Below are 56539 nucleotides of genomic sequence, written 5' to 3' on the forward strand. Positions count from 1 at the left end.
TGACGACGATTATCTATAGAGACACCGGTAGGACGCGGAGCACGCTCCCGGCGAGTGGTGGTTATGTGCCATTTATCACCCGCATCGCCGATCGCTGGCAGCAGTGGCGTTCCGAGCGCGAGCTTGCGTCTCTTTCGGACGACATGCGCAAGGATCTCGGCTGGCCAGTCGCGGACGAAACGAAGAAGCCCAAGGCTGCCCGATGATTGTGATAGCCTCAAAATTCTAAAGGCGATGCTCAACCGAAACGAGTGTCGCCTTTCGAACATCTAGCATGTGCAAGCCTGCCTTTCTTTTATCTTGATTATGATCCCCATATATATTTGACCATCTAAGGGAATTGCTTGGCTACCTGGCCTGCTTTCTTTCCTGTGGCAATTTTAATAAGCCAGCACAAATATCTCTTTGCGGCCGCTATTATCCATGCCAGTGTCGCTATTAGACCATCGAGCCGACGCATTTGACGCAAGGTATACGGAATGGTCCTGAAGCATGGATTTTCCCGATATGAGCAAGATTCCGACTAAGACGCGTTCCCTGGTTTTCTTTCTCGTTCCCCATTTTACCATGCTGCCGTTTTCCGCTGCGGTTGAAACGCTGCGGATCGCCAACCGCATGCTGGGTTACCCCGCCTACTCATGGCGACTTGCCTCGACCGATGGCCAGAAGGTCTATTCCTCCAGCGGCATCGGGCTTGAGGTCAATTCGGCGCTCGCCGACGAGCGCCGTTATCTCAGCGGCGAAAATCGGCCGAACATGGTGCTCGTCTGTTCGGGCATCTATGTCGAGGAGTTCAACAACAAGTCGGTCAATGCCTGGCTGCGTGAGACCTACAATCGCGGCGTCGCCGTCGGAAGTCTCTGTACGGGCGCGCATGTGCTCGCCCAGGCAGGTCTCCTGAACGGCAAGCGCTGCGCCATCCACTGGGAAAACCTTCCTGGCTTCTCCGAGACCTTCCCGCAGGCGGAAGTCTATGCCGATCTCTACGAGGTCGACAGCAATCTCTACACCTGTGCCGGCGGCACGGCTTCGCTCGACATGATGCTGAACCTGATCGGTCAGGACTTTGGCGAGAACCTCGTCAACCGCGTCTGCGAGCAGCAATTGACCGATCGCGTCCGCAGCCCGCACGACCGCCAGCGCCTGCCGCTACGCGCCCGCCTCGGCGTCCAGAACGCCAAGGTGCTGTCGATCATCGAACTGATGGAAAGCAATCTCGCCGAGCCGTTGTCGCTGCTTGAGATCGCCGACGATGCCGGGCTATCGCGCCGCCAGATCGAACGCCTCTTCCGCCAGGAAATGGGACGCTCGCCGGCTCGCTACTATCTGGAAATCCGCCTCGACCGCGCCCGCCACCTGCTGGTGCAGTCCTCCATGCCGGTGGTGGAAGTGGCGGTTGCCTGCGGCTTCGTTTCCGCCTCGCACTTCTCCAAGTGTTATCGCGAACTCTACAATCGCTCGCCGCAGCAGGAGCGCGCCGAGCGCAAACTCACCATGTCGAATAATCGCACCGGCGTGGTGATCTGAAGCTACAATCGGTAACCAATCAACAATCGAAGCGGCCTATTCGGCCGCTTCTTTCGTCATCTTGAAGTCGGAATAGACCTGGTTTCGGCCATTGTGCTTGGCCATGTAGAGAAACTGGTCGGCGGCGTTCAAATAATTCTCGAACGCCTCGTAGCCGGCGATCTCGGCCACGCCGATCGACACGGTGACTGACAATTCCTCGTCATCCGCATTGACCTTCAGGTTCGAGAGACTGACGCGCACATCGTCGCAAATGGCGGTTGCGGCGCGTGAATCCGTCTCCGTGAAGAGAATGGCGAACTCTTCGCCACCGAGCCGGGACAACAAGCTATCGCTGCCTTCGAACAGAGACCTGAGCCGGTCGGCGACCGCCTTCAGCACCTGATCACCGATTTCGTGACCGTAGGTGTCGTTCAGCTTCTTGAAATGGTCGATATCGAGGATCGCGACCGAACTCGGTCGCTGACGGCGCAGGCACTCGTTCACGATCCTCGGACCCTGATCGTAGAAGTACCGCCTGTTGTAGAGCCCGGTCAGATAGTCGCTCGCCGCCAAAACGCGCAACTGCTTGAGCTGCAACAGTGTCTCGACATTGAGCGCAATGCGGCACTGAAGTTCTTCCTCCACGAAGGGACGGTAGATGAAGTCGTTGGCGCCAGCCTTGAGGAAGGCCGCTGAAAGCAGCCGATCATTCGAAGAGGAGACGCCGATGACGCGCATCCGATCCGAGCCGAAGTGATGGCGAATGCGCCGCGTCAGCTCCTGACCATTCATGTCGGGCATATGATAGTCGGTGAGCACCATTTCGATGTCGCTGTAGTCCTCGAGCACCGACAGAGCCTCGACGCCGGAACCGGCTTCAACCACCTTGAACTGCTGTGCCTCCAGAATTTCGACCAGCACGCGCCGTGCCGACGGCATGTCATCCACCACCAGCACGCGCGTACTGCGGTTGGAGATGGCGCGCCTCACGGAGGAGACGAGATTGTCGAGGGCGAATTCATTGTCCTTCAGAACGTAGTCGACAATACGCCGCTCCATGATGCGGCTGCGCATCGCCACATCGAAGGATGCGGTAAAGACGATTGACGGAATATGGTGAGCGATGGCGACATCCAGCGCCTCGCCATGCGGCGAATCCGGCAGGTTGAGATCGACGACCGCCATGGTGAAACCATGCCCACCGATCGCAAGCACTTCGTTCAGTTGCTTCAGCGAAGAGCAGTGGGTGACGTTAAGTCCGAGTTCTGTTTGGAAGCGGTGGCCGAGGACGGCTGAAAACATGCGCGAATCTTCCACCAGAAGTATCTCCTGGCTGCCACGGCGATGACCTTGGCCATCACTGAGGAAATCCACGCGCACCACCATTTCTTTCACGCCCTCCGAACCGCCTGGCACCGCCTGTTCGTCATCGCTATTGCGGACGAAACGACTGTGCTATCGGTCCCATCGTGAACAGGATTCGTGAAGAAAGCGGAACCATAGATTGTACAAATCTTATGAAAAACATGAATTATCTTCACGTTTTTCTTGATTGAACATCCACGGCTCTCCCCTTCCAACATGTCAGGCACTCATTCTGACTTGCCGCACAGACTGGATCTGCAGCAGCGTGTCGAGATTCTGGTTCACGCGGCAGTAGAATTCCTCGTCGATAAACGGCCGCAGCATGAAATCGTTGCCGCCGGCCTTGAGAAAACGCGCCGACAGAAGCCGATTGGTGGAGGACGAGACGCCGATGATGCGCAGCTCATGCGAACCGATGCTGGCGCGGATGCGGCGCGTCAGTTCGAAGCCGTCGATATCGGGCATGTTGTAATCGGTGACCATCAGGCCGATGTCGCGGTTAGCCTTGAGGATCTCTAGCGCCTTGGCGCCGTTCTCTGCCACGCTCACGCGGAAATTATAGCGCTTCAGGCGGCTGGACAACAACGCGCGCGCCGTGGCGCTATCATCGACGATCAGTACATGATGGCGATGATTGGTGAGGAAACGGCAGATCGATTCCACCAGCAGATCGACGGCAAAGACATTGTCCTTGAGAATATAATCGACAACATCCTTGGCGATCAGCTCGTCGCGCATGCCCGCAAGGAAGGTGCCGGTAAAGGCGATCGTCGGGATGCTGAGATCGATGAGATATTCCAGCGCCTCACCCTTTTCCGCGCCGGGCAGATTGATGTTGGAGATCGCCAGCCGGATCGGCTCCGACGATTTGTCATAGGCGAGCTGCAACTCCTCAAAGTTGCGGCAGATTTCAATGTCGATGTCGAGGAGCTCCTTCAGCTTCGTGCTGATCATTGACGTAAAGACATTCGAATCCTCGGCAAGGAGAATGCGTGCTCCGGAAAGCGACCCACCGGAATATTGCATTCCGGAAATACCCAAAAATGACATGATAAAACCTGCTAATAAAAACTCCGCCTCGTCCGAGTTTCTACAGCAAAGCCTTTGAGTATTTGTTAAGTCGACTGGTTTCCCATAGATGAAGAAAGCAGCCGTCAGAGCACCCGGCTCGTATCTGGATACCGAGCGATGCCCTAGTCTTTCAAAACCGGAGCATCCCTATTCTATACTTTCGATCTTTTGATTTCAGACGGGCGACGCCGCACACCCGTATCGGTCACATCACTCTGCCGGCGCCCTGCCACGGCGGCGGCCGGCGCTTTTGGTTTCCGGCAGCGGATGCTCGATCGGAGAAACAATCTCTTTCACAACCTCCGCGCTCTCGCCTTCCGGTCCATCCGCCGATTCTGCAAGAATGCTGCTCGGCTTGCCCCGCTTGCCATCGCGAACGATATGCAGTTCCTGATGCGGATAGGGAATGGAAATCCCTTCCTCGCGGAAACGCCGGAGGATCTCGATCCGCAGACCGTTGCGGATCTCCATGCCGTCGGAGAGATCCGAGAGATAGAAGCGCATCTCGAAATCAAGCGAGGATGGGCCAAAGCGCAGGAATTCGACATGCGGCTCCGGATTTCTCAGCACCTTCGGAACGTTGCGCACCAGTTCCAGCAGGATATCCATCACCTTCCTGGGATCGGATTCGAAGCTGACGGAAACGGGGATTTCCGAGCGCGCCAGACGGTTGCGGTGCGTCCAGTTGCCGACGGAAGCATTGATCAGCTCCGAATTCGGCACGATGATCGACTGCTTGCGGAAAGTCTCGATCTCGGTGGCGCGCACCGAGATGCGCTTGACGATGCCTTCCGAGGCGCCGGAAACGATCCAGTCGCCGACCTTGAAAGGCCGCTCGACAAGAAGGATCAAGCCGGAAACAAAGTTCGACACGATGTTCTGCAGGCCGAAACCGATACCGACCGAAAGCGCACTGGCGACAAGCGCCAGGCTCGACAGGTCGATACCAGCAGCCGAAATAGCAAAGATGGCCGCCAGCGCGATACCGAGATAGCCGATGCCGGTCTTGACCGAATTGCGCACGCCCAGGTCCATCTGGCCGCGCGCCATGACATTGCCGTCCAGCCAGCGCTGGAACCAGCGGGTCACCAGATAGCCGCCGGCAAACAGCAACACGCCCGCGAGGATACCGACCAGCGAAATCGACATATTGCCGATGCGGATCTCGGTGAACAGCCGATAGGCGAAGAGCTCCAGATCCTGGATATGGAAGCCCCAGGACAGCAGGATCAGGGGAATACCGGTCAAAAGCGCGACAGCATAGGTCGCAAGGCTGGCGACAAGCCCTGCCTGATCGAGCGCGACATCGCCAAGCTTGAAGCGGTTTTCCAGGAAACGCCCGATGATCGTTTCGGCAAAGACGCCCTGCCGCGACACGGCCTTACCCAGCTGGAAGCCGATATACATGGTGACAAGAACGGCGCTGGTCATGATCAGCTGCGTCGCGATGAAGCGCGCCAGACCGACATAGCCGATGACCGCCGTGAAGATCAGCAATGTACCGAGTACCCGAAGGATGATCGCCATGCCATGCGGCCAGCGGCGGCCAGGATCATCCGGATCGCCGCTCTTGGCGAGAATAGGCTTGCCGAAGGAGGACGTGATCAGGATCAGGCCAATCAACAGCGCGGCGAAGAAGCTCTTCGCCACGGTGACGACAACCGGCGACCCCATGGATTCGCTGATACGATCGAAGACATAATCCAGGCCGTTGACGACAGCCATGGCCTGCATGCACCAGCTCAGCGACTTCGCACCCTTGTTCGACAGCTTGACGAGCCGCCAATGCGGCCTGAAAGGCGCGAAAACGGCATTGCTAAGACGACCGACGAAATAGACCAGCCAGATGAAGCCGAAGAAGGCCGCCAGTACCGGCGCAATATCCGGCCGCAGCACATTGAAGTTCGAAAGGCTCAAAAAGGACGTGACGAGAAAGGCGGCCAGCGACAGCGTTCGGATCAATGTCGACCAGAAGGCAACGGACAGACGACTGATATAAGGCGGGTTCTCGATGTTTTCGTCCCGGACGTAATAACGTCCGAACAACCGGTAGCCGCCCAACAGGAAAATCATGGCTGCGGTGAGCGACAGAAAGACGGCGGCAAGGAGCGACCCGAGCTTTGCCTTCACCACGAAGCTGATCCAGCTCGTGACCGCATCGCTGAACTTTACGCCCTCGTCGACGAAAGCCGTTCCCGCATCCTCGAAAGTTCCCGCGGAAATCCCAGTGCGCTTGAACAGCGTTTCGGCGAATAGCTTGCGGCGCATTTCGACGAGCTGCATCGAGAGATGGTTGGTCGCTGCGACAAGATTGTCGACATCAAGGGTGACGGCGCTGATCTGCGAGCGTTCGGCGGTGAGCCGGTCACGTTCCTGCGTGACGATCGGCGCTTCCGGCGGCTGTCCTTCCTTGGGAGCAGCACCGAGCTGCGTCAGACGCGTGTCGATCTCGGCAAAGCGTGGTTTCAACCGCGCAGAGAGCGCCGCGACGGAACGATTGAGATCATCGGCCCGACCGGACAATGCCACCAGCGTATCGTCGTCCGCACCTTCACTCTTGGAAGCGTCCTCGATCGAGGAGAAATCCTTCTTCGCCTTGTTGAGATCGGCAACGGCCGTGTCCAGCAAACCATTGGCGAGCGGCGCCGATTGTGCGGGCTGATCCGATTGCTGGGCCGGCTGTACCTGTTGCTGATCCTGCGCGAAGGCATGCCCGCCCGCCAAAGGATTTGCCGTCACGGCAAAGCTCAATCCCAAAAGCAGCAAGGACAGAAAACGGAGGCGGTGTTTCAGCAGGCGCAAGCAAAGCTCCTCGTCGCGGATAAAGTCGCTGGCGGCCTGAATAAACGGATTCGCCGCGCGGAAGAAATGAAAGAACGGAATCTACCTATACTGCGATTGTGCATTTCATAGTCCCTACGCGTAAGCCTTGTAAGGCAAAGAAAGGCGACAGAAAGGCATTTGCCACCCTTATCCCCTTAGAAGCCCGCTCCCGGCTGGGCGAGATACTCTTTCTCGGCCTCGGTCGACACGCGCCCAAGCATGGCGTTGCGATGTGGGAAACGGCCGTAAGCGGCGATAACGGCGCGATGCCGGAGCGCATAGTCGATCTGTTCGTCCAGACCGAGCGCTTGGAAAAGAGCAACCGACCGATCCTGCTCGGCAAGATTTTCGGCATGCTCGAACGGCAAATAGAGGAACATCCGCCACTCCGCCGGCATCTCCCAATCAGCATCCACCTCCAGAGCCGCTTTCGCCTCCCGCAACGCCAAGCCGTCGGTTGCGAAAGCAAGCGGAGTGCCGCGATAGACATTGCGGGGGAATTGATCGAGGACAATGATTGCGGCCAGTCGGTTTCCCGGCGTCGCTCGCCAGAGATCGCTCACCCCTGCCGCCAGAGCCAGATGCGTGTCACGAAACCGACGACCGATCTCTTCGTCGAGTTTGACCGTCGAGCGAAACCAGTCCTCGCTCGTACACTCCTCGAACCAGAAGCTTAATACCTCTTCCGGCGTACAAACGATCGGCTTTGCTGCCATTGCCTGTCTCCCAACACTGCCCTCGGGAGATAGGTCTATAAGCCCATGGCGGCAATGGCGAGCTCACCATTACTCATCCTTTTCGCAGAATCAGGATGAAGGCGATGCCGATTGACGCTCTTGAACGTGCGTACCTGGTCATGTGCCACCCTCGACCAGCGAGATATGGCTCTATTACACGGCCTTGCATTGCGGATAGAACCGCGCCGCAACGCCTTCCGCCGCAGCATAGGCCTGCATCACGATCTCCGGCACCAGATCGATATCCGGCAGGCTCCCGAGCCCCAGCGGCCCCACGGCGAAAAGCCCGTCGGTCGTGCGACCATCCACCGAAAGTGCGCCGGTGGCCTCGACGGCAAGGCCGAGGCCGAGCTCGTCCGGCATGGCAAGGCCAGCATCGATCAGGCTCTGCATCAGCGGCGTCGTCAGGTCGGGCGCCTGACAGCGGCAGTCGATCACCTCGTCGGCATAGATCGGCTCGATGCCCTGCTGGCCGGCCGGCCTCATCGTCAATCCGGTCGGCGTGCGCCGCAGGAAGTGTCCGCGACGCAACAACGTGTTGCCCTCCGCGAGTTCCTGTTGCAGCCGAACATGCAGCGCCTCCGGCAGGCGATTGCGGTGGCTGTCGTAAAGGGCGCGCAGATGGCGATTGAACTGCTGTTTCTGGCCCGCCGGCAGCGACCGCCAGAGCGAGCGGGCATGCTTGCGCAGGCCGTTCATGACGGATTGCCAGTTCTGCCCGTTGGCCTCGGCATTTTCGCAAGCCGCGCGAATGAAACGGACGATCTCGCTGAGATTACCGGGCATCGCTTCGGCTGGAAAGACCGGATCAGCATTGCTGCGGGTGTGGCTTTGCGGCAGGAAGCCGCGTCTGGAAACAAGAGTGATCTGGCCGTCATAGCCGCTGTCGCGCATCTGCAGCAGCCGGTCGACGACGCGCAGGCCACTGCCGAGCAAAACCGTATGCGGGCGCGACACCAAGCGGCGGGCGCGTACGGTCGTCGGCGTCGCCACAGGCTCGCCGCTCTGCGGCTGGTCATCGGCAATGCCGTAACCGGTCGCCAGGACCACCATGTCGAACAGCGGATTGGAAACGCCGGCGCTTTCCACCAGAAAACGGCCACCACGGCCGCGGCGAAGGCCGACCACCGTCTCGCCGCTCACCTGCACCGTGATATCACGCCGCGAAGACAGCGCCTCGGAGAAGCGCTGATAGACATAATCGCTGAAAATGCTCTTTGGCACGAATATCTGCAGAAATCCGGGTATCGCCGCCGGCACGGCACTGCGGAACGGGGCGTTGCTACAGAGCCAGTCGTTGAAATCATCGGGATCGCCGGCGGAGACCGAGAGATCGCGCACGCGGCTGTTGAGGATTTCGCTGCTATGGCCGGAGGCGAGCGCCTGACCGCCGCTGACGCTGGAATTGGGATCGAAGAGCTGCAGGTGAAATGGCGTCCGCACCGTCTTCATCAAGGCGATCGCCATCATCATGCCGGAAAAGCCGCGGCCGATAACGGCGATGCGCGGTATCCCATAGGCCTGTGCCGCGGCATTTGCCTTGGCGGAGAAAAATCCCTGAACCGTCATATCAACTCCTGGGGGGCGAGGTGGTCGATCATGCTTTTCTAAGGGCATACTGATACTTTGCCGGTGAACCTCATGCGGCTCGCAGCCATCAGGCCGCGAAGCGCTGCGCGCCCGTAAACACACAAGGGCCGCTTTGGTTCCTTGAACCTGAAGCGCATTTCCCACTTCGGCTCTCATCCGAAAGAGGAATGCTTCAGGCGGGTTTCCGCTCCAGCGCGAAACCCTGTTCCCTTCGGCAACCTTCATACCGCAAGCCCATTGGCCCGGAGGAATTTGGTTGCTCATATAGTCTACTTATTTAGTCGTATATGAAAGCGCGAAAATGCGCCGGTAGCAAGCGCTTTCTTGCGACCGGCGCTTTGATGGCTGATGTCGTCCTACGACATGGCCGGACACAAGACATCCTGCAATCGCGGTCTTGTGCGCTTATTCCTTTGGTTTTCAAGCGGCTTGGTGAAGTCGGAAAACAATCGATAGCCCTGCTCCCAGCGACCGAAACCGCTGGCGATATTGATGTGGCCGGCATGGCCGAGATCATGAAACTCGCTGCCCCAGTGCGCGGCAAAGCCGCAAAGCTCGGCAAAATCCATGTAGGGATCGTCCCGGCTGCCGACGACGAGGCTCGGAAATGGCAGGGCCTCGGCCGGCATCGTGCCGAAATCGATGGCGCCTGGATGCAGCTGCTCCGTCCGCCCCAGATCGCAAGGCGCGACGAGAAAAGCACCCTTCACACGGCGAGCAGCAGGCCGATTTGCGAGGTTTGCGGCAAGCAGGCATCCGAGACTATGGGTGACGAGCCACACTTCCCCTGCCCGCTCCAGTTCGGTCTCCAATGCCGCCAGCCAATCCTTGAGCACCGGTCTTGCCCAGGAGGTCTGGCGGACGATGGTCGCAGCCCGATGATCGCGCGCCCAATGGCGCTGCCAGTGGCCCTCGGCGGAACCATTCAAACCGGGAACGATCAATGTCGCGACCATGGCGCTCTCCTGGATGGCAATCGGCGGCTAATCGGGCCGCACGCTTACAATTTCTCCATTCGATGCCTATTATGCCAAACAGCCAGATCGGCATAAGCAAAGAAAATCTAATGTACAGTACATCTATAGAAATTAAGAGCTTATGGATTTGGCAAGGCTAAGTCACTGAATATGCCATCGGCTGATGGAGTGATGGATGGGAACTGTTTCGCAGTTGCACGAGCATGTCAGGCCGCCCGCGCACCGCATTCAAAGCGAAGAGGAAGCGCTGCAGATCGCCCGATCGCTGGCCGCCCGCTTCGCGCAGCAGGCAGGCGACCGCGACATCAACCGCGTGCTCCCCTACGAGGAAGCGGAGGCCCTGTCGCAATCCGGACTGCTCGGCATCACCACGCCCTCCGAATATGACGGCCTCGACATCTCCAATTCCATTCTCGCCGAAATCATCGCCATCCTGGCGGAAGCCGATCCTTCGATCGCCGAGATTGCACGGAACCATTTCTATATTCTCGAGGCGCTACGCACTGGCGGCAGCGAAGAACAGAAGGACACCTTCTTTGCGAGGGCATTGGCCGGCGATCGCTTCGGCAACGCCCTCTCCGAACCCGGCACCGCAACGGCCGGGCAAGACAACACCCGCCTGACGCTGGAAGGACCTGGTCATCGCGTCAATGGCCGCAAATCCTATGCCGCCGGTGTGCTTTTCGCCGACTGGATCGCGATCTCAGCGCTCGACGCGCGGAATGAACTGACCATCTCCCTCGTCCCACGCAGCACCGAAGGCATCCAGATCATCGACGACTGGGACGGTTTCGGCCAGCGCACCTCCGGCAGCGGCACAACCATCCTGCACAATGTCTATGTCAACGCCGACGCCGTCCTTGCGCATCACGCAAGTTTCGAACGACCAACGACCATAGGTCCGGTGGATCAAATCATCCATGCCGGCATCGATCTCGGCATTGCCAGGGCCGCCTTTGCCGAAACCGTGGAATTCGTGAAGACCAGCGCCCGCCCCTGGATGAACAGCAGCGTCGAGCGCGCGGCGGACGACCCACTGACCATCGCCAGGATCGGCCAGATCGCCGTCCGCATCGAGGCGGCGACGGCACTACTGGAGCGCGCGGGCCGGAAGATCGATATCGCCCAGATCAACCCGACCGAGGACCATGTGATCGACGCTACCCTTGCCATGGCGGCGGCAACGACGTTGACGACGGAAATCGCCATCGAAGCCTCGAATACGCTGTTCGAACTTGCCGGCACCGCATCCACGCGCATTGGCCTTAATCTCGACCGCCATTGGCGCAATGCCCGCACCCACACGCTGCAGGATCCCACCCGCTGGAAATATCATCTCGTCGGCAATTATCATCTGAACGGTGTAACGCCGCCGAAGAACTGGGCGCCATGAAACGCAAACCGCCGGCTTCAAGCCGGCGGAGATGTCCAAAATATTCAGGCTGATCGCTCAGCCGACATTCGAAGCGCGATAGTCTTCCCGCTCGTCGGTATCGATCCCCGGCCCACCGCCGGCGACGAACTGTTCCAGCGTCATGTTGTCGAGAATATCGGCGATCGCATCACGGACTTCCGTCATGGAGCGCCTGACATGACAGCGCTCCGGATCGGCGCAATCGTCACAAGCCTCGTAAGCCGTGCGGCTGGCACAGCGGATCGGCGCGAGCGGTCCGTCGAGCGTGCGGATGACATGGCCGATGCGGATCTCGGAGGCGAGACGCGATAGCGAATAGCCGCCGCCTGGTCCCTTCTTCGAGCGCAGCACGCCGGCATTGCGCAACTCCAGCAGGATGGTGTCGAGGAACTTCTTCGGGATGTTGTTACGCGAAGCAATGTCGTTGATGAACGCAGTCTCGCCCGGCGCGAGGCGTGCCAGATCCACCAGCGCCTTCAACCCGTATTTTCCTTTTTTCGTGAGCATCGCTGTCCGCTTTACTACAAGTTCGATTGTTGGGAGCCCGGCTGACCGGTCGAGACTCGGCCACCGATCCTGTCATTATTGGCCACGGAAGTAATCCCGCTACCTTTAACGAACAAGACAATAACTCACAAATTGTATAGTTTATATGAGTAAATTTAGGCAATTGTATCGCCTAAGCAACGATTTTACAGTTTTTCTTGCCTTTACGCGGCACTGATATCGAAATGCGGCCTGTCGTGCCTGCGATTTTCATGATCACCGATTGCCGACGCCACTTGCCCCGCGACGAAGACACCATGCTCGACCACTTCCGGCAGCCCCATGAGTTCGCCGAAAGTTCCCCGCGCCAGCGGTCCGGAAATGAACAGCGACGGCGACACCGCGCCGTCCGGCCCCTGCGCCTGGGATGTCGTATTGCAGGCAAGGCCGAGGCGCGTGGCGTCGATGGCGAGATAACCTGCCTCCGCAAGTGCGCCGATCCAGCCTTGCGTCTCCAATATGCCGCGATGGCCCGGCCCGGTCGTCACCACGACCGCATCGAACTGACGATCGATACTTCCGGCCGAATGGCTGAGGTTGAGCCGACAATCAATCGCCCCGTCCTTTGTCTCCACGGATGCGACGGAGGCTGCGAGAACTTCCAGCCTGCCGCCGCGAATCGCCTCCTCACTGGCGGCCTCGACCTGCGGCGCGACGCGGAAACGGTGCACATCCCAGAACGGCCGCAAATGCCGCACTACGCGCCGCCGCTCTTCAAGCGGCATCGCCCGCCACAAATCCTGCCCCTGTGCGCGGACCTGATCGATGACGGCGTGCCAACTGCGCCCCTCGGCTTCGGCCTGCCGAATGGTGGCACGCACTTGCCGCAACAGATCGAGCGCGGTGCGCGACGGGTGGCTGACGAAATCGCCGAACAGTTCCTGCCTCACCAGCGCATGGCCGCGCGACCGCAATCCACGTCTGGAGATGGCGGTGATCGGTCCCTTGTGACCGCGCAGGGTAAGGGAAGCAATAACGTCGGCGGAGGTCAGACCGTTGCCGACCACGAGCACGCGATCGCCGGCGCGGATAGCAACGAGTGCATCCGGCCGCGTCGGATCGACGACAAAACGCGGATGGCCGGCCAGAGCGCGCCGCAGCGGCTCCGGCGGCAACGGCGAGGGATGGCTCGTGGCGATGACGAGAATATCCGCCTCTACCCGCCGACCAGCCTCGCCCTTGATCACCCAACGATCATTCAGCCGCCGCACGTCGGCAGTCTTCTCAGCCACATGAGTGATGCGGCCATCATCGATGAAAGGCTGCACCATGTCATTGATATAACGCCCGAAAACTTCGCGCCGCGGAAACAGGCTGCCATTTGCCGCCACGGCCGTCTCGTCGCCGGCCAGCGCATTATTGGCTTCGATCCAGCGTTGAAAATGCTCGAGATCATCGGGCAGCAGGCTCATCTTCGCCGCCGGCACGTTGATACGGTGCGCGGGATCCTGGGTATCATAGGCTAGCCCCGCCCCCAGCCTGGCGCGTGGCTCGAAGATGAAAAGCTGGCCGGGCTGCAGCCGCTGGCTTTGCAGCAGATGAAAGGCAACCGCCGCGCCGGAAACGCCGCCGCCGATAATTGCGATGATTGGCCGATCACGCGACGAATCGTGAGAATAAGTGGTCATCGCCAAATCCTTCCGGTCCGATCGATCGCGCGAACGATCTTGGCGCCGCCAATTGCGCCTTCTCCACAGCAATATACTCTACAAATTTTATTGACAATAGAATGCCGTGGCAAGCCGTATGGTTCCCATGCACAGACGCAACGGCGTCGAAACCGATATCACCTTTGCGAACAAACACTTCCTTGTGCTGTGCACAACAGCATTATTGCACCGCAGGATGTAAAAACCTTGGCATACACCCAATAAAAGCACATACTAATGATTGTTCTGGCTCGTGTTCTCTGGGAGGAGAAACATCATGGAACTACTCCGCATGCTGTCTGCCTTCGACTATACGCTGATCCTGCTCCTGGTGGTGATCTTCATCTTCAGCATGATGGAAGGCGGCGGACATAAGAGGCATTAGGTCAGCGCTGACACGAATGTCAGGTACCTAAGGTCGACTGTGATCGGTTGAATGTTGGCGCCCACGGCTGCCTGCTCTTATGCGCTTTTCTCTGAAAAATTTACGACCCGGATCGCGCTTGGAACAAGAGCAAGCCGCTGATTCACGCCTCGTCGATAAGCCAACTGACTTCTAATCAGCAGGCTGACGAAAGCCAGCATATTGCAAATACGAATAGCGCAAATTCGCGCTTCCACCGCCGGCGGCCAGCTTTAACTGGCGCCGCTATCACAATGATATTCTAAGAAAATTTGGTGGGTGATGTAGGGCTCGAACCTACGACCCGCTGATTAAGAGTCAGCTGCTCTACCAACTGAGCTAATCACCCGTAACCGCTCGCTGGCGGTGTGAACGGGCATATAAATAGGATCGGTTTGATTGTCCAGCGGCCAGATCAATTTTCTTTCGTTATTCGTCAAAAAAATTTCGAAGAACGAAAAAAACTCAATAAAATCAAAGCTCAAGAATTCCGGTCGCTACACGCACCGCTTGGCCGCCAATTCGCGCATTGGCGATCTCGCCGCCATCGACATCGATATGGAGGTGGATGAAGGACGGGCGGCCCATCTCGACTCCCTGTTCGATGATGATCGGATGATGCCCATCCGGTAGCTGATCGAACTGATGGATCGCGCCGGAGAGCGCCGCCACGGCCGCGCCCGTCGCGGGGTCCTCGACAATGCCCATCCCGACCGGAAACATGCGCGCGTGGAACTTGGCCATGTGATTGACGCCGCCGCGACAATAGATGAAGGCGGAGGCGAGCGCGCCGTCGACGAAGGGCACCATCTTTTCCCAAAGCTGCAAATCGAATTCCAAGCGTTCAGCCGCTCCGACATCATGCACCGGCACCAGCAGGAACGGCACGCCGGCGCTCCAGATCGATGGGATGTGATTCTCGAAGCCGACCTCGGTGATCTTCAGGCTGAGCGCGTTGGCAATATCCGCCTTGTCGAGCGGCAGCACGATCTGTTGTGATTTACGCGGCAGGTCGAACTCGGCAAAGCTTGCCTTTTGCTGCCGGAGCCTGACGGCGCAGCGCACCGGCCCCACCCGTTCGTCGAGCACCGAGACCAGATCGATATCACCGCCATGATTGGCATGCGTTCGTTCGGCAAGCGCGATTGCGGTGCCGACCGTTGGATGGCCGGCGAAAGGGAGTTCACGTCCTGGTGTGAAGATGCGCAGGTTCGCCGTATGCGTCGGGTTCTGCGGCGGCAGAACGAACACCGTCTCGGAAAGGTTCATCTCCTTGGCGATCGCCTGCATCGCCTCGTCGCTCAGGCCTTCGGCATCGAAGATTACGGCCAGCGGATTGCCCGCGAGCCTGCTGTCGGTGAACACATCATAGACACTGAAGCTGCGGGCCACCCCTGCCTCCCTCACATGACTTTAGACTGCATAGCCACCCGGCTTCCTCATACATAACGGCAACACCTTTCAGCGCAAGCTAAAGCTGTTCCGCACGAGCGAAGAACCATGCCAGGATGGGCGGCATCGCCGAGCTGTAGCGATGCGCCGTCGGATCAGCGGAACGGATGGCGACCGCGCCGTCGATCTCCTTTTCCTCGTCCACCAGCATATGCGCCCTGATCTTCTCGAGCATCTCGTCGGCGGTCCAGGGAAAGCGAAAGATACGGAACAGGGTAACGGAGCGATTGGCATGCGTCGCATAATAGCCGGGCTCGGCAAGGGCCACGTCAAGATCGAGACCGGTTTCCTCCAGAACCTCGCGCCGCATGTTACCCTCGACATCACAACGACCGTCGACAATGTCGTTTTCATCCATCGAACCCGCGGCACAATAGACCTGGCCGGGGTTGGCCGTGTGCTGCGCCATGCGAATGGCGATGATCGCGCCATCGGAGGAGACGGCGACCGGAAAGGCGAAGACATGAAAGCCGCCGCCGCGCTCCCTGTGCTTGCGCCACCACATGAATGTGGAGAAAGGCGTTAGATAGCCCTCGCCCGCCACGGCTTGCTCGCTGACCTCGAGACGATGCTGAAAGATCATGCGGCCGTCGTAAAGGGCCGGATTGGCGGCAATCTCCTTCTTCCAGTTCTCACCTGCCGCCTCTGCTTCGTTGAGATGAAAGGGATGATCGCCGGCAATCACCTTGAGATCGATGCGGGCGACCGGAAAGACGGTATTTTCCGGCGGCCAGCCGGCCATGTCATTTTGCGGTTTGAAAGCGGAGTTCATAAAAGATCCAATGTCATGACGATGGGGCAATGGTCGGAAGCCTTCGGCCTGTCCCAACCCGTGCGCGGATAGCGTTCCACCTCCTGCCCAGGCGGAAAGATGGTGCGGAAAGGCTGGCCGGAGCGGACGACATCGGGCAACCGCGTGCTGTTGGCGCGCGCCAGGGCCGGAGACAACCAGATATAGTCGAGCTGGCAGAGCCATTGCTCCTGCGGCCCGCGCGCGTGATAAAGCGTCCAGCGGTCGAGCTCCTCACGCCGCCGCATGACGTTTTCAACGAAACCGTCCTCGCTGAAGACATCGAGCGCGCTCACCTCTTCGTCCCGGTGCTCGAAGCGATAGCCCGTATGGCGTGTGCCGATAACGTCGACACGTTCCTGATAGTCGTTCATGTCGCCACAAATGGCGAAATTCTTGGCAGCCGTATGACCCACGCCGAAACGGGTCTCGATGATGTGGCGTACCGCCAGCGTCTCGGCACGGCGCACCGGCATGGTCGACTGGCGGCCATCGACACCCTCCCGCGCCGGCCCCATCGACTTCAGATGCACGACATAGAGCGAGAACGGCACGCCGCCGATGGTCAGATCGAGCTCCAGGCAGTCGCGCTTGAAGATTTTGTCGTCCTCGTGAAGGCCGAGCGCCGCCAGTTCGTCGGTGAACAGATCGAAATCGCGATAAGTCACCATGGCGTGACTCTTGATGTCTTTCAGCACGATCGGCTGCCCGTCGCTCGTCTGCTCGCGCATCATGACGGCCACATCGATACCTCTGGAGTCATTGCCTTCGATCAGGAATTTCTGCCGATAGCCATTGCCGACCATGCGGTAGAGATAGCCATATTCGAAGGCCTGCAGCGCCGCCATGCTGTCGACTTCCTGCAAGCAGAGGATATCCGCATTGGCATCCGCGATGGCGAGTGCCGTCATCTGCCGCGTATCGTCAGTCGCGGCCACCACGCGGGCCGCTTCAAGCTGCTGGTAGATGTTCTCGTTCTTCACATCGAACAGCTTCAGCACGCGGTCCTGCCGCAACTGATTGCGAAAACCAGTGTAATCGAAACGGGTCAGCAGGTTTTCGACATTGAAGGTGGCAAGACGCAGGGACATGAAGCATTCCGGTTTATGGGGATCGGGATTGGCTCGGTTCGCACATATCAACCAGCCTTGGCAGTGACGGTCGATTTGAACTTGCCCATGAGATAGGGGCCTGAGAGCACCGGCGCATATTTCGGCTCCTCTCCCGGCGGCAAACAGGACGGCAGGCAGGCAATTTCGGCGAACCAGTTCGGCTGATGAAAGAAAGCCAGCGACTGCCGCCGCTGCATACCGCCCTCTTCCGGTGGCGGATTGACGACCCGATGCACGGTCGAAACCCATCGATCGTTCGTCCACAGTGCCATCAGGTCACCGATATTGATGACGAAAGCACCCGGCACCGGAGGCACCGGCGTCCATTGGCCGTCAGGCGCGATAATCTCCAGACCCTTGGAGCCTGGCTGCGGCAATAGGATCGTCAGGCTGCCGTAATCGGTATGGGCTCCGGCGCGTAGCTGACCCGGCTGTGGCGCGACGCGCTGCTCCGGATAGTTCAGAGCCCGGAGCGCACTGATCGGCATATCGACGTAGCTGTCGAAGAAATGCTCGTCGAGACCGAGCGCGGTCGCAAAGACCCGCATAATCCGCCGCGCCAGATCCTCCATCGACCGATAGTAAGCTTTCCAGGCGTCCACGAAGCCTTCAGGCCCCTCCGGCCAGATGGTAGCGGCATAGCAGAAGCCGAGTGCCTCGGGATCGGTCATATCAGGCGGCACGGCAAGCGGTCCGCCGTTGAAACTTTCCTTGAGATCGGGCGGCGTATCGACATTGCGCGATTTCGCCAAAGCCTCGGTGCCGGGGCCAAGATAGCCGTAGGGATAGCCGGGATAAGGCGCCTTCACCCGCTGCTTGACATCGGCCGGCCGGTCGAAAAATGCATGCGTCTTGGTCCACACGCCTTGGATCACCGCATCATCGACACCGTGATTGGCGATCGCCAGAAAACCTATCGAACGGCAGATCTCGTCGACCTCGGCGCCAAGCCGCTTCTTCTCCTGATCGCCGGCCACCTCGAAAGCGCCAAGGTCGAAAATCGGGAAGCTCTGGTCGGACATGGCGCGACTCCCATTCATGAGATCAGGCAAATCAAGCACAGGTGGAGGCAGCGAACAACCGTCTTGTCTTTCCCGCTCAGAGCCGCCAAGCCGAGCGGATTGCGACGGGATAGACATCGCCGGGCTTTACCGCTTCACGGCTGTAGGCTCTCAACACCTGACCGTCCGGCAGCGACAGCCGCAGCGCATAGCGCTCGCCCTCGTAAAGGACGGTCTCCACCCGGCATGCAATACCCTCTGCATCGCCGACAACGTCCTCCGGCCGAACGAGGATATCGGCGCGCTGGGTCTTCTCTTCCTGCTCGCTCCAGATCGCCTTCAATGCCGGCCAATCGATCAGCCGCGGCCTGCCATCCGGAACAGCGAGCGACAGGATCGCGCCCTGACCGACCAATCCGCCGACCAGCCGCCCCTCCGGCCGCGCATAGATTTCTGCCGGAGCAGCAACCTGCAGCAAGCGTCCCTCGGACATCACCGCGACATCGGTCGCCAGCGCCATGGCCTCGCTCTGATCATGAGTGACGTAGACCATGGTGGCGCCGGAGCGTTGATGGAACTCGCGGAACGTCTCTTCCATCTCCTTCTTCAGATGACGGTCGAGATTGGCGAGTGGCTCGTCGAGTAGCACGACATCGGGCGATGTTACGAGGCAGCGTGCCAGCGCCACACGCTGCCGCTGGCCGCCGGAGAGATCGGCGGGCCGCCGCTCGGCATAATCCTCCAGCCGCACCGTCGACAGCGCCTCTCGCACCTTCTGACGGTAGCGCTCGCCGGAAATACCGCGCACCTTCAGCGGATAACCGACATTGTCAGCAACATTCATATGCGGCCAGAGCGCATAGGACTGGAACACCATCGCCATATTGCGCCGCTCTGGCGGCAGCGTATGGGCGGCATCCGCCAGCAGGCGTTCGCCGAGATGGATCGAACCATCCGTCGGCTGCTCGAAGCCAGCGATCATTCGAAGCACCGTCGTCTTGCCGCAGCCGGACGGTCCGAGCAACGCCAGGAATCCGCCTTCGCGAACATCGAGCGACAATGCGTGGACAGCGGCGCGACCGCCCGTGCCGAAATCCTTGCTGACATGATTGAGGATCAGCTTCGCCACGGCACCACTCCCTTCGGCAGGCGCTTGGCCAGGATTTCCAGCAGCAGCATCATGGTAACGACCATGGCGATGACGATGACCGACATGGCGGAGGCAAGATCGGAGCTACCGCCGTCATCGAGATTGTAGATGACCACGCCGAGGGTCTGTGTCCCCGCCGACCAGAGCAGGGCCGAAACCGTCAACTCGTTGCAGGCGATGAGAAAAACCAGGATCACCGAGGCTCCGGCCGCCGGCGCGATCAGCGGCACGATGATATCAAAGAGACGCCGGAAGAAGCCAGCTCCCGATAGACGCGCCGCCTCCTCCAGCGCCGGATCGAGCTGCAGGAAGGCGCTCATCACCGGTTTGAGGCTGACGGCGAAATAGGCAGAGAAATAGGCGAGCAGGATGATCCAGATCGTGCCGTAGAGCGTGACGTTGAGAACCGGCAAAGGGGCAGCAAAAACCAGGATGAAGCAGACGGCGATAATGATCCCCGGCAGAGAATAGGGGATCTCGATCAAGCCGCCCACGATCCGGCTCAGCATGTCCTTGCGCTTCGTCAGCACATAGGCCGCAAGGACTGTCACCACCAGGAGACCAAGCGCCGTCGTCCCGGCAAGAAACAGGGAATTGGAAAAGGCGATGCGCGTCGCCGTCTGGCGAAACAGGATTTCGGCAAAGGCATTCAAAGACGCCGTCTTGAAACTCAGCGGCACACCATAGGCCGGCACCAGCGCGCCGGCGACCAGCGCGAAGAAGGGGGCGACCAGCATGATGAACAGGATCGCCCAGAGCAACGGCAGGGCTGCAAAGCGCCAGCGACCGAGCGAGAAGGCGGCGGAGGCGCCGGAGAGGCCAATCACCCGATAATCACGCCCTCTCAGAGCCCTGCCCTGCACCGCAAGGCCGGCGACCGAGATCACCGCGATCATTGCCGACAACAGGGCGATATCGCCGAAGGTGCGCGGGCCGAAGGTGGAGAATTTGGTGAAAATCAGCGTCGACAGCGTGAAGATCGAAGCCGGTATTCCGAGGATCGCGGGTATGCCGAAATTGCCGACCGAGGAGACGAAGGCGATGGCAGCGCCCGCAATGACACCGGGCAGTGACAGCGGCAGGATAATATCGCGGAAGACGCGGAGGCCAGAAGCGCCTGACAATCTCGCCGCCTCGACGCCATCGCGCGGCAGCGCCATCAACCCGGCTCGAAGCGCCAGATAGACCAGCGGCGCATGCTGCACGCCGTAAAGCAACGCAATGCCGCTGATCGAATAGAGCGGCTGTGGCGAGCCAAGCGGCGGCGCGATATGCAGCGCCTTCAACAGCGGGCTCGACGGGCCGGACATCTGCACCCAGGCGAGCGCCGTCACCTGCGGCGGGATCATCATCGGCAGGACGAAGAGAAAGCCGAGCGGCCCCCTGCCCGGCAGGTCGGTCAGGGTCAGCAGGAAAGCGAAGAGGCAGCCGAGCAGCACCGAAATCAGCGTGCCAAGCACGGCCGTCTCGATGGTGTACCAGGCGGAGCGCCAGAGAGCGGGATCGGTGATCAGCTCATAGGCGCCGCCGCGCAGCAGCGCCGCTATTCCAGCTTCTGCCAGCCGCGCCAGCGGCAGCACGCTCAGAAGCATCACGATGGTGACGACAAAAGGAAACAGCCAGGCTGGCTGGCTGTTTCCCTTACGCATATATCCGTACATCGACTGCCCAGGCCGGATCACTTCGATCCGTAATAGGAGGAGAAGGTCTTCAGGTCCTGATCGGTGTTCTTCAGGGCTTCGGCCGCATTCAACGGCAAAACCTTGATGCTGTCACGCGCCGGGAAACCGGCGGGCAGCGACATGCCGTTGCGGGCCGGGATATAGCCGAGCTTCAGGAAGCCTTCCTGGCCCTTTTCGGACAGGACATAATCGACGAACTTCTTGGCGGCATCGACATGCTTGGCACTGGCGAGAATGCCGACCGGCTCAGTCACGGCCGAAACGCCTTCGGTGGGAAATACGAATTCCAGCGGCGCGCCCTTGGCCTTTTCGCGGATCGGCATGTAGTCGACCACCATGCCGTAGGCCTTCTCGCCCGAGGCAACCGACTTCAGCACCGCACCGTTACCGCCGGCCGCGACCGCACCATTGGCGGCAAGGTTCTTATAGAAATCCCAGCCGAGGCTGCCGACTCCGGCAAGCGTCTGCGCGTGAATGAGAGCGGCGCCCGAAGCAAGCGGGCTCGGCATGGCGACGAGACCCTTGGCTTCCGGCTTGGTCAGGTCCTGCCAGCTCGTCGGCTTCATCGAAGCGGCAGTGTTGTAGACAATGCCGGTGGTGATCAGCTTGGTGGAATAATAATAGCCATCGGCATCATACAGCGCCGCATCGTAGTTCACCGCTTCCGGCGACTTATAGGCCAAGAGCTTGCCGGCTTCCTTCAGGCGCTCCAGCGTCACCGTGTCGGCAATCAGGAGGATATCGGCGACCGGAGCGCCAGCCTGGATTTCCGCTTGCAGCTTGGCGATGATCTGCGGCGTGCCGTCGCGAACCCAATCGACCTTGATGCTGGGATTGGCGGCCATGAAGCCATCGACAGTCGCCTGCGCATCGGCATTCGGCTGGCTGGTATAGAGGACGAGGTCGGCGGCAAAGGCCGAGCCGGAGAAAAGAGCGGCGGCCAGGAGGCCGGCGAAAGCAGAAACAAACGTCTTCATGGAGCGTCCTCGGCTGGGTGATCAGGAGGGTTGCTTAGACGTATGGCTTAACATGATTGTGACAGTTCAATTTAAAGAGGTGGAGCTTTCATGTCATGCTTCGGCCTTGACCACCGGAGAGCAGCCCTATTTCCTAGCGCACGAATTTCAGATCTGATTTTTGGAGGATAAATCTATGGAATATCGTCTGCTTGGCCGTTCCGGCCTCAAGGTTTCCACCATCACCATGGGCACAATGACCTTCGGCGGCGTCGGCTGGGCGAAGACCGTTGGCGATCTCGGCGTCAGCGAGGCGAAGAGGCTGGTTGACATGTGCCTGGATGCCGGCGTCAACCTGCTCGACACGGCCGATGTCTATTCGCAGGGCGCTTCGGAGGAGATTCTTGGCGAGATCATCGGCGGCCCGCGTAAGAACGGCGTGTTGATAGCCACCAAGGCGCGCTTCCCCATGGGCAACGACGTCAACGACGTCGGCTCCTCACGCCAGCACCTGATCCAGGCCTGCGAGGCCAGCCTGAAGCGCCTGAAGACTGACGTCATCGATCTCTATCAGTTGCATGAATGGGACGGCCAGACGCCGCTGGAAGAGACGTTGGAAGCACTCGACACGCTCGTCCGTCAGGGCAAGGTGCGCTATATCGGCTGCTCGAATTTCTCCGCCTGGCACATCATGAAGGCGCTCGGTGTCAGCGAACGCGACAAGTACCAGCGCTTCGTCAGCCAGCAGATCCATTACACGCTGGAAGCCCGCGACGCCGAATACGAGCTGCTGCCGGTCAGCATCGACCAGGGCCTCGGCGTGCTGGTCTGGAGCCCGATCGCCGGTGGCCTTCTCTCCGGCAAGCACCGCCGCAACCAGGCGACGCCGGAAGGCACGCGCCAGTTCGCCGGCTGGACCGAACCGCCGATCCGCGACGAGAGCCACCTGTGGAACATCGTCGATACGCTGGTGGAGATTGCCGATGGCCGCGGCGTTTCAGCGGCGCAAGTGGCGCTCGCCTGGCTGATCGGCCGCAAGGGCGTCACCTCGGTCATCATCGGCGGCCGCACGGAGGCACAATTCAAGGACAACCTCGCCAGTGCCGAGCTGAAGCTCACCGACGAAGAGCGCAAGCGCCTCGACGATGTCAGCCTGCTGCCGCTGCTCTACCCCTATTGGCACCAAGCCAATACTGCCAGCGACCGCCTGAGCGAGGCAGACCTGTCGCTGATCGCGCCGCATCTGGCGAAGTAAGGAGAGCAAAACACCTTCTCTCCTCGGAGAGAAGGTGGACTGGAGCGATTTCGTAAAACGAAATTGCGAGAGGCCGGATGAGGGGGACTCCTCGCCCAGCGAGGAGAGTCTTGAGCGGCAGGCGAAAGACATCCCTTACGGTGCAATGCCCCCTCAACCAGCGCCCCTTCGACAAGCTCAGGAGCGCATCCTTCTCCCCGCCGGGGAGAAGGTAAAAATCAGGCCGCCATCGCCCCGATTTCACCCGCGACCAACTTGCCGAGGCGCGAAATCCCCTCCTCGATCATCTGCTCGTTGGCGCAGGAGAAGCTGAGGCGGAAGGTGTTCGGGCCGGAACCGTCGGCGAAGAAGGCTTGGCCCGGCACGAAGGCGACCTTGACGGTCTCCAGCGATTTCGCCAGCAGCTTGGCGCCATCCATGCCCTTCGGCAGGGTGACCCAGACAAACATACCGCCCTCCGGCTTGGTCCAGCTCGTGCCCGCCGGCATGTATTTCGCAAGTGCGGCCAGCATGCAGTCGCGACGGTGGCTATAGGCCTTGCGAACCTTGGCGACCTGCGCATCGAAGCCACGCTCGGCGACCTGATGGATGGCGATCTGATTGATCGTCGAGGAATGCAGATCAGCCGCCTGCTTCATCAGCACCAGCTTGCGGATAACGGGCGCATTGGCGACGACGAAACCGACGCGAAGACCCGGCGCCAAGGTCTTGGAAAAGCTGCCGCAATAGATCGTCCGCGTATCGTTGATATGGCCCTTGCGGGCGATTTCCAGCGCCAGGATCGGCGGGACCGGCTCGCCATCGTAGCGCAGCGACTGATAGGCGGCATCCTCGATAACAGCGATGTCCAGCTCGTCGCCAAGATCGATTAGCTTTTCGCGCGCGGCGAGATCGACCGTTTCGCCGGTCGGATTGGCAAAATCGGCGGAGAGATAGGCAAATTTCACCCTGCCGCCGGCCTGCTCGGCCGCGGCTCGATAGGAGGCCGGGGTCCGGTTACCGCCGGAGGTGAGCTGATCGTAGGTCGGCTCATAGGCATTGAAGGCCTGCAGCGCGCCGAGATAGGTCGGCGCGGTCACCAGCGCCGTATCCTTGGGCGACAGGAACAGCTTGCCGAGATAATCCAGCCCTTGCTGCGAACCCGAAACGATGAAGACGTTTTCCAGCTCGCAGGGAACGCCAAGCGCCGCCATCTGGCCGACCAGCCATTCGCGCAGCGGCTTATAGCCCTCGCTGACCGAATATTGCAGCGCCGCGTTGACCGCCGGACCCGAAAAGATGTCCGCATAGGCCTGCTTGAATTCCTGATCCGGAAACAGCGCGGGATCGGGAATGCCACCGGCAAAAGAGATGATGTCAGGCCGCTCCAAAAGCTTCAGCAGCTCGCGGATTTCGGAGGCGCGCATACGGCTGGAACGCGTCGCAAAGATGTTTTCCCAATTCAACATGGGGCTTCCTCGTAATTTTTGGTCTTTGCAGAACAAAATCACGCAACAAAATATAAGTCAATAATACTGACCTATTTTGTTTGTAACGGTGACAAGGAATCGAGATTGATCGATAGAATGAGGCCTTTCTGCCAATGCAGCGCGCCGATTTCTCGCTTCCGAAAGGACCTACACATTCCTCTGTTCAAGTGTTATTCTTACGCAACATCAATCGATCAGAAAAACGTAAGAATGGCCACCGCGACCCTCTCATCGAAATTTCAGATATCGATCCCAAAAGAAGTGCGCGATCAGCAGCACTGGAGCGCGGGCCAGGAGTTCGTATTCATTCCGAAAGGCAAAGGCGTGCTCCTCATGCCCGTTCCGACTTTGGCAGATCTCAAAGGTATGGCGCGTGGCGCAAATCCGGAGAACTACCGTGATCGGGACGACCGATTCTGATGCGCGTGGTTGATAGTTCCGCGTGGATCGAGTGGCTTCTTGACAGCTCAACTGGACAGCAGCTGTCCGACCAAATTCCGGAGCCCGACGCCTGCATCGTTCCGACGATTGTCCAGCTCGAACTTTCCAAATGGCTTCTTCGCGAACAAGGCGAAGACGCTCTGAACAACTTCATCGCCTATACGATGCTATGCAACGTCGTACCGTTGGACACGGCAACTACCCGCCGCGCTGCCGAACTCTCCGTGCAACACAAACTCGCCACTGCCGATGCGATCATCTACGCGACCGCCCTCCAGCACGAGGCCGATGTCCTGACCTGCGACGCACACTTCAAAGGGCTGGAAAATGTAATTTACCTCCCGAAGGTAGCGGATTGACATGACAAACGACGACCCCACCTCCTCTTTCTACAACGACAACGCCGCCGTCTACGCTACACGCAAACGTAACCTGCCACGAAGCCGGCTCGATGCCTTCCTGGCCGCTCTTTCCGCAGGTGCATCCATCCTCGAGCTTGGCTGCGGCGCCGGTCAGGACGCGGCCTATATGATTTCGCGCGGCTTCGCCGTGACGCCGACCGACGGTTCGACCGAGCTTGCCAAACAGGCGGAAGCCCTGATCGGCAGGCCCATACGGATATTGCGGTTCGAAACGCTCGATATAGAAGACGCCCACGACGGAGTCTGGGCCGAAGCTAGCCTACTGCATGTGCCTCGCGCCGCCCTGCCCGATGTGTTTGACCGTATTCAACGCGCGCTGAAAGACGGTGGTCTCTTCCATGCCAGTTTCAAAGCCGGTGAAGCCGAAGGCCATGATATATTCGGCCGCTACTATAACTACCCCTCGGCCACATGGCTGACGACTCTCCTCGGCAAAGGCGGCTGGAGAGATATCGCAATGACCGAAGCCGACGGCGGCGGTTTCGACGGCAAGCCGACGAAGTGGCTCTACGTCAAAGCACGGAAATAGGAAGACCACAGCTTGGCTGTCACTCTCATCGACCTAAGGCAGCTTGGCATCTAGGTACAACATCCACTGCCAGCTAGATTCACCCGGGTTAGCGCCAATGTGTTGTACGCAGATCGGTCAAAGCCGCCTCAACAGTATCGATGCGCCACATATCTCCATCAGCTACATGATCGACAACTGCCATAAAAGCAGTTTGCAACGTGTCGCCGCATAACCAACCGGCGATCGTCCGTCTGCTTGCCAAATCAAGGTCTTCCCAAAAGGCCTTGCCCTCAGGCAGGCTATCCGAACGGTTGATGAGATCGGCGAGCTGCAAGGCAGAATTCGGCGTCAGATTGGCCAGCCATGACTCGAAAATAGAATTGATATTCTTTTCGAGACGAATTGCACTGACGAACCAATTCATTGCATCGAACTCATCGGGATGTTGCAATCGTGCCCAAAGCCAAGATGCGTGATAAACGTCCTCGATCGCCGAGCGCTCCAATGCTGGCCACTTATGCCAGCCAACACGTTCCAGCTTCGACAAGATTGTCAGCGGATCGAAGCCAGGCTCACCTGGCGTCAAAAGAGCATGTTGCAGAATGCGTGGAAGGTAGTGCTTATATTCTCCAACGTCCCCGACTGTGGTTATCGCCCACATCGCGTGGCCGCCCAGAGCGTTGCCGCTCAACTCCGGCATCGGTGCTGAGCGTAAATCGTGCAGAATCCTCTCCGGATTACGCAGCGGCGATGCATCCAGCATTTCGGGGGCTAGATATTCAGCAAATGCAGCATAGGCTGCCTCCCAGCATCTCTGAAGATTGGTGGCCACCGTTGCAGAATTGGTTTCGACAGAAGTCATTGCAACCCTATAGCGAATCTCCAGCAGTTTCGCCAGCTGGCCGTATTGCTAATGGTGCAAAAATAAGGAGCCGGGGAAGTTTCCCTCCCCGGCCCTCTTTGCTGCTTAAATGTCTAAAAGAGCTTAGTTGACGCTCTTGTCGACCAGCTTGTTCTTGCCGATCCAGGGCATCATGCCGCGCAGCTTGGCGCCGACTTCTTCGATCTGGTGGCTGTCGTTCATACGGCGGATACCCTTGAAACGGGCAGCGCCCGAACGGTATTCCTGCATCCAGTCCGAGGTGAACTTGCCGGTCTGGATGTCCTTCAGGACGCGCTTCATCTCGGCCTTGGTTTCTTCGGTGATGATGCGCGGGCCGGTGACGTATTCGCCCCACTCAGCCGTGTTGGAGATCGAGTAGTTCATGTTGGCGATGCCGCCTTCATAGATCAGGTCGACGATCAGCTTCACTTCGTGCAGGCACTCGAAATAGGCCATTTCCGGTGCGTAGCCGGCTTCAACCAGAGTTTCGAAGCCAGCGCGGATCAGCTCGACGAGACCGCCGCACAGAACGACCTGTTCGCCGAAGAGGTCGGTTTCGCACTCTTCGCGGAAGTTGGTTTCGATGATGCCCGAACGGCCGCCGCCGACGCCGCAGGCGTAGGAGAGAGCGAGTTCAAGAGCATTGCCGGAAGCGTTCTGGTGAACGGCAACGAGGCAAGGAACGCCGCCGCCCTTCTGGTATTCGCCGCGAACCGTGTGGCCCGGACCCTTCGGAGCGATCATGACGACGTCGACCGAAGCCTTCGGCTCGATGAGGCCGAAGTGAACGTTGAGGCCGTGTGCGAAAGCGATCGCAGCGCCGTCACGGATGTTCGGAGCGATGTCGGCCTTGTAGATGTCGGCCTGGAGTTCGTCCGGGGTCGCCATCATCATCAGGTCGGCCCAGGCGGCGGCTTCGGCAACCGTCATGACCTTGAAGCCATCGGCTTCGGCCTTCTTGACGGTCGGCGAACCGGCCTTCAGCGCGATCACAACGTTCTGTGCGCCGCTGTCCTTGAGGTTCAGCGCATGGGCGCGGCCCTGCGAACCATAGCCAATGATGGCAACCTTCTTCGATTTGATGAGATTGAGATCAGCATCACGATCGTAATAGACGCGCATTGTTTTTCCTTCCCTTTGCTTGTCTGGTGTAAGGCGTAAATTGAAACTTCTCAGACGGTTGCTGCTGCTTCCGCCAAAACCTTTTCCGTGCCGTAAAGCTTGAGAAAAGCGGTGACCGCCCTCTCCGCCTGACGGCTCGTATCCTTCAAACCGGGCTCGCCGAGCAGCATGCGGACATGCAGATCGGAAACGATGAGCCCGTAAAGCGTGTGATAAGCCTCGTCGGCATCCATGAAGCGCAGCAACCCTGCCCGCTTGCCGGCATCGATGAGACCGCTGGCGCGGCGGTCGATCTGCCGGCGGCCGCGCTCCAGCAGCAGCTTGCCGAGCTTGGAGCCGTCGCGGTTCGACTGGCCGATCGCCAGGCGGTTCAACGCCAGTGACACGTCACCCGCCAGAACCTCGAGCAGATCGCGCGCAAACACCACGAGATGATCGTGCAGGCTCGCCGCCGTCAGCCGCTCGCCGTTACGCTCGAACGTGCGTACCTTGCTGGCCTGATAGGTGATCATCGCCGACAGCAGGCCGTCGCGATCGCCGAACCACTTATAAAGACTTTCCTTTGAGCAATTGGCGGCGCGCGCGACGCCCGAGGTCGTCAGCGCCTTTTCACCGCCATCGACGAGCAAACGCAACGCCTGCTCCAGAACGGCGTTCTGGCGCGGCGAAAACTCGCTCGACTGTCCTGCTTCGCTAAGCACGATGGCCACCCTCAAATGAGTACCGTACGGTACGGTTCGTGGCGCGTTATGGCGTAGAGCAGAGCAAGCGTCAAGCGAAAATCGTCGCTGCACCGCATCAATAAAGCACGCGAAACTATTCCGCGGCGACCGGACTGCGTATCCCCTCGACGTCCCGGAGCGGCGACAGGCCGTAAAGGCGGCTATATTCGCGGCTGAACTGCGATGGGCTCTGATAACCGACACGATGACCGGCTGAGCCGACATCGAGTTGCTCCACGATCATCAGCCGTCGAGCCTCATGTAGCCGAAGCTGCTTCTGATATTGTATCGGCGTCATCGCCGTGACGGCCTTGAAATGATGATGCAGCGAGGAAACGCTCATGCCGGCACGCTCGGCCAGCTCCTCGATGCGCAGCGGCTGGGTGAAATTGCCACGAATCCACGCAATGGCGCGCGCCACCCTGTTGCTCTGGCTCTCCGCCATGGCAACCTGCAGCAGCCGGGGGCCATTCGGACCGGTCAGCAGGCGATAGAGGATTTCCTGCTCGATCAGCGGCGCCATGGCCGGAATATCCTCCGGCCGGTCGAGCAATCGGAGCAGCCGCAACGAGGCATCGAGCAGTTCCGGCGAAGCAGGATTGACCGCCAATCCACGTACGGGTTCCGCCGTTACCGCCTCGCGTGGAATACTGACGCGCGACAGCAGCTCCTTCAGCCGTTCGCTATCGAGCGCCATGCCGAAACAAAGATAGGGCGTTTCGCTGCCGACATTGGTGACCTGCGTCGATACGGGAAGATCGAGGGCGGTCAGAATGTACTCGCCAACGCCGTAGTGGTATATATCGGCACCAACAGTCAGGGTTTTGCGCCCCTGGACCACAATGGCGAAGCAGGGCCGGTAGGCCCCGTGCTGCCAGACGGTCGCGGCCGACTGCCGATAGAGATTGAGCCCTTCTATCGGTGTGCGATGCTCTCCATCCCCCGTCGCGAAACGGGCGATGATGGAAGCGAGTTCCTGATTGGGATTGAAAGGCAGGGTCATGCGCAACCGATTGTTTTCGAGGGTTTGTCGAGACCTATCTAGGTCTTCGTTTGCTGTTTCAAAAGAGCGCCGATCATCCAGATTCAGAGAATCGTACATAAAGCTTGCAGGATCGCTCTAACGCTGTCGCCTGTTTCCGACGCATAGTCAGTCATCAGAATTTCGACTTTACCTGAAGCCAATCCTACCAAAAAGGAACTCCCCATGGCTATTGCAAAGGGCTACGCCGCCACCGACGCGTCCAAGCCGCTCACCCCCTTCACCTTCGAACGCCGTGCGCCGAAGGACGATGACGTCGCCATCTCCGTCAAATATTGCGGCGTCTGCCATTCCGACATCCACCAGGCTCGCAACGAATGGGGCTTCTCCAAGTACCCGATGGTGCCGGGCCATGAAGTCGCTGGCATCGTCACCGCCGTCGGCTCGAAAGTGACCAAGTTCAAGGTCGGCGACCGCGTTGGCGTCGGTTGCTTCGTCGATTCCTGCACGACCTGCGCCACGCGCGACCTCGACTACGAACATTACATGCCGGGCCTGGTCCAGACCTACAACGACGTCGAAGCCGATGGCGAGACGCCAACCTATGGCGGCTATTCCGACTCGATCGTCGTCAAGGAAGGCTATGTCCTCTCCTTCCCGGACAATATCCCGCTTGACGCAGGCGCGCCGCTGCTGTGCGCCGGCATCACGCTCTACTCGCCGCTGCGCCACTGGAAGGCAGGCCCGGGCAAGAAGGTCGCGGTTGTCGGCATGGGCGGTCTCGGCCATATGGGCGTCAAGCTGGCGCATGCGATGGGTGCCGACGTGACGGTTCTCAGCCAGACGCTGTCGAAGAAGGAAGACGGCTTCAAGCTCGGCGCCGATCACTACTACGCCACCAGCGATGCCGAAACCTTCACCAAGCTCGCAGGTAGCTTCGACCTGATCCTCAACACGGTCGGCACCGCCATCGACTGGAATGCCTACCTGAACCTCCTGAAATACGACGGCAGCATGGTGCTGCTCGGCGTTCCGGAACATGCCGTTCCGGTCCATGCCTTCTCGATCATTCCCGGTCGCCGCAGCCTCTCCGGCTCGATGATCGGTTCGATCAAGGAAACCCAGGAGATGCTGGATTTCTGCGGCGAGCACAACATCGTCTCGGAAATCGAGCTGATCAATATCGACCAGATCAATGAAGCTTATGAACGCGTTCTGAAAAGCGACGTCCGTTACCGCTTCGTCATCGATATCGCATCGCTGGCCTAAGCATCACGGGTGCAAAGACCGATTGGAAAAGGGCAGCCGTTTGGCTGCCTTTTTTTCATTCCTCGCGCATGGTTTCCCGCTGCGTGATCAGCCGGGCGCTATGCTGGCGGCTGATATAGATCCAGAGCCAGCTCCACGCGACGGCGATGCGCCAGCGTGTGCCGATCAGGAAGTAGATATGGGCAAGGCCCCAGACCCACCAGGCAAGCCAGCCCTTGAGCTTGATCCGGCCAAAATCGATGATCGCGGCACTTTTGCCGATGGTGGCGAGGCTTCCCTGATGCTTATAGTGAAACGGCCCCGGCGCCGGCTGGCCCGCCAGCTTCGCCCGGATCACCTTGGCGACATAAGCGCCCTGCTGCTTGGCGGCCGGCGCGATGCCTGGCACGGGACTGCCATCCTCGCGCGTCACCGCCGCCGTATCGCCGATGACGAAAATATCCGGCTGGCCCGGCGCGTGCAGTTCCTTGTCGACCACGACGCGGCCAGCGCGATCGGCCGGAACGTCAAGCCATTTCGCCGCCGGTGACGCCTGCACGCCGGCTGCCCAGACGATGGTGCGGCACGGCACGAAGGTATCCCCGATCGTCACACCCTCGGCGGTGCAGGATGTAACGGGCTTGCCTAAATGGATTTCGACGCCGAGCTTTTCCAACGCCTTCTGGGCGTAATCCGACAGTTCCTCGACAAAACTTGCGAGAACGCGCGGGCCTGCTTCGACGAGGATGATCCTCGCCTTGCTGGTATCGATATTGCGGAATTCCTTCGGCAGCGTCTTTCGGGCGAGCTCGGCGATGATGCCGGCAAGTTCAACCCCGGTCGGCCCGGCGCCGACGATCGTGAAGGTCAGGAGTGCCTCGCGAATGGCCGGATCCTTTTCCAGCTCGGCCTGTTCGAAAGCCAGAAGCACGCGGCGGCGGATAGTCGTCGCATCCTCGAGCGTCTTCAGCCCCGGCGCTACCGGCTCCCATTCGTCATGGCCGAAATAAGCATGCGTCGCGCCCGTCGCTAGCACCAGCGTATCGTAACCGATCGTATCACCATTCTTCAGTGTCACCGTATGCGCCTGGCTATCGACATCAGCGACTTCCGCCAACAGTGTCGTCACCTCCGGCCGGTCCCGGAAGAAGTTGCGGATCGGCCAGGCGATCTCGGACGTCGCGAGCAAGGTCGTCGCGACCTGATAGAGCAGCGGCTGGAACAGGTGATGGTTACGCCGATCGATCAACGTGATGCGGACCGGCGCGCCCTTCAGATCATTGGCAAGCTGCAATCCGCCGAAACCGCCCCCGACGACCACGATATGATGATTCTGCATAACGACACCCCGCATCTATTACATCGCCGCAAACGTAGAGTTGAGGACGACGGCCAGCAACCGCCTTTTATGCATGGCACCTGTGCGGGCGTGATTCTTACGGTGTAATCGAGAATGCCATCAACGATTTCGCGCTCGCTGGATCAGGTCGAATGTCTCACGCACATCGGCGATGCCGAGAAATTTAGGGGTATTCGAAAGCGCGGGCGTCCAAAGACCGATACCGCCGCCACGGCGGCCATAGCCGATCTGGACATCGTCTCCGAAGCTGATCGTACCCGTTCCATTGCCATTCTGATCCAGATCCAGGGTTTGCAACCGCTCCAGCGATACGGTCAGAAGTTTGGAAAACCAGCCTTCGCGCAAGACCATGATACGTTGATCGCTGACAGCATATTGCGTCCTGGCGCGAACGAATGCATCCAGCACGAAGCGACCGATGATGAGGTACAAGCCAATCAAGATGAAAGGCAGACCCCACAGCTTCAGGAAGAACGTTGCATTGGCCTGGCGTGCAACCATACTTTCCCAAAAGATCGCAAAGCCACCCCACATCAGCGAAAATGGCACCAGAAGCAGGTCCTTCCTGCTAAACATAAGGCCTTGTTTCGGCCGGCCCTGCCACAACAGCTTTTCACCGGGCAGAGCATAATTTTGAATGTCCGCATTGCTCATGACAAATTGCCTCTACAGCACACACGCCATGACACTTTAGCTGAGAGGATCGGCTGAGATAATATCCAAAACCAGCCTGCGACTCTATGGACCTATTGCGCATAGTCGACGGGAATGGAGGCGCCGCTTTTCAGCTCCTCCATTGAGATCGAGGCGGATACATCGAAAAGCTCCACCTTGCGGACAATCTTCTTGTAGATGACATCATACTGCTCGACGCGCGGCAGCACGATCTTCAGGATGTAATCGTAATTGCCCGTCAGCCGGTGCGCCTCGACGATTTCGGGAATATCGCCAATAACCTTGCGGAACTTCTCGATCCATTCGTCGGCATGATGGGCGGTCTTGATCAGCGCATAGAGCGTCGTGGGTACGCCCATCTTCTCGCGGTCGAGCACGACGATGCGCCGGGCGATATGACCACTCTCCTCCAACCGCTGGATGCGCCGCGAGCAGGCCGAAACCGACAACGCCACCCGATCGGCAAGATCGGTCACCGAGATACCGGCATCCGTCTGCAGGAGGTCAAGAATCTTCCGGTCGCGTTCGTCAAGCATGCGCGGCAATCTCCGTAGTGACGCTGCATTTTTGCGTCATTTGACATAATGGCGCAAAAAACCGCAGAAGAAAATGCTCTCGCGACAAAGATTGCAAACACACGGCGGCTGACATGCCGCACTATTCCGTCATTCAAAACAAGAACGGAGAGCAGCATTATGCGTACCATCGGCCTGATCGGCGGCATGAGTTTCGAAAGTTCGGCGGTCTATTATCGCCAGATCAACGAGATGGTTCGCGACCGCCTGGGCGGCCTCGCCTCCGCCGAGGTATTGATGTACTCCGTCAACTTCGAAGAGATCGTTTCGCTGCAGAAGGCCGGACGCTGGGATGCTGCAGCGGCCCGTCTCGGCGATGTTGCTCATCGCCTGCAGGCCGCCGGCGCCGAATGCGTGCTGATCTGCACGAACACCATGCATCTGATCGCTCCGGAGGTTGCCGCGCGCATTTCCGTGCCGCTGATCAACATCATCGACGAGACGGCCGCCGCGCTGAAGGCCGCTGGCCGCGTCAAGCCGCTGTTGCTGGCCACCCGCTACACGATGGAGCACGGCTTCTACGCCGAACGCATGGCCCGCAACGGCGTTTCCATCATGGTGCCGAGCGCCGAGGACCGCACCAGCGTCCACGACATCATTTTCAACGAACTCTGCGCCGGCATCGTCAAGGATGAGTCGCGCAACACGCTGGTCGAGATCATCGAGCGCGCCAAGGCCGCTGGCGCTGACAGCGTCATCCTTGGCTGCACAGAGATCTGCCTGATCCTCGATCCGAACGGGCTCGCTCTGCCGGGCTTTGATTCCACGACGATCCACGCGCAAACCGCCGTCGACTTCGCTCTCGGCGCGGAAAAGACACGCGCCAGCCAGGCGGCGTGAGGCAAATCGAATTTACTTGACTGAGTCCAACAAATAATGGACATCGTTTCCCATATTGCAGGGAGACGATGTCCATGTCTGTTACCACGGAACTCGCGACCATCGACGCGGTCCGCGACTTCAACCGTTTTTACACGAATTTCCTCGGCGTTCTGAACAAGGCCTATCTCGACAGCTCTTACACGTTGACCGACGCCCGCGTGCTGTTCGAGATCGGCTCCCATGGCGGCATCGCCGCCTCGACACTCACCCGCGACCTGCACCTCGATCCCGCCTATCTCAGCCGCATCCTGAAGCGCTTCCGCGAAGACGGCCTGATCGAGACCAAGCCCGATCCCAGTGATCTACGTAGCCAGATCATCACCGTCACCGACAAGGGACAGGCGCAGTTCCACGAATTTGTCCGCCGTTCCCGCGCCCAGCTCGCCGGGCATTTCGACACGCTTGCCCTTGGCGAACCCGAGCGCATCGTCGAAGCGATGCGGACGATCCAGACCACGCTTGGATCGGACCGCAATACACTGCCACCCCTCACCATCCGAACCCATCGTGCAGGCGATATCGGCTGGATCGTGCAAAGTCAGGCCCGCTTCTACACGGAGGAATTCGGTTGGGATGACCGTTTTGAAGGATTAGTCGCGAAAGTGGGAGGTGAATTCCTGTCCAAGTTCAATGCGGATAAGGAACGATGCTGGATCGCCGAGCGCGGCGGGCAAAATGTCGGCTCCGTCATGATTACCGACGGTGGCGACGGCATTGCGAAGCTCCGGCTGCTTTACATCGACAAGACGGCGCGCGGTCTCGGCCTCGGCAAATTGCTGGTCGACGAATGCATACGCTTCTCGCGCGACGCCGGTTACGGACAGCTCTCGCTCTGGACCAACGACATTCTCGACGCCGCCCGGGCCATCTATATCAAGGCTGGTTTCCGGCTTGCCTCCGAGGAGAAGCATCGGATGTTCGGCCCGGAATTGAACGGTCAGACCTGGGTGTTGGACTTGTGACCTGTCATTGGCTGAGGTGAATATGGACAGCCGCCAGATCGATCAATAATGTCGATACAGCCTTGATTTGCATGGGGATATCGACATCCATGACCAGCACGACCGAGATCCGGATACTGCCGATAGCGAGCGAGCATATCGAGGGCTTTCACAGGGCTCTCGATTCCGTCGCGCGTGAGCGAAAATATCTGTCCCTGCTGGAAGCATTTCCGCTGGAGGAAACACGCAACTTCGTGCTCGGCATGATCAAGGACGGCAATCCGCAATTCGTTGCGCTGGATGGAGAAACGGTGGTCGGCTGGTGCGACATCAGCCGCCATTTCTTCCCTTCGCATGCCCATGGCGGCAAACTCGGCATGGGGATCATTCCATCCTATCGCGGCAAAGGCTTGGGACAGCGGCTGATAGAAGCGACCCTGCAGGCAGCGCGAGATGCCAGCTTCGCGCGCGTGGAGCTCAGCGTGCACGCCGACAATGCCCGCGCCATCGCCCTTTATGAGAGGGTCGGCTTTGTCCGGGACGGCATTGCGCGCAAATCCGCCTGCATCGACGGGCGCTATATCGATACCATCAATATGGCGATCTTCTACGAAGAGATCTGCTGAAAATCAGCGAAAGCTCCGGCGAGACTCATCACGATTGTGTTGCGGCGCAAAATTCCGCTTGATTTGGAAACGATCATTTCCTAAAAAATCCGCATGACAACGGACTCATTGGACATTTCACCGAAACTGCGCGGCCGCCCGCGGGAATTCGATATGGACGCCGCTCTCGACGAGGCACTGCGCGTCTTTTCCGAGCGCGGCTACTATGCCGCCTCGATCAGCGAATTGACCGAGGCCATGGGGCTGACGGCCGGCAGCGTTTACAAGGCGTTCGGGGACAAGCGCGGCGTCTTTCTCGCCACCTTCGATCGCTATCGTAAGGTGCGACGCGGCCTCATGGAAGAGCGTCTCGCCGTGGCAACCAACGGCTATGAAAAGCTGCGGGCGCTGGTGACCTTCTATGCTGAATCATCCTGCGGCGAAGTCGGCCGCCGAGGTTGCCTCGTCGTCGGTAGCGCGACCGAGTTGGCCCTCTTCGATGAGGAAGCCGCCGGCCGGGTCGCCTTCGCCTTCGAAACTGACGAACGGCACCTCGTCGACCTGATCCGTCTCGGACAGGCGGACGGTTCGGTGCCGAACCATCTCGATGCGGAAAACACTGCGCGCACGATGCATTGTCTCATGAAAGGCATGCGTCTGATCGGCAAGACCGGCCGCACCCGAGAACAGATGACAGCCGTCCTCGAGACCGCCATGACATTACTGAACTGACTTCTCGCTAGAATTCTGGGGAGCAAACTCCCCTTGCCCGTATCAAGGAACAAAAGACATGCCCGCTACTGCCGCAGCCATGCGGGAGAGCACTCCGCTCCCCGAAAAGACCATTTCGCCGTTGATGACCTTCATGTTCGCCGCCGCCTGCGGGCTGGTGGCCGCCAATCTCTATTACGGCCAGCCGCTGGCCGGCCCGATCAGCCAGGCGCTCGGCTTCACGCCGGCGGCAACGGGCCTGATCGTAACGCTGACGCAGATCGGTTATGGCCTCGGCCTGCTGCTGATCGTGCCGCTCGGTGACCTCCTGGAAAACCGCCGGCTGGTGCTGACGCTGGTCGCGCTTGCGGCCGTGGCGCTCGTCGGCGCTGCCTTCGCATGGTCGCCGTCGCTGTTCCTGCTGGCCTCGCTCTGTATTGGCCTTGCCTCCGTCGCAGTACAGGTGCTGGTGCCTTTCGCCGCCCATATGGCGCCGGATGCCAGCCGTGGCGCGGTCGTCGGCAATGTCATGAGCGGCCTGCTCTGTGGCATCATGCTGGCACGGCCGGCGGCGAGCTTCCTGTCGGAACTGCTATCCTGGCATGCGGTCTATATCCTCTCCGCCGGCGTCATGATCGGGCTGGCCGTCATCCTGCGCATCGTCCTGCCGACCCGCCGTCCGCACACCAAACTGCATTATGGCCAACTGCTCTCTTCGATGGGTCATCTCGCTCTGCATGAGCCGGTATTGCAGCGCCGCGCCCTCTATCAGGCCTGCATGTTCGGCGCCTTCAGCCTGTTCTGGACGACAACGCCGCTGCTGCTGGCAAGCCCGGCCTTCGGCCTGACGCAGAACGGTATTGCCCTCTTCGCTCTGGCTGGCGCCGCAGGCGCTATCGCTTCGCCGATCGCCGGACGTCTTGCCGATCGTGGCCTGACGAAGCTCGCCACCGGCTCTGCCATGGTGCTTGCCATCGTCGCCTTCCTCATCGGCCATGCCTCCGGCAGCGGCTCGCTGCTGGCGCTGCTCACCCTGACGCTCTCCGGCATCATGCTCGATTTCGGCGTGCAGACCAATCTCGTCGTCGGCCAGCGCGCCATCTATGCGCTAAGCGCCGAACATCGTAGCCGCTTGAACGGGCTCTACATGGCGACCTTCTTTGGCGGCGGCGCCATCGGCTCGGCGCTCGGCGGCTGGGCCTATGCCACCGGCGGTTGGAACCTTACCTCCTGGATCGGCGTCGCTTTCCCGGTCGTGGCATTGCTGATCTTCCTGACCGAACGGGGAAAATGATCAGGATGGCTGCGGAACGCCGTTTCGCAGCCAATCGCATTCGCTAAGGCCGGCCGTCACAAAGGGATCGACCACAGTGCCGGAGACAATCGACGCCAGTATCTGCGGTCCCGGCGGGACCTTGGCAATGGTGGCGACCAGCCGATCGCGGACCCAGGCAAGAGCCGCTGAATCCGACTGGTAAAATGGCGTAAACGCCAGCGACAACAGCTGGAACAGCCGCACATGCAGCCGCCGCGCTCGCGCATAAGCGGCAAGTGCCATCCCGATATCCTCGTTGCTCGCCAAGGCATGCGCAAGTGCAGCCACATCCAGCAGCGCCATATTGGCGCCCTGCCCGAGCTGCGGGCTGGTGGAATGCGCGGCATCGCCGACGAAGACCGTGCGGCCGCTATAGGGCGTGGCCATGGTCCGATGGGCGTATCGCGCCAGCGTCAACTGATCCCAATCACTGATCTGATCGAGCAAGGGCTGACATTCCGGCCAATAGCCACGGATCGCTGCCTTCCAGCGATCAAGCCCTCGCCGGCGCACCTCCTCGACATCCGCGACCTTCAGGCTCCAGAACAACGCCGCCTGTTTCGGCACATCCGGCCTCCGCCGCCCGATGGGCAGCACGCCGATCATCACCTTTGCCTGATCGTAGCGCTGCGTCAGAGCGCTCTCCTCCACCAGTCCATCCGGACAATCCAGCGTCGCCCAGAAGGCGCCATAGGTGAGATTGCGCGCACGCGGCATAACTGGCGAAGCCGTGACCAATTCAGAGCGCGCACCACTGGCATCGATGACAAGATCATACGGTCCCAGCCGCTCGCCACCCTCGACCACAAGATAGGTCCGATCGCCCTCTTCCAAAGACGAAACCACCCGTCGCCCGGTGAATACGAAATATCTCCGGATGGAGACCTCATTGTAAAGCGTGTCGAACAATGCGGCACGATGGACCGCAAGCCCATAGCGCCCGCCGGCCAGAGCGTTGTAACGCACGTCGAGAACAGTACGGCCACGCTTCGTCTCGGTGCCGAACAACCGGTCGATACGATTGCCGGCCGCGTGAATGGCGGGGCCAAGGCCGAGCGATTCCAGCACGGTCAGGCCCGTCGGCTGTAGCATCAGCGCGGATCCGACCGGTGCGGGATTATCGAAACGCTCGATAATCTCCGTCGCATGGCCGGCACGCGACAGAAACAGAGCAGCGGCAAGCCCGGCAGGTCCGGCGCCGATAATGGCAATTTTCAGGGATTTCACGGCGTCGCGCTCAGTCCTGCGATTGATCGAAACGGACGCGTGCGGCGCGCACCGCTTCGTGGTTGGCCTCGGCCCAATCCAAAAGCGGCGCCAACGGCACGTAAAGCGAACGGCCAAGATCGGTCATGCGGTATTCGACGCTCGGTGGCTTGGTCGGGAATACCTCGCGACCGACATAGCCGTCCCGCTGCAGGTCGCGCAGCGTCTGGGTCAGCATGCGCTGGGAAATATCGGGCACCATCCGACGCAATTCGCCAAAGCGATAGGGCCGCTGTGCCAATGCCTCGAGCAGCAGGATCGACCACTTGCCACCGATCTGCGAAATCAGATCTCGTACCGGGCAATTCGTGAAATCGAGCTTGCTGATATCGACGGCACGCAGCGGTGCCTCTATGCTGCGAAGATTGACGACGGTGCTGGCGCTCATGCTGGTTCCCTTAAAGTAACCTACAGCTGAAAAACTGCCTCCTTTACAGGCCGAAGTCAATTCCTATTCTAGTGTTAGTCTCTTTTTGAGAGCGACAAACCTCTGCGAGTCCGCGGCGGTCAAACAAGGATAAAGATTATGAGCAGCACCCTCCTCGTTACCGGCGCCGCCGGCCAGCTCGGCCAGCGCGTCATTCATCACCTGCTGGAGACCTACAAGGTTGCGCCCGGCCGCATCATCGCCGCCACCCGCAGCCCCGAGAAGCTCGCCGATCTCGCCGCCAAGGGCGTCGTTACCCGCAAAGCCGATTTCGACGATACCGCTGCCCTTCCCGCCGCTTTTGCCGGCGTCGACCGCCTGCTGATCATCAGCACGGACGCGCTTGCCGTTCCCGGTCTGCGCCTGAAGCAGCAGACGGCTGCCGTCGAAGCTGCGAAGAAGGCTGGCGTCAAGCATATCCTTTACACCTCCATGCCCGCTCCGGACGGTTCGCTCGTCAGCTTCGCGCCCGACCATCTCGGCACCGAAAATGCCATCAAGGCGAGTGGCATCGGCTACACCATCCTGCGTGACGCCTGGTATTTCGACAATTTCCTGATGGGCCTGCCGCATAGCCTCGAAGCCGGCAAATGGTACACCGCAACCGGCGGCGGCCGTACCAGCAACATCAGCCGCGACGATTGCGCACTCGCCATCGCCGCAGCACTTGCCTCCGACGCCACGGAAAGCACGACCTATACCTTGACCGGCTCCACATCGTTGACGATCGAAGATGTGGCGTCCGTCGTCAGGAAGGTCACCGGCCGTCCGCTCGAGGTCGTGCAGGCGAACGACGAACAATTCGCCGCTGGCCTGACCGGTGCCGGCCTGCCGAAATTCGTGGTCGACATGCTCGTCTCCGCCGACGCCAACGCCCGCGCCGGCAAATTCGACATCCTCACCAATGATTTCAACAAGCTGACCGGCAAAGAGCCGCAGACGGTGCGCGCCTTCTTCGAAGAACATAAGGCTGCTCTGCTGGGTTGAGTTTTTGGATACTCCGTCGTCCCTTCTCCCCGCAATGCGGGGAGAGGCTAGGATGAGGGGCCAGGATTGAAGGCGCGGCAAAGATAGCCTCGCCTGACCTGCCCGAAGCCCTTCCGCTTAAACCGCCTGCCCGCAGGCCCGGCAGAACCGTCGCACCGTCTCGGCCATACCATACTCCAGTGCATCGGCCGTCAGCCCATGCCCGATGGAAGCTTCCGCAAGTGCCGGAATGCGCTTCAGCAGCGCTGGCAAGTTCGCAACTGTCAGATCGTGACCAGCATTGACGTCAAGGCCATTGGCGAACGCGGCATCGGCCGTCTTGCCCAGTGCCTCAAGGATGACAGCAGCTCGCTCCGGCGCATCATAGCAGCCGCCATAGGGGCCAGTGTAAAGCTCGATACGATCCGCGCCAACCTCCCTGGCAATCTTCACCGCTTCGGCATCGCCGTCACCATCCGCAAACAGTGAAACACGGCAGCCGATCGTCTTGTATTTGGCGACGACATCGGCCAGCAGATTGTGGTTCTTGCGGAAATCCCAGCCGTGATCCGATGTTGCCTGCGACGGATCGTCAGGCACCAATGTCACCTGCTCGGGTTCGACGGAAACGCAGAGATCGAAGAATTCGTCGGAGGGATAGCCCTCGATATTGAACTCGGCTTGCGGAAACTCGTCGTCGATCAGCGCCCGGATCTCGGGCAGATCGGAGAAGCGGATGTGCCGCTGATCGGGCCGTGGATGCACCGTCAAGCCACTGGCGCCGGCGGCCAACGCAATGCGTCCGAGCCCGGTGACACTCGGCCAGGGCAGATCACGCCGGTTGCGCAGCATCGCAATGGCGTTGAGGTTCACGGAAAGCTTGGCAGGCATGATCGAAATCCATGATTTTCAAAGAGGATGATGGCGTCGTTTTATGCCATTGCGGGCCGCAAGACCAACGAGATTCGAACATCGATCCATGCAAAAGATTGATGATCTTTCGCTCGACGCAACACTACCTAGCCTGCGGCCTTATCGGACGATTGTCAGCGTCTCGGCAGCGCGCGTGATCGCCGTATAAAGCCAGCGTTCACGGGTGTCGCGGAACGCCCAGCTTTCATCGAACAGCACGACATTGTTCCACTGCGAACCCTGCGCCTTGTGGACGGTCAACGCATAGCCATAGTCGAACTCATCGTAGCGCTTGCGCGTCGACCAGGGGATCTCGCCTTCGACATCCTCGAAGGCCTGCTTCAGCAGCTTGATCTTCGCAGCACCCCGATCCATATCATCGTCTTCCGGCCGGATAAGCAGATTGATGCCGGGCTTCGTTGTTTCCTTGGACGAGGTCATCACCTGCCAGAGCGAGCCGTTGAGGAGACCCTTGGCGGGATCGTTGCGCAGGCAGACCAGCTTGTCGCCGGATTGCGGATATTCGGTCGCAAAGCCCTTGAGCTCGCGCAGGCGCTGATTGTAGCGCTTGCGGGTGCGGTTGGTGCCGACCAGCACCTGATCCGCGTCCATCACCAGGGGCTGTGTGACCTCGTTCTTCGAAATCACCTGCGCCGCGCCGTAGTCGCCGTGCATGATCTCCTTGCCTTCGCGTACATGCATGGCAAGCTGGATGATCGGATTGTCACGGGCCTGACGGTGAATATCCGTCAGCAGATAGTCCGGCTCTTCATTGGTGAAGAACCCTCCACCCGAAATCGGCGGCAGCTGACCGGGATCGCCGAGCACGAGGATCGGCGTGCCGAAACTCATCAGATCCTTGCCGAGCGCCTCATCCACCATCGAACATTCGTCGACGATGATCAGCGCTGCCTTGGCGACCGGGCTCTGCCGGTTGATAGTGAACATCGGCGCGATCGAAGTCTTGCCGGTCTCTTCGTCCTCGACAGCCTCTTCGCCGCGCGGGCGATAGATCAGCGAATGGATGGTCTTGGCATTGCTGGCGCCCCGCGAGCGCAACACCTGTGCCGCCTTGCCGGTGAAGGCCGCGAAGAGCACATCGCCATCGACATGCTCGGCAAAATGCCGCGCAAGCGTCGTCTTGCCCGTGCCGGCATAGCCGAACAGACGGAATAGCGGTGAGCGCCCCTCTTTCAGCCATTTGGCAACGGCCTTGAGCGCTTCGTCTTGTTGCGGCGCGAATTGCATCGCTCGACTTGGCAGGATTCGGCCCATAGACGCAAGCAGTAAAAGCCGCTCAGCGCTGCGGATCGTTTTCCAGCAGGATCGGCTTGCCGTGCGGCGTAGCCTCCGCCGCACGCTGCCAGCTTCTCTGCAGATCGAGGATCGCGCCGGCATCGGCGACGCCGTGGCTGATCAGCAGACCGGAAAGTGCAGCCACCCAGCAGTCGAAATAGTCGCTGCCATCTTCCGCCCGGCCGGGCTTGTGCAGCTCGGCGGAAAGCCGCTCCGCCCACTCGCCCCAGCTGAAGAGCCCCTGCTCATGCAGATGCACGGTCATTGCAAAGGCTTCCGCCGCCCAGGGTTCCGGGAAGACCGGCTCGCCATCGGCGGATTTCGGCAATTGCGCCAGGGGCGATGCCGCCTCACACGCGCTCAAGATAGCTCTCCCAGGCATCGATGGAGATGGTGAGCGAGGGATCGGCCCCCTCGCCCCAGATTTCCGGCGCGTCAAAGACGACGGTGTAGACCCATTGCGGGTTCTCGCCCTTGCCATGGGCGTTGTCGTCCGGGAAGACGAAAGAGCCCTGCACGGCCTCTACCACTCCCGTCTTGGCGCGGGCATAGCGCGGCAGGCGAGTATGTCCCGTCGGGTTGAAATTCTTCGTCCGCACGCGATCGCCGACCGCAAAGAGCGGCGCAGTCTCAACCGGCCGGTCGCAAGGCCCACCCTTGGCGAGAGCGCCGGCAACCATATCGGCCTTCAGCACACGTTTCGGTACTGTCCCTTGCTGCGACGAATGGCCGGATCGCAACTCCTCGTCCGTCGCAAAGCCATGCCGCTCCAGCAGCATCTCGATACCGCGTGTCCAAACCTCATAATAGCTGGCGGCAAGGTATTTTGCAGGCGGGATGCTTTCCCGCGCATGCCGGCTCTCATCGATGGTCCAGGCGCCGAAAGCGCCACAGGATAGCGTTATGCCGAGCGCGCGCTTTTCCCATTCGGCATGGAAGTAGGGTTCGTTCGGCTCCGGCGCGACCGGCCCGAAACCCATCTGGCCGCCAAGATCATGCGGCCCGTTCATATCGCCGCCTCCGGTGCCTTGGCGATCGCCGTGCCGATCATCGCATCACGGCTGACGAGATCGGCGAGCGCCACTTCATCCATGCCCTCCGTACCATCCGGACGTTCGGGAATGACCAGATAGCGCAGTTCCGCCGTCGAATCCCACACGCGGATTTTCTGCCCTTCCGGCAGCGTCAGACCGAATTCCGCCAGCACGCCACGCGGATCAATGACAGCACGCGAGCGATAGGCCGGCGCCTTGTACCAGACCGGCGGCAGGCCGAGCACGGCCCAAGGATAACAGGAGCAAAGCGTGCAGACGACGAGGTTATGCGTCTCCGGCGTATTGAACACGGCGCGCATATGCTCGCCCTGCCGGCCGGTAAATCCAAGGCTGGCAATCGCCGCCGTCGCATCGCGCTTCAACCAATCGGCAAACTCCGGATCGCTCCAGGCCTTCGCCACCACCTGCGCGCCGTTGCGCGGCCCGACCTTCGTCTCATAGGTCTCAACGATGGCATCGATCGCCAAGGGATCGATCAGCCCCTTTTCCGTCAGCAAGGTCTCCAGCGCTTTTACACGCGCCTGCATGTCGGAATAATGGTTGTCGTGATCATGGTGATGATGGTCGTCATGATCGTGCATCATGGATCTCCCTGCCGAATGAGACTCAAGTTTAAGCCTTGGCCAGACGGTCGCCAAGCACCTTCTTCATTGTTTCAACCGCGCTTAGATGCCGCAACCCACTGCCTTTGCTGGCGCTTTTGGCTAGTCTGCCTGTATGAAGATTCTGATTCTCGGCGCAACTGGTTTCATCGGCTCCGTGGTCGCGGCGCGATTGCGCGCGGACGGGCATGTGGTAACGGGCCTTGCCCGCAATCCCGGCCGCGCCCGCATCAAGCATCCCTCGACCACTTGGATCAAAGCCGATCTAGCGACAATGACCGATCCGTCAGCCTGGCTGGCATTGCTGGGCGGCCATCAGGCCGTCGTCAATTGCGCCGGCGCGCTTCAAGATGGACCTTCGGACGATCTGGCCGCGACGCAGGAAAGGGCGATGCTTGCCCTCTACGCCGCCGCCGCGCAATCGGGGACCGAGCTTATCGTTCAGATTTCGGCGCGCACCGATGGCGGCGGCAGGGAGCAACCATTTCTGGCAACCAAACGCAGCGCCGATGAAGCTCTGGCGGTAAGCGGGCTCAACCATGTGATCCTCAGACCCGCACTCGTGCTCGGTCGCAACGCACATGGCGGTACAGCGCTGCTGCGCGCTCTTGCCGCCATGCCCTTTGTCCTGCCGCTCATCCATGCGCAAAGCCCGATCGAGACGGTTTCGGTCGACGATGTCGCCGCGACCGTTTCAGAGGCGGTCAACGGTCAATTTCCGCCCAGTGCGGATATCGATCTTGCCGGCGACGATGTGCTGACGCTCAGCGATCTGGTCACCCTTCATCGAAGCTGGCTCGGCCTTCCGCCGGCATGGGTGGTGCCAATACCAGCTGTGTTGGCAAGACCGGTCACATGGGCGGCCGACATCGCCGGGCGGTTTGGATGGCGCTCGCCGCTCCGCTCTACTGCGATGGCGGTGATGTCAGAAGGGGTTCTCAGCCGCCGGGACGCGCAACATCGCCCCAACCAGCGCATGGCAAAGGCGGCCGAAATCCTCGATGCCAATCCCTCCGGCATTCAGGATTTGTGGTCCGCCCGCCTCTATCTGCTGAAGCCGTTGATGATCACCGGTTTGGCGCTGTTCTGGATGCTGTCCGGAATTGTGCCATTGCTCGCCCCGATCGCCGCAAGTCGGCATTTCCTACCCTTCATATCGTCGGGCATGGCGACGACGCTGACGATCGCCACCTGTTTTCTGGATATCGCCCTCGGGGCGCTCGTACTGGTGCGGCCTTTCGCACGCACGGCGCTCTACGGAATGCTTGGTGTTACCCTCGCCTATCTCGCCGGCGGCACCTTGCTCGAACCATCCCTTTGGCTCGATCCGCTCGGGCCGCTCGTCAAAGTCCTGCCGTCGATCTTGCTGACGGCTGCGACGCTCTCGGTATTGGAGGAACGCTGATGCTGGCGGAAGAGCTTCTTCGCCTGGCGCATGTCGTCGGCGCCACCGTGCTGTTCGGAACCGGCGCTGGCATCGCTTTCTTCATGGTCATGGCGCATCGCACCGGCGATCCCAAACTCATTGCGCATGTCGCCGGAACCGTCGTTATCGCTGATACGATCTTTACCGCGACCGCCGCCATTCTCCAACCGGTGACAGGCTATCTTCTGGCACAATCGATCGGCTGGTCGCTGCAGGAGGGATGGATTGCCCTCTCCTTGCTGCTCTACGTTCTGACCGGAGTCTTCTGGCTGCCGGTGGTCTGGATACAGATCCGGTTGCGCAATCTCGCCCGCACGGCAGCAACGGCGGGATTGCCGCTGCCCGCAGCCTATCACCGGCTCTATCGCATCTGGTTTGCCTGCGGCTTTCCCGCCTTTTTCGCCGTGCTCGGCATCATCTGGTTGATGCTCAACAAGCCGGCGATTACGCTATTTTAGCATCGGCCAGAGGCTGAGTACCAACAGGACCGCCATAGTAATATTGAACCATTTCAGCCGAACCGGATCGGAAAGCCAGTCGCGCAGCGCCGAGCCGAAGCCGGCCCAAGTCGAGACGCTCGGAACATTGACGGCCGCAAACGCGAGACCGACGATCACGACGCTGATGAGATAGAGCTCAGGATTGGTGTAGGTCGCCATGGCGGTCACCGCCATCACCCAGGCCTTGGGATTGACCCATTGAAAGGCCGCCGCACTCAGGAAGCTCATCGGCTGCGCGCCGCTTTCCTTCTCCGCAATGCCGCGCGAGGTGGCGATCTTCCAGGCGATCCAGACGAGATAGGCCCCGCCGGCGAACTTCAGGGCGATATAGAGGAGCGGCACCGTATGCAGCAGCGCGCCGAGCCCCAGCCCGACACCGAGCAGCAGCACGAAGAAGCCGACACCGATGCCAAGCATATGCGGGATCGTGCGGCGGAAACCGAAATTCACGCCCGACGCGAACAGCATCATATTATTCGGCCCCGGTGTGATTGAGGTCGTGAAAGCGAACACAAGAAGAGCCAGAAACGTATCCAGCGCCATAAAGCCTCCTCGGACGCCGCTCGGTTACAATAAGCGGTGTCCATTTCATTCATTGTGATGCGCCCGGATCATAGCGGCGCATATCTGGCACATCCCTAATTCGCCCCGGATTCGAATGCCATAGGACGATTGTCACAGTGACATGAATGCTCCCGATTGAAATCCCGATGAACGGACCTATCCTTGCTTCGGTTCGCAACGAGGACAGGCCATGCACGATCCCATCCCTACCGTCACCCTTCCCTCCGGCATCACGGTTCCGGCGCTCGGCCAGGGCACATGGAATATGGGTGAAAATGCCGCCCGCGCCAAGGACGAGATCGCCAGCCTGAAGATCGGTCTCGACCTCGGCATGACGCTGCTCGATACCGCCGAGATGTACGCCAATGGCGGCTCGGAGGAAATCGTCGGAAGGGCCATCGAAGGGCAGCGCGACGGGGTGTTCCTGGTCAGCAAGGTCTATCCCCATAATGCCAGCCGCAAGGGCACGATCGACGCTTGCGACCGCAGCCTGAAGCGGATGAAAACCGATCGCATTGACCTCTATCTGCTGCATTGGCGCGGCGAATATCCGTTGGCCGAAACGGTGGCCGCTTTCGAAAGTCTGAAGGCTTCGGGAAAGATCGGCGCCTGGGGCGTATCGAACTTTGATGTCGACGATATGGAGGAGCTGCTTGCGGTTCCAAACGGCGGCAACGTCGCCGCCAACCAGGTGCTTTATAATCTCGTTCGGCGCGGCATCGAATATGACGTGCTGCCCTGGTGCCAGGAGCGCAATATTCCGATCATGGCCTATTCGCCGATCGAACAGGGCCGGTTGTTGCATCATCCTGACCTGATCCATATCGCCAAGACCTATCAGGCGACCCCGGCCCAGGTGGCGCTCGCCTTCCTGTTGGAACGCGACGATGTGATCGTCATCCCCAAGAGCTCCAATCCGCAGCGTGTCGAGGAAAATCGCGGCGCCGTTTCGCTCGACATCAGCGACGAGGACTGGGCCACTCTCGACGCGGCTTTCCCGCCGCCATCGCGAAAAAAGCCGCTGGAAATGCTTTAACCGAAGTCTTGCTAAGCCTCGGCGCGCTGCTGGGCAACGATCAACTCGATCGCCTGGAAGACATTCATCAATTGCCACATCGCGGGATCACGATAGGTCGGGTAGAACGAGAAGGCAGCTGCCGCGATCTGGTCGACCGTTCGCAACTTCGTTCTGTTTCCGGCAAGCGTCACCTTCGCAAGCACGCCAAAATGATCTTCCGTCACGCCCCAACCGGCATAGAAGGGCGCGGCATAGCAGCGAACCGGTATGCCGCGCAGCAGCGCATCGAAGCCGAACTGGCTGGAGACCGTCCAGACCTCGTCCACGACATCAAGAATCGACGCTACCGATACCGCATCGTTGAGAAATATCGCCCCACCCTTGGAGGCGATATCCGTGGTCAAATAGCCCTTGGCATGGCCGGCCATGACATCCGGATGCGTCCGAATCAGGCATTGCGCGCCGCTTGCCAGCGCATCGGCCAGCATCCGCTCGAATGAGGCGCGTGAACCGAGCGCCTTGCCGACGGAGATATCGCCGACGACCTGATCCACCAGCAGGATGCGGCGCTTCGTCGTCCGCTCGATGGCGGGAGGCTTATGCGGCAGGTGGTTGTATTTAGACAGTCTGTGAAGGACGAGCTGTTCCCGAATGGCCTTGCCGAGGTCCCCTGCCTCGTCCGCGCCGGCAATCAGCCGCTCAAGGCGCGAAGGCCGGCTCGCATCCACCGGCAAACCGAGGTCGTCAACCACGATGGAGAGCGGCATGGCGCCCGCCTTCCCCAATCCGACCGAGCGCAGAAAGCCGTCTTCGAGATTCCAGCGCGGCAGGCCGCGCAACCGTGAAATCGCAGCCGCCGTCTTTGCCGGCACGCGGCCACCCCAAGACAACACGCCGCCAATCCCGGGCGACAGGGTGGTCGCAATCTTCTGCGCACCGAAATATTGGCCGAGCCAGGGAAAGGCATTGCGGACATAAAAGGTCGCGCCGAGGCGCATACCATCAGGCGGACACCAGCTCTTTTCACCGGCTTCCGGTAAATCATCCCCGGTTGGAAACCCCACCTATGCTACCTCGCCTGAGATAGGGCCAATCACGCCCCGAACGCCGCGAAACCTATGCGACGTCCGGAGATCGGTCAACGATAGAGCTCTCTTACATCCCCTGCGGACCGCGGTTCATCGCCGCGATGCCGGTGCGGCAGACTTCGATCAGGCCGAGCGGCTTCACGATGGCCACGAACTGGTCGATCTTCGAGGATTTGCCGGTGATTTCGAAAATGAAATGCTCGACGGTGGCATCCACCACCTTGGCATGGAAGGCATCGGCCAGGCGCAGCGTTTCGGCGCGGGTCTCACCATTTCCGGTAACCTTCAGCAGCGCCACTTCGCGCTCGATCGGCCGTTCCTGGCCGAGTTCGCGGGCGCGCACCGTCAGGTCGACGACGCGATGAACAGGCACGATGCGCTCGAGCTGTGCCTTGATCTGCTCCAGCACCTGCGGCGTACCGCGCGTAACGACGGTGATGCGCGACAGATGCGCCTGATGTTCGGTCTCCGAAACGGTCAGGCTCTCGATGTTGTAGCCGCGACCGGAGAAAAGGCCGATGACGCGGGCGAGCACGCCGGGTTCGTTGTCGACGAGGACCGATAGCGTGTGGCTCTCGGCCGCCGCTGTTTCCGGCGAAATGAAGTAGGCGGAGCCCGTGGGTTGAAGGTGTGCGTTCATTGTCCTTGTTCCGTTTCCTCGGTTTTTATCTTCGGGAAGTCAGCAGGGCCTCTGCAATATAGCCGTTAGTCGAAAAGTCCGGGGTCCGGGAAATTTCCCGGACCCCGGCGATCCGATCAAACCAGCTGCCGGCCCTTGGCGTCGATGGCGTTGGCGACAGCTTCGTCGGTGGCTTCGTCCGGCAGCAGCATCTCGTTGTGCGCCTTGCCCGAGGGAATCATCGGGAAGCAGTTGGCAAGGTTGGCGACGCGGCAATCGAAGATGACCGGCTTGTTGACGTCGATCATCTCCTGGATGGCGGCATCGAGATCACCCGGCTTCTCGCAGCGCAGGCCGACGGCGCCATAGGCTTCCGCCAGCTTGACGAAATCCGGCATGGCTTCCGTGTAGGAGTTCGACAGACGGTTGCCGTGCAGCAGCTGCTGCCATTGGCGCACCATGCCCATGTACTGGTTGTTCAGGATGAAGATCTTGATCGGCGCATTGTGCTGGATCGCCGCCGACATTTCCTGAATGCACATCTGGATCGAGGCATCGCCGGCGATATCGATGACCAGGCTTTCCGGATGGGCGATCTGTACGCCGAGCGCTGCCGGCAGGCCGTAGCCCATGGTGCCGAGACCGCCCGAGGTCATCCAGCGGTTCGGCTCCTCGAAGCCGAAGAACTGTGCCGCCCACATCTGATGCTGGCCGACTTCGGTCGTGATGTAGGTATCGCGATGCTTGGTCAGCTCATAGAGGCGCTGGATAGCATATTGCGGCATGATGACGTCGCCGCTCTGCTTGTAGGCGAAGGAATTGCGCGCCCGCCAACGGGTGATGTTTTCCCACCAGCCGCCGAGGCGATCGGCAGCCGGCTTCTGCGGCAGGGCTCGCCACAGGCGAACCATGTCTTCCAGAACATTGCCGACATCGCCGAGAATGCCGATATCGACGTGAACGTTCTTGTTGATCGACGACGGGTCGATGTCGATGTGGATCTTCTTCGAATTCGGCGAAAAGGCATTCAGGCGACCGGTAATACGGTCGTCGAAGCGCGCACCGATGCAGACCATGACGTCGCAATCATGCATCGCCATATTGGCCTCGTAGGAACCATGCATGCCGAGCATGCCGAGCCAGCTTTTGCCCGATGCCGGATAGGCACCCAGGCCCATCAGCGTCGAGGTAATGGGGAATCCGGTCAGCTCGACCAGCTCGCGCAGCAGCTTGGAGGCTTCCGGGCCGGAATTGACGACGCCGCCGCCGGAATAGATGACCGGCTGGCGTGCATTCGCCATCAGTTCGATGGCCTGCTTGATCTTGTTGAGGTCGCCCTGCAGCTTGGGCTGATAGCTCTTCTGGACATCATGCGCTTCCGGCGGCGTATAGGTGCCGGTGGCGAACTGAACATCCTTCGGAATGTCGACGACAACAGGACCCGGACGACCGGACTGGGCGATGCGGAAGGCCTCGTGAATGACAGCGGCGAGCTGGTTGACGTCCTTAACCAGCCAGTTGTGCTTGGTGCAGGGCCGCGTGATGCCGACCGTGTCGCATTCCTGGAACGCGTCCGAGCCGATCAGCGAAGTGGGAACCTGACCTGTCAGGCAGACGAGCGGGATGGAATCCATCAGCGCGTCCTGCAGCGGCGTGACCGCATTGGTCGCGCCGGGACCGGAGGTGACCAGCATGACGCCGACCTTGCCGGTCGAGCGGGCATAGCCTTCAGCGGCATGGCCCGCGCCCTGCTCATGGCGAACGAGAATGTGCTGGATATCGTCCTGCTGGAAGATCTCGTCATAGATCGGAAGAACAGCGCCGCCCGGATAACCAAAGATGTGTTCGACGCCATTGTCCTTGAGCGCCTGCAACACGATCTCCGCGCCTGTCATCTGATTGCTGCTCGCCTGATTATCTGTGCCGGTCATACGTTTGTTCCGCTATCTGCTGGAGGTTTGGAAAAATGAAATCTCGATTTCGGGCATAAAAAAAGGCTCCTTGGGGAGCCTGTCATCTAGCGCATGGGTGGCTATCGCCGGATGGTTACACCATCCTGCCCATGCGCTGTCCCACCACAATAAGAACCGTCGAGTTTTTCATGGGTCGAAGTGATAGACAGAAAATTTCCAAGCGTCAACGTATTCCGCAATAAAAAATCGCGCGCCATCCCGATCCCTTTAAAAAGCGGGGACGGTCGAAAGGATTTTATTAAGCGGCCCTCCCTATGCTCCATTTTCTAACGCTGGGAGTAGCCGTTTGCTCAATAACGACTTGCAGACGTCCAGCAAAGCTGGAGACCTTGATCGCCGTGACGTGCTGAAGCCGGGAAATCGTTTCCTCGGCCGCGTCGTCGCGTGCACAGGTTCCAGGGCAACCATCGCCGCCGTCGCCGAGGATGGCGGCACCGATCTGACAGAGCTCTGGTCGGTCGGCAAGCTGATTTCGATCACCGTCGGCGCCAATCGCGTTGCAGCCCTCGTCTACGCCATGAACACCGGTAGTAGCGGCTGGGGCGAAGGTGAGGACAATCTTTTCCGCATCGAGGTGGAGCTGCTGGGCGAAGTCCGCGTCGGACCAACCGGCCGAGAGGAGTTTTCAAGCGGCATTTCCGCCTATCCCTATCTCGGCGCCATCGCGCATCGCATCCGTGCTGCCGATCTCATGCGTATCTATGACGCCGGCAAGGACAGCAGTTGCGTCATCGGCAAGCTGACGCAGGATGAAAGCATCGACGCCGCCATCCATATTCCCTCGATGCTATCAAAGCATTTCGCCGTGGTCGGCTCCACCGGCGTCGGCAAATCGACCGCCGTCTCGCTGCTCCTGCACAAGGCGATCGCCTCCGATCCCAAGTTGCGCGTGCTGATCCTCGACCCGCACAACGAATTTGCCGCCGCCTTCCCCAAGCACTCCGTCGTCATCGATACCGATACGCTCGACCTGCCCTTCTGGCTGATGCGGCTCGACGAGTTCGCCGAGGTCATCTTTCGCGGCCGTCCGCCGATCGCCGATGAACTGGACATGCTGCGCGATATCATTCCGGAGGCGAAGCGCGCCTTTCGCGGCAGCGACTCGCCGCTGATGCGCCGCCAGACGGAAAAAAGCTCGGTGACCGCCGATACGCCGGTGCCCTATCGCATGGCCGACCTCCTGGCACTGATCGACGAGCGCATCGGCCGGCTCGAGGGCCGCCAGGAAAAGCCGCATCTGCGCTCGCTGAAAATGCGCGTCATCTCGGCAATCAACGATCCGCGCTACCACTTCATGTTCTCCAACAACACAATCAGCGACACGATCATGGAGACGATCGCGCAGATCTTCCGCATTCCGGGCGACGACAAGCCGATCTGCACTTTCCAGCTCGCCGGCATTCCCTCCGAAGTCGTCAATTCCGTCGCCTCCGTCCTCTGCCGCATGGCTTTCGAACTCACCCTCTGGAGCGATGGTGCAATTCACATGCTCGTCGTCTGCGAGGAGGCGCATCGCTATATCCCCGCCGACCCGACGCTCGGTTTCTTCCCGACCCGCCAGGCGATCGCCCGCATTGCCAAGGAAGGCCGCAAATACGGCGTATCGCTCGGCATCATCACCCAGCGCCCGGGAGAGCTCGACCAGACGATCCTGTCGCAGTGCTCGACGGTGTTTGCCATGCGTCTCGCCAACGACCGCGACCAGGACATCATCCGCTCCGCCATTCCGAATTCCTCGATCTCGACCACCAGCTTCCTCTCCTCCATCGGCAACGGCGAGGCCATTGCCTTCGGCGAGGCGATTGCCGTGCCGATGCGTATGCGCTTTTCCCGCGTCGAGGAGCATCTGCTGCCGAAAGCCAATGGCAGTGTCGCGAGAACGAGCGAGGAAACGCCCGATACCGTCGATCTGCGCACCATCGTCAGCCGGATGCGTTCAATCACAGGCCCCGATATCTCCGCCTTCCAGCAGAGCTATGCGAGTTTGAGCGATGCCACGGACGATATGGACGAGGATATTGGGGATGACTATGTCGAGCAACTCTCGCCCACAATGCAGCCGACAAGAGTTGCCGCACCGCCGATAGAGCCCTATCGGCCCGACATGCTGCCACGCGCTCCGACACCTGCCATCGATGCCAAGCCCCGGACATCGATCGATAGCCGGCTTGCCGAACTGCGTCGCGACTATCGTGACGAGAACAACATGGGCAACCAGCCGTCCCCGGCAAGAGACGCCGCCCCGCGGCCGCAGCGCGAACCCGGCCTGTCACTGCGCGACAGCATCCTGAAGAAGCCGCTGAGCAGCCTTTATAACAAGGACTGACCTAGGTCCTGGCGACAAAATCTGCTCTCGATCATGGGCTTACAGGCCTTTTCGGTCGGTCCTTTTCTGCACCCCAGAATTTGAGGCGGGCTATGGGTGCTTCCCTGAGAATGTTGACCTGCATTTTTGCTCGCAGTTGCGCCCGAAACCGCGAGGCGTTGCGTGCACCCCAAACGCCCACAAAACATTCTCCAGAGTCTTCATTCTTAAAAACAACGGCTCCACCAAATGCTGCTGATAGTCCGCCCTCTCCAATAACGCCGCCGCCGCCGTAAACTGCCGTAACGCATTCTAGTAGGGCGACAGCCACAACGGTATCACCGGACGAGGCAAAACCTGGACTACGAAAGATATAGACGGGGTAAACTAGCTCGCTCATGCTGCGATAGTAGATTCTCCACGGTCGTGTGCAAGTGAGCCGCATCAACTTCGTTTTAAGACTCGACTACGGGGCGACGCGCTCCCAGCTCTCGTCCATCTGGTTGCGAAACCAGGTCATTTGCCGCTTGGCATATTGCCGCGTCGCAGCCGCGCCGGTGTCCAGAACCTCCGCGCGTGTCATCTCACCCCTCAGCATCGCGGCGATCTGCGATACGCCGATCGCCTTCACGACGGGCATTTCCGGTGACAGGTTCAACGCCAGCAGCGCCTTCACCTCATCTTCAGCCCCCATGGCGAGCATCTTCTCGAAACGGCCGTTGATGCGCTGATGCAGGACAGCACGATCTGGCAGCACGACAATTTTCCACGCGCGGTCGGCGTCGATAATGACCGGCCCTGTCTTGCCCTGAAAAGCCGCGATGGATTGCCCCGTCGCCTCGATCACTTCCAGAGCCCTCACGATACGCTGACCGTCCTGGGGGTTGAGGCTTTCCGCCACGGCGGGGTCGCGAAGGACAAGCTCGCGATAAAGCTCGTCAGTCCCCTCCACCAGCAGCCGCTCCCGCAGGCGGCTGCGAATGTCCGTGGGGATATCGGGCATGTCGGAAAGGCCACCGGTCAGCGCCTTGAAATAAAGCCCGGTGCCGCCGACAAAAACCGGCATCCGCCCCTCTTCGCGCAAGTGCGCCACCAATGCCGCCGCCTCGCGCAGCCAGACGCCGGTGGAATAAGCTTGCCCCGCCGGCACATGGCCGTAAAGATGATGCGGAATGCCCTCCATATCGGTTTCAGACGGACGGGCCGTCAGCACGCTGAGCGTGTCATAAACCTGCATGCTGTCGGCATTGACCACAACGCCGCGATGCGCCCGCGCCAGTTCCACCGCAAGCGCGGACTTGCCGCTGGCGGTCGGCCCGGTTATCAGGATCGCGTCGATATCGCTCATAGGATTTCTGATCATGGCCTTCGTTGCCACGCTTATTGCCAATCCGTCAAACCCCGTTCTCATGCCGGCCATCGCCGAGCGCGCGTCGGACGCCGTCAAAGCGTCGGGACTCTATTGGCTGGCCGACGGCATCGCCTGTGATATCGCATTGCGCGACGGTGCCGACCTCAAGGCTGCCGAAGCGGATATTCGCGCTGTTATCGGCAGCGCTCCGATCGATCTGGTCATCCAGGATGCAGAGACGCGCCGCAAGAAGCTGCTGATCGCCGATATGGATTCAACCATGATCGGGGAGGAATGCATCGACGAGCTAGCGGCCGAAGTCGGCCTCAAGGACAAGGTCGCAACGATTACCGCCCGCGCCATGAATGGCGAGATCGCCTTCGAGCCAGCGCTGCGCGAGCGTGTCGCTCTCTTGAAGGGCCTGCCGATCTCCGTTGTCGACGAGGTTATTGCCAAGCGCATCACCCTCACCCCGGGCGGCCCCGAACTGATCGCCACGATGAAGGCCAAGGGCTACTACGCTGCCCTCGTCTCCGGCGGCTTCACCGTCTTCACGAGCCGCATCGCCGCGACCCTGGGTTTCGACGAGGACCACGCCAATATTCTGCTGGAAGACAACGGCATCCTCACCGGCCATGTCGCCGAACCGATCCTCGGTAAGCAGGCCAAGGTCGACGCGCTGAATGATATCGCCGAAAAGCTCGGCATTTCCACGGATGACGCGCTTGCCGTCGGCGACGGCGCCAATGATCTCGGCATGCTGCAACTCGCCGGCTCCGGCGTCGCCCTCCACGCCAAACCTTCGGTAGCCGCCGAGGCCAGGAT

The 56539-nt window shown here is 60.1% G+C and carries 54 protein-coding genes and 1 tRNA gene (2 of these 55 running past the window's edge); 19 read left to right on the top strand and 36 right to left on the bottom strand.

The genetic code is table 11. The features are described 5' to 3' along the window. Together AC1RO0_RS02960 and AC1RO0_RS02965 are read left to right on the top strand one after the other, a co-directional pair. Positions 1-206 carry the 3' portion of a hypothetical protein gene (locus tag AC1RO0_RS02960; protein WP_498591464.1) on the top strand. 1 nt of this gene lie to the left of the window's left edge, so 206 of the gene's 207 nt are visible here — the last part of the coding sequence; the start codon is cut by the window's left edge — 2 of its three bases fall inside, at positions 1-2; it ends in the stop codon at positions 204-206. Positions 207-507: 301 nt separating this feature from the next. Then, entirely contained in the window at positions 508-1527 is a 1020-nt protein-coding gene (locus tag AC1RO0_RS02965) for a GlxA family transcriptional regulator (RefSeq protein WP_498591465.1), read from the top strand. 36 nt (positions 1528-1563) lie between these two features. Here the strand turns inward: AC1RO0_RS02965 and AC1RO0_RS02970 are convergent, their stop codons facing one another. From AC1RO0_RS02970 to AC1RO0_RS02995, 6 genes are all read right to left on the bottom strand, one after another. After that, the gene (locus tag AC1RO0_RS02970) at positions 1564-2895 is read right to left on the bottom strand and encodes a diguanylate cyclase (RefSeq protein WP_498592367.1); all 1332 of its coding nucleotides are present in this window, start codon (positions 2893-2895) and stop codon (positions 1564-1566) included. 198 nt (positions 2896-3093) lie between these two features. Beyond that, positions 3094-3924, bottom strand: coding sequence for a response regulator (locus AC1RO0_RS02975; protein ID WP_007696834.1), 831 nt, complete (start codon positions 3922-3924; stop codon positions 3094-3096). A gap of 231 nt (positions 3925-4155) precedes the next feature. Then, positions 4156-6747 (bottom strand): mechanosensitive ion channel family protein, encoded by a 2592-nt coding sequence (locus AC1RO0_RS02980; RefSeq protein ID WP_498591466.1) that lies wholly within the window; start codon positions 6745-6747, stop codon positions 4156-4158. A 176-nt stretch (positions 6748-6923) separates the two neighbouring features. Further along, the gene (locus AC1RO0_RS02985; protein ID WP_498591467.1) at positions 6924-7484 is read right to left on the bottom strand and encodes a DUF924 family protein; all 561 of its coding nucleotides are present in this window, start codon (positions 7482-7484) and stop codon (positions 6924-6926) included. Between the two features lie 174 nt (positions 7485-7658). After that, positions 7659-9074, bottom strand: a complete 1416-nt coding sequence (locus AC1RO0_RS02990) for an FAD/NAD(P)-binding protein (RefSeq protein WP_498591468.1) — start codon at positions 9072-9074, stop codon at positions 7659-7661. Positions 9075-9451: 377 nt separating this feature from the next. Further along, entirely contained in the window at positions 9452-10051 is a 600-nt protein-coding gene (locus AC1RO0_RS02995) for an RBBP9/YdeN family alpha/beta hydrolase (RefSeq protein WP_498591469.1), read from the bottom strand. Positions 10052-10247: 196 nt separating this feature from the next. Between AC1RO0_RS02995 and AC1RO0_RS03000 the strand changes: the two genes are divergently transcribed. Beyond that, positions 10248-11465 (top strand): SfnB family sulfur acquisition oxidoreductase, encoded by a 1218-nt coding sequence (locus AC1RO0_RS03000; protein ID WP_498591470.1) that lies wholly within the window; start codon positions 10248-10250, stop codon positions 11463-11465. A gap of 57 nt (positions 11466-11522) precedes the next feature. Here the strand turns inward: AC1RO0_RS03000 and AC1RO0_RS03005 are convergent, their stop codons facing one another. The 10 genes from AC1RO0_RS03005 to AC1RO0_RS03050 all read right to left on the bottom strand — a co-directional run bounded on the left by AC1RO0_RS03005 (position 11523) and on the right by AC1RO0_RS03050 (position 22248). Next, on the bottom strand, positions 11523-11993 hold the full coding sequence (locus AC1RO0_RS03005) for an RrF2 family transcriptional regulator (RefSeq protein ID WP_153365334.1): 471 nt from the start codon (positions 11991-11993) through the stop codon (positions 11523-11525). Between the two features lie 203 nt (positions 11994-12196). Then, on the bottom strand, positions 12197-13660 hold the full coding sequence (locus AC1RO0_RS03010; RefSeq protein ID WP_498591471.1) for an FAD/NAD(P)-binding protein: 1464 nt from the start codon (positions 13658-13660) through the stop codon (positions 12197-12199). 697 nt (positions 13661-14357) lie between these two features. Beyond that, a tRNA-Lys gene (locus AC1RO0_RS03015) sits at positions 14358-14433 on the bottom strand. A gap of 125 nt (positions 14434-14558) precedes the next feature. After that, a complete protein-coding gene (locus tag AC1RO0_RS03020; protein ID WP_498591472.1) occupies positions 14559-15476 on the bottom strand; it encodes a PhzF family phenazine biosynthesis protein in 918 nt (305 codons plus the stop codon). A 79-nt stretch (positions 15477-15555) separates the two neighbouring features. Beyond that, positions 15556-16308: an NUDIX hydrolase gene (locus tag AC1RO0_RS03025; RefSeq protein ID WP_498591473.1), complete on the bottom strand. Its 753-nt coding sequence runs from the start codon at positions 16306-16308 to the stop codon at positions 15556-15558. After that, a complete protein-coding gene (locus AC1RO0_RS03030; RefSeq protein ID WP_498591474.1) occupies positions 16305-17417 on the bottom strand; it encodes an endonuclease/exonuclease/phosphatase family protein in 1113 nt (370 codons plus the stop codon). Before AC1RO0_RS03030 ends, AC1RO0_RS03025 begins: the two co-directional genes overlap by 4 nt. A 47-nt stretch (positions 17418-17464) precedes the next feature. Continuing rightward, the gene (locus AC1RO0_RS03035; protein WP_498591475.1) at positions 17465-18460 is read right to left on the bottom strand and encodes an isopenicillin N synthase family dioxygenase; all 996 of its coding nucleotides are present in this window, start codon (positions 18458-18460) and stop codon (positions 17465-17467) included. 76 nt (positions 18461-18536) lie between these two features. Beyond that, positions 18537-19568: an ABC transporter ATP-binding protein gene (locus AC1RO0_RS03040; protein WP_498591476.1), complete on the bottom strand. Its 1032-nt coding sequence runs from the start codon at positions 19566-19568 to the stop codon at positions 18537-18539. Beyond that, the gene (locus AC1RO0_RS03045) at positions 19556-21250 is read right to left on the bottom strand and encodes an ABC transporter permease (RefSeq protein WP_498591477.1); all 1695 of its coding nucleotides are present in this window, start codon (positions 21248-21250) and stop codon (positions 19556-19558) included. The genes AC1RO0_RS03040 and AC1RO0_RS03045 overlap by 13 nt, the downstream gene beginning before the upstream one ends. A gap of 17 nt (positions 21251-21267) precedes the next feature. Continuing rightward, positions 21268-22248 carry an ABC transporter substrate-binding protein gene (locus AC1RO0_RS03050; protein WP_498591478.1) on the bottom strand — a complete coding sequence of 327 codons (981 nt, stop codon included), beginning with the start codon at positions 22246-22248 and terminating at the stop codon, positions 21268-21270. Between the two features lie 175 nt (positions 22249-22423). On the opposite strand from AC1RO0_RS03050, the gene AC1RO0_RS03055 reads away from it, so the two are divergent. Beyond that, a complete protein-coding gene (locus tag AC1RO0_RS03055; protein ID WP_498591479.1) occupies positions 22424-23482 on the top strand; it encodes an aldo/keto reductase in 1059 nt (352 codons plus the stop codon). 218 nt (positions 23483-23700) lie between these two features. Here AC1RO0_RS03055 and AC1RO0_RS03060 read toward each other — a convergent pair whose 3' ends face one another. After that, positions 23701-24930 carry an aminotransferase-like domain-containing protein gene (locus AC1RO0_RS03060; protein WP_498591480.1) on the bottom strand — a complete coding sequence of 410 codons (1230 nt, stop codon included), beginning with the start codon at positions 24928-24930 and terminating at the stop codon, positions 23701-23703. A gap of 231 nt (positions 24931-25161) precedes the next feature. Between AC1RO0_RS03060 and AC1RO0_RS03065 the strand changes: the two genes are divergently transcribed. Genes AC1RO0_RS03065 through AC1RO0_RS03075 form a run of 3 tightly spaced genes read left to right on the top strand, consistent with a single transcriptional unit; the run spans position 25162 to position 26343 of the window. Continuing rightward, positions 25162-25371: an AbrB/MazE/SpoVT family DNA-binding domain-containing protein gene (locus AC1RO0_RS03065; RefSeq protein WP_012651738.1), complete on the top strand. Its 210-nt coding sequence runs from the start codon at positions 25162-25164 to the stop codon at positions 25369-25371. Continuing rightward, positions 25371-25751 carry a type II toxin-antitoxin system VapC family toxin gene (locus tag AC1RO0_RS03070; RefSeq protein ID WP_498591481.1) on the top strand — a complete coding sequence of 127 codons (381 nt, stop codon included), beginning with the start codon at positions 25371-25373 and terminating at the stop codon, positions 25749-25751. The genes AC1RO0_RS03065 and AC1RO0_RS03070 overlap by 1 nt, the downstream gene beginning before the upstream one ends. A gap of 1 nt (position 25752) precedes the next feature. Then, the gene (locus AC1RO0_RS03075) at positions 25753-26343 is read left to right on the top strand and encodes a class I SAM-dependent methyltransferase (protein ID WP_498591482.1); all 591 of its coding nucleotides are present in this window, start codon (positions 25753-25755) and stop codon (positions 26341-26343) included. Between the two features lie 88 nt (positions 26344-26431). Here AC1RO0_RS03075 and AC1RO0_RS03080 read toward each other — a convergent pair whose 3' ends face one another. From AC1RO0_RS03080 to AC1RO0_RS03095, 4 genes are all read right to left on the bottom strand, one after another. Then, on the bottom strand, positions 26432-27187 hold the full coding sequence (locus AC1RO0_RS03080; RefSeq protein WP_498591483.1) for a hypothetical protein: 756 nt from the start codon (positions 27185-27187) through the stop codon (positions 26432-26434). A 123-nt stretch (positions 27188-27310) separates the two neighbouring features. Next, positions 27311-28330: a ketol-acid reductoisomerase gene (gene ilvC, locus AC1RO0_RS03085; protein ID WP_498591484.1), complete on the bottom strand. Its 1020-nt coding sequence runs from the start codon at positions 28328-28330 to the stop codon at positions 27311-27313. 50 nt (positions 28331-28380) lie between these two features. After that, entirely contained in the window at positions 28381-29031 is a 651-nt protein-coding gene (locus tag AC1RO0_RS03090) for a TetR/AcrR family transcriptional regulator C-terminal domain-containing protein (RefSeq protein ID WP_498591485.1), read from the bottom strand. 115 nt (positions 29032-29146) lie between these two features. Continuing rightward, complete coding sequence (locus AC1RO0_RS03095) at positions 29147-30055, bottom strand: AraC family transcriptional regulator (RefSeq protein ID WP_498591486.1); 909 nt, start codon at positions 30053-30055, stop codon at positions 29147-29149. 204 nt (positions 30056-30259) lie between these two features. On the opposite strand from AC1RO0_RS03095, the gene AC1RO0_RS03100 reads away from it, so the two are divergent. Further along, positions 30260-31303, top strand: a complete 1044-nt coding sequence (locus tag AC1RO0_RS03100) for an NAD(P)-dependent alcohol dehydrogenase (protein WP_498591487.1) — start codon at positions 30260-30262, stop codon at positions 31301-31303. A 55-nt stretch (positions 31304-31358) separates the two neighbouring features. Here the strand turns inward: AC1RO0_RS03100 and AC1RO0_RS03105 are convergent, their stop codons facing one another. The 3 genes from AC1RO0_RS03105 to AC1RO0_RS03115 all read right to left on the bottom strand — a co-directional run bounded on the left by AC1RO0_RS03105 (position 31359) and on the right by AC1RO0_RS03115 (position 33853). Further along, positions 31359-32621, bottom strand: coding sequence for an NAD(P)/FAD-dependent oxidoreductase (locus AC1RO0_RS03105; RefSeq protein ID WP_498591488.1), 1263 nt, complete (start codon positions 32619-32621; stop codon positions 31359-31361). Between the two features lie 120 nt (positions 32622-32741). Then, positions 32742-33296: a PH domain-containing protein gene (locus AC1RO0_RS03110; protein WP_498591489.1), complete on the bottom strand. Its 555-nt coding sequence runs from the start codon at positions 33294-33296 to the stop codon at positions 32742-32744. 92 nt (positions 33297-33388) lie between these two features. After that, positions 33389-33853 (bottom strand): Lrp/AsnC family transcriptional regulator, encoded by a 465-nt coding sequence (locus AC1RO0_RS03115; RefSeq protein ID WP_498591490.1) that lies wholly within the window; start codon positions 33851-33853, stop codon positions 33389-33391. Between the two features lie 159 nt (positions 33854-34012). On the opposite strand from AC1RO0_RS03115, the gene AC1RO0_RS03120 reads away from it, so the two are divergent. The 5 genes from AC1RO0_RS03120 (at position 34013) to AC1RO0_RS03140 (ending at position 38325) form a co-directional block, all read left to right on the top strand. Beyond that, positions 34013-34732, top strand: a complete 720-nt coding sequence (locus AC1RO0_RS03120; RefSeq protein ID WP_498591491.1) for an aspartate/glutamate racemase family protein — start codon at positions 34013-34015, stop codon at positions 34730-34732. A 74-nt stretch (positions 34733-34806) separates the two neighbouring features. Further along, positions 34807-35736 (top strand): bifunctional helix-turn-helix transcriptional regulator/GNAT family N-acetyltransferase, encoded by a 930-nt coding sequence (locus AC1RO0_RS03125; protein WP_498591492.1) that lies wholly within the window; start codon positions 34807-34809, stop codon positions 35734-35736. A gap of 89 nt (positions 35737-35825) precedes the next feature. Next, positions 35826-36341 carry a GNAT family N-acetyltransferase gene (locus AC1RO0_RS03130; protein WP_498591493.1) on the top strand — a complete coding sequence of 172 codons (516 nt, stop codon included), beginning with the start codon at positions 35826-35828 and terminating at the stop codon, positions 36339-36341. Between the two features lie 93 nt (positions 36342-36434). Then, complete coding sequence (locus AC1RO0_RS03135; protein WP_498591494.1) at positions 36435-37052, top strand: TetR/AcrR family transcriptional regulator; 618 nt, start codon at positions 36435-36437, stop codon at positions 37050-37052. Between the two features lie 58 nt (positions 37053-37110). Further along, the gene (locus AC1RO0_RS03140; protein ID WP_498591495.1) at positions 37111-38325 is read left to right on the top strand and encodes an MFS transporter; all 1215 of its coding nucleotides are present in this window, start codon (positions 37111-37113) and stop codon (positions 38323-38325) included. On the opposite strand, the gene AC1RO0_RS03145 is transcribed toward AC1RO0_RS03140, so the two are convergent. Next, positions 38326-39573, bottom strand: coding sequence for an FAD-dependent oxidoreductase (locus AC1RO0_RS03145; RefSeq protein WP_498591496.1), 1248 nt, complete (start codon positions 39571-39573; stop codon positions 38326-38328). Between the two features lie 10 nt (positions 39574-39583). Then, positions 39584-40000 (bottom strand): winged helix-turn-helix transcriptional regulator, encoded by a 417-nt coding sequence (locus tag AC1RO0_RS03150; protein ID WP_498591497.1) that lies wholly within the window; start codon positions 39998-40000, stop codon positions 39584-39586. A gap of 138 nt (positions 40001-40138) precedes the next feature. Between AC1RO0_RS03150 and AC1RO0_RS03155 the strand changes: the two genes are divergently transcribed. Next, positions 40139-41026 carry an SDR family oxidoreductase gene (locus AC1RO0_RS03155; RefSeq protein WP_498591498.1) on the top strand — a complete coding sequence of 296 codons (888 nt, stop codon included), beginning with the start codon at positions 40139-40141 and terminating at the stop codon, positions 41024-41026. Between the two features lie 117 nt (positions 41027-41143). Here the strand turns inward: AC1RO0_RS03155 and AC1RO0_RS03160 are convergent, their stop codons facing one another. From AC1RO0_RS03160 to nthA, 5 genes are all read right to left on the bottom strand, one after another. Then, positions 41144-41896 carry a pyridoxine 5'-phosphate synthase gene (locus AC1RO0_RS03160; protein ID WP_498591499.1) on the bottom strand — a complete coding sequence of 251 codons (753 nt, stop codon included), beginning with the start codon at positions 41894-41896 and terminating at the stop codon, positions 41144-41146. A 141-nt stretch (positions 41897-42037) separates the two neighbouring features. After that, a complete protein-coding gene (locus AC1RO0_RS03165) occupies positions 42038-43165 on the bottom strand; it encodes an ATP-dependent DNA helicase (RefSeq protein WP_007696949.1) in 1128 nt (375 codons plus the stop codon). A gap of 49 nt (positions 43166-43214) precedes the next feature. Continuing rightward, positions 43215-43577, bottom strand: coding sequence for a nitrile hydratase accessory protein (locus AC1RO0_RS03170; RefSeq protein ID WP_498591500.1), 363 nt, complete (start codon positions 43575-43577; stop codon positions 43215-43217). Then, positions 43564-44223, bottom strand: coding sequence for a nitrile hydratase subunit beta (nthB, locus tag AC1RO0_RS03175; protein ID WP_498591501.1), 660 nt, complete (start codon positions 44221-44223; stop codon positions 43564-43566). The genes AC1RO0_RS03170 and nthB overlap by 14 nt, the downstream gene beginning before the upstream one ends. Then, entirely contained in the window at positions 44220-44849 is a 630-nt protein-coding gene (nthA, locus tag AC1RO0_RS03180) for a nitrile hydratase subunit alpha (protein WP_498592368.1), read from the bottom strand. The genes nthB and nthA overlap by 4 nt, the downstream gene beginning before the upstream one ends. Before the next feature lie 136 nt (positions 44850-44985). Here nthA and AC1RO0_RS03185 point away from each other — a divergent pair, with 136 nt between their 5' ends. Further along, a complete protein-coding gene (locus AC1RO0_RS03185; RefSeq protein ID WP_498591502.1) occupies positions 44986-46275 on the top strand; it encodes an SDR family oxidoreductase in 1290 nt (429 codons plus the stop codon). Positions 46276-46277: 2 nt separating this feature from the next. Beyond that, positions 46278-46754, top strand: a complete 477-nt coding sequence (locus AC1RO0_RS03190) for a DUF2269 family protein (protein WP_498592369.1) — start codon at positions 46278-46280, stop codon at positions 46752-46754. Here the strand turns inward: AC1RO0_RS03190 and AC1RO0_RS03195 are convergent. Beyond that, positions 46746-47339, bottom strand: a complete 594-nt coding sequence (locus AC1RO0_RS03195) for a LysE family translocator (protein ID WP_498591503.1) — start codon at positions 47337-47339, stop codon at positions 46746-46748. The two genes, AC1RO0_RS03190 and AC1RO0_RS03195, sit on opposite strands and share 9 nt — an antisense overlap. A gap of 211 nt (positions 47340-47550) precedes the next feature. On the opposite strand from AC1RO0_RS03195, the gene AC1RO0_RS03200 reads away from it, so the two are divergent. Next, complete coding sequence (locus tag AC1RO0_RS03200; RefSeq protein ID WP_498591504.1) at positions 47551-48396, top strand: aldo/keto reductase; 846 nt, start codon at positions 47551-47553, stop codon at positions 48394-48396. 11 nt (positions 48397-48407) lie between these two features. On the opposite strand, the gene AC1RO0_RS03205 is transcribed toward AC1RO0_RS03200, so the two are convergent. The 3 genes from AC1RO0_RS03205 to AC1RO0_RS03215 form a co-directional block, all read right to left on the bottom strand. After that, positions 48408-49376, bottom strand: coding sequence for a capsular polysaccharide export protein, LipB/KpsS family (locus AC1RO0_RS03205; RefSeq protein WP_498592370.1), 969 nt, complete (start codon positions 49374-49376; stop codon positions 48408-48410). Positions 49377-49533: 157 nt separating this feature from the next. Then, complete coding sequence (gene ilvN, locus AC1RO0_RS03210; protein ID WP_498591505.1) at positions 49534-50106, bottom strand: acetolactate synthase small subunit; 573 nt, start codon at positions 50104-50106, stop codon at positions 49534-49536. Positions 50107-50222: 116 nt separating this feature from the next. Beyond that, positions 50223-52016 (bottom strand): acetolactate synthase 3 large subunit, encoded by a 1794-nt coding sequence (locus tag AC1RO0_RS03215; RefSeq protein WP_498591506.1) that lies wholly within the window; start codon positions 52014-52016, stop codon positions 50223-50225. 328 nt (positions 52017-52344) lie between these two features. Between AC1RO0_RS03215 and AC1RO0_RS03220 the strand changes: the two genes are divergently transcribed. Then, entirely contained in the window at positions 52345-54384 is a 2040-nt protein-coding gene (locus AC1RO0_RS03220) for an ATP-binding protein (RefSeq protein WP_498591507.1), read from the top strand. A gap of 445 nt (positions 54385-54829) precedes the next feature. Here the strand turns inward: AC1RO0_RS03220 and miaA are convergent, their stop codons facing one another. Next, positions 54830-55726 (bottom strand): tRNA (adenosine(37)-N6)-dimethylallyltransferase MiaA, encoded by an 897-nt coding sequence (gene miaA / locus AC1RO0_RS03225; RefSeq protein WP_498591508.1) that lies wholly within the window; start codon positions 55724-55726, stop codon positions 54830-54832. On the opposite strand from miaA, the gene serB reads away from it, so the two are divergent. Further along, positions 55725-56539 carry the 5' portion of a phosphoserine phosphatase SerB gene (gene serB, locus AC1RO0_RS03230; protein WP_498591509.1) on the top strand. It continues 76 nt past the right edge of the window, so 815 of the gene's 891 nt are visible here — the first part of the coding sequence; it begins with the start codon at positions 55725-55727; its stop codon lies beyond the right edge, outside the window. The genes miaA and serB overlap by 2 nt on opposite strands.

This window comes from Rhizobium sp. GW821-FHT14E12 (assembly GCF_058803745.1).

Coding starts and splice junctions, on each gene's coding strand:
- AC1RO0_RS02965 (WP_498591465.1), top strand. CDS start 508: ATGAGCAAGATTCCGACTAAGACGCGTTCCCTGGTTTTCTTTCTCGTT.
- AC1RO0_RS02970 (WP_498592367.1), bottom strand. CDS start 2,895: ATGGTGGTGCGCGTGGATTTCCTCAGTGATGGCCAAGGTCATCGCCGT.
- AC1RO0_RS02975 (WP_007696834.1), bottom strand. CDS start 3,924: ATGTCATTTTTGGGTATTTCCGGAATGCAATATTCCGGTGGGTCGCTT.
- AC1RO0_RS02985 (WP_498591467.1), bottom strand. CDS start 7,484: ATGGCAGCAAAGCCGATCGTTTGTACGCCGGAAGAGGTATTAAGCTTC.
- AC1RO0_RS02990 (WP_498591468.1), bottom strand. CDS start 9,074: ATGACGGTTCAGGGATTTTTCTCCGCCAAGGCAAATGCCGCGGCACAG.
- AC1RO0_RS02995 (WP_498591469.1), bottom strand. CDS start 10,051: ATGGTCGCGACATTGATCGTTCCCGGTTTGAATGGTTCCGCCGAGGGC.
- AC1RO0_RS03000 (WP_498591470.1), top strand. CDS start 10,248: ATGGGAACTGTTTCGCAGTTGCACGAGCATGTCAGGCCGCCCGCGCAC.
- AC1RO0_RS03005 (WP_153365334.1), bottom strand. CDS start 11,993: ATGCTCACGAAAAAAGGAAAATACGGGTTGAAGGCGCTGGTGGATCTG.
- AC1RO0_RS03010 (WP_498591471.1), bottom strand. CDS start 13,660: ATGACCACTTATTCTCACGATTCGTCGCGTGATCGGCCAATCATCGCA.
- AC1RO0_RS03025 (WP_498591473.1), bottom strand. CDS start 16,308: ATGAACTCCGCTTTCAAACCGCAAAATGACATGGCCGGCTGGCCGCCG.
- AC1RO0_RS03030 (WP_498591474.1), bottom strand. CDS start 17,417: ATGTCCCTGCGTCTTGCCACCTTCAATGTCGAAAACCTGCTGACCCGT.
- AC1RO0_RS03035 (WP_498591475.1), bottom strand. CDS start 18,460: ATGTCCGACCAGAGCTTCCCGATTTTCGACCTTGGCGCTTTCGAGGTG.
- AC1RO0_RS03045 (WP_498591477.1), bottom strand. CDS start 21,250: ATGTACGGATATATGCGTAAGGGAAACAGCCAGCCAGCCTGGCTGTTT.
- AC1RO0_RS03050 (WP_498591478.1), bottom strand. CDS start 22,248: ATGAAGACGTTTGTTTCTGCTTTCGCCGGCCTCCTGGCCGCCGCTCTT.
- AC1RO0_RS03055 (WP_498591479.1), top strand. CDS start 22,424: ATGGAATATCGTCTGCTTGGCCGTTCCGGCCTCAAGGTTTCCACCATC.
- AC1RO0_RS03060 (WP_498591480.1), bottom strand. CDS start 24,930: ATGTTGAATTGGGAAAACATCTTTGCGACGCGTTCCAGCCGTATGCGC.
- AC1RO0_RS03065 (WP_012651738.1), top strand. CDS start 25,162: ATGGCCACCGCGACCCTCTCATCGAAATTTCAGATATCGATCCCAAAA.
- AC1RO0_RS03070 (WP_498591481.1), top strand. CDS start 25,371: ATGCGCGTGGTTGATAGTTCCGCGTGGATCGAGTGGCTTCTTGACAGC.
- AC1RO0_RS03075 (WP_498591482.1), top strand. CDS start 25,753: ATGACAAACGACGACCCCACCTCCTCTTTCTACAACGACAACGCCGCC.
- AC1RO0_RS03080 (WP_498591483.1), bottom strand. CDS start 27,187: ATGACTTCTGTCGAAACCAATTCTGCAACGGTGGCCACCAATCTTCAG.
- ilvC (WP_498591484.1), bottom strand. CDS start 28,330: ATGCGCGTCTATTACGATCGTGATGCTGATCTCAATCTCATCAAATCG.
- AC1RO0_RS03095 (WP_498591486.1), bottom strand. CDS start 30,055: ATGACCCTGCCTTTCAATCCCAATCAGGAACTCGCTTCCATCATCGCC.
- AC1RO0_RS03100 (WP_498591487.1), top strand. CDS start 30,260: ATGGCTATTGCAAAGGGCTACGCCGCCACCGACGCGTCCAAGCCGCTC.
- AC1RO0_RS03105 (WP_498591488.1), bottom strand. CDS start 32,621: ATGCAGAATCATCATATCGTGGTCGTCGGGGGCGGTTTCGGCGGATTG.
- AC1RO0_RS03110 (WP_498591489.1), bottom strand. CDS start 33,296: ATGAGCAATGCGGACATTCAAAATTATGCTCTGCCCGGTGAAAAGCTG.
- AC1RO0_RS03115 (WP_498591490.1), bottom strand. CDS start 33,853: ATGCTTGACGAACGCGACCGGAAGATTCTTGACCTCCTGCAGACGGAT.
- AC1RO0_RS03120 (WP_498591491.1), top strand. CDS start 34,013: ATGCGTACCATCGGCCTGATCGGCGGCATGAGTTTCGAAAGTTCGGCG.
- AC1RO0_RS03125 (WP_498591492.1), top strand. CDS start 34,807: ATGTCTGTTACCACGGAACTCGCGACCATCGACGCGGTCCGCGACTTC.
- AC1RO0_RS03130 (WP_498591493.1), top strand. CDS start 35,826: ATGACCAGCACGACCGAGATCCGGATACTGCCGATAGCGAGCGAGCAT.
- AC1RO0_RS03135 (WP_498591494.1), top strand. CDS start 36,435: ATGACAACGGACTCATTGGACATTTCACCGAAACTGCGCGGCCGCCCG.
- AC1RO0_RS03140 (WP_498591495.1), top strand. CDS start 37,111: ATGCCCGCTACTGCCGCAGCCATGCGGGAGAGCACTCCGCTCCCCGAA.
- AC1RO0_RS03150 (WP_498591497.1), bottom strand. CDS start 40,000: ATGAGCGCCAGCACCGTCGTCAATCTTCGCAGCATAGAGGCACCGCTG.
- AC1RO0_RS03155 (WP_498591498.1), top strand. CDS start 40,139: ATGAGCAGCACCCTCCTCGTTACCGGCGCCGCCGGCCAGCTCGGCCAG.
- AC1RO0_RS03160 (WP_498591499.1), bottom strand. CDS start 41,896: ATGCCTGCCAAGCTTTCCGTGAACCTCAACGCCATTGCGATGCTGCGC.
- AC1RO0_RS03165 (WP_007696949.1), bottom strand. CDS start 43,165: ATGCAATTCGCGCCGCAACAAGACGAAGCGCTCAAGGCCGTTGCCAAA.
- nthB (WP_498591501.1), bottom strand. CDS start 44,223: ATGAACGGGCCGCATGATCTTGGCGGCCAGATGGGTTTCGGGCCGGTC.
- nthA (WP_498592368.1), bottom strand. CDS start 44,849: ATGCACGATCATGACGACCATCATCACCATGATCACGACAACCATTAT.
- AC1RO0_RS03185 (WP_498591502.1), top strand. CDS start 44,986: ATGAAGATTCTGATTCTCGGCGCAACTGGTTTCATCGGCTCCGTGGTC.
- AC1RO0_RS03195 (WP_498591503.1), bottom strand. CDS start 47,339: ATGGCGCTGGATACGTTTCTGGCTCTTCTTGTGTTCGCTTTCACGACC.
- AC1RO0_RS03200 (WP_498591504.1), top strand. CDS start 47,551: ATGCACGATCCCATCCCTACCGTCACCCTTCCCTCCGGCATCACGGTT.
- AC1RO0_RS03205 (WP_498592370.1), bottom strand. CDS start 49,376: ATGCGCCTCGGCGCGACCTTTTATGTCCGCAATGCCTTTCCCTGGCTC.
- ilvN (WP_498591505.1), bottom strand. CDS start 50,106: ATGAACGCACACCTTCAACCCACGGGCTCCGCCTACTTCATTTCGCCG.
- AC1RO0_RS03215 (WP_498591506.1), bottom strand. CDS start 52,016: ATGACCGGCACAGATAATCAGGCGAGCAGCAATCAGATGACAGGCGCG.
- miaA (WP_498591508.1), bottom strand. CDS start 55,726: ATGATCAGAAATCCTATGAGCGATATCGACGCGATCCTGATAACCGGG.